General features: G+C 44.1%; 49 protein-coding genes and 3 tRNA genes (1 of these 52 running past the window's edge). 46 read left to right on the forward strand and 6 right to left on the reverse strand.

Going from position 1 to position 57,671, the window contains the following annotated elements; genetic code table 11:
• Nucleotides 1-36: 36 nt before the first annotated feature.
• The 4 genes from DW938_RS09650 to DW938_RS09665 all read right to left on the reverse strand — a co-directional run bounded on the left by DW938_RS09650 (nt 37) and on the right by DW938_RS09665 (nt 1,118).
• Nucleotides 37-393, reverse strand: coding sequence for a DUF6329 domain-containing protein (locus DW938_RS09650; RefSeq protein WP_118124636.1), 357 nt, complete (start codon nt 391-393; stop codon nt 37-39).
• Between the two features lie 368 nt (nt 394-761).
• Nucleotides 762-846 (reverse strand) — tRNA-Tyr (locus tag DW938_RS09655).
• A 21-nt stretch (nt 847-867) separates the two neighbouring features.
• Nucleotides 868-943, reverse strand: a tRNA-Thr gene (locus DW938_RS09660).
• Nucleotides 944-1,041: 98 nt separating this feature from the next.
• Nucleotides 1,042-1,118, reverse strand: a tRNA-Pro gene (locus tag DW938_RS09665).
• A 391-nt stretch (nt 1,119-1,509) separates the two neighbouring features.
• Here DW938_RS09665 and DW938_RS09670 point away from each other — a divergent pair.
• From DW938_RS09670 to DW938_RS09855, 38 genes are all read left to right on the forward strand, one after another.
• Nucleotides 1,510-2,481: a hypothetical protein gene (locus tag DW938_RS09670; protein ID WP_118124637.1), complete on the forward strand. Its 972-nt coding sequence runs from the start codon at nt 1,510-1,512 to the stop codon at nt 2,479-2,481.
• Nucleotides 2,482-2,732: 251 nt separating this feature from the next.
• Nucleotides 2,733-3,602, forward strand: a complete 870-nt coding sequence (locus tag DW938_RS09675; protein WP_118124660.1) for a substrate-binding domain-containing protein — start codon at nt 2,733-2,735, stop codon at nt 3,600-3,602.
• Nucleotides 3,603-3,807: 205 nt separating this feature from the next.
• Nucleotides 3,808-4,644 (forward strand): phosphate ABC transporter permease subunit PstC, encoded by an 837-nt coding sequence (gene pstC / locus DW938_RS09680; RefSeq protein WP_117892300.1) that lies wholly within the window; start codon nt 3,808-3,810, stop codon nt 4,642-4,644.
• Between the two features lie 5 nt (nt 4,645-4,649).
• Nucleotides 4,650-5,495 (forward strand): phosphate ABC transporter permease PstA, encoded by an 846-nt coding sequence (gene pstA / locus DW938_RS09685; protein ID WP_118124638.1) that lies wholly within the window; start codon nt 4,650-4,652, stop codon nt 5,493-5,495.
• Nucleotides 5,496-5,498: 3 nt separating this feature from the next.
• Entirely contained in the window at nt 5,499-6,254 is a 756-nt protein-coding gene (gene pstB, locus DW938_RS09690; protein WP_022287586.1) for a phosphate ABC transporter ATP-binding protein PstB, read from the forward strand.
• A gap of 36 nt (nt 6,255-6,290) precedes the next feature.
• Complete coding sequence (gene phoU, locus DW938_RS09695; RefSeq protein WP_118124639.1) at nt 6,291-6,950, forward strand: phosphate signaling complex protein PhoU; 660 nt, start codon at nt 6,291-6,293, stop codon at nt 6,948-6,950.
• Nucleotides 6,951-7,109: 159 nt separating this feature from the next.
• Nucleotides 7,110-8,891, forward strand: coding sequence for a Na/Pi cotransporter family protein (locus DW938_RS09700; protein WP_118124640.1), 1,782 nt, complete (start codon nt 7,110-7,112; stop codon nt 8,889-8,891).
• Nucleotides 8,892-8,909: 18 nt separating this feature from the next.
• Nucleotides 8,910-9,587, forward strand: a complete 678-nt coding sequence (locus DW938_RS09705) for a response regulator transcription factor (protein ID WP_118059820.1) — start codon at nt 8,910-8,912, stop codon at nt 9,585-9,587.
• Nucleotides 9,588-9,614: 27 nt separating this feature from the next.
• Entirely contained in the window at nt 9,615-11,345 is a 1,731-nt protein-coding gene (locus DW938_RS09710) for an ATP-binding protein (RefSeq protein WP_118124641.1), read from the forward strand.
• Nucleotides 11,346-11,642: 297 nt separating this feature from the next.
• The gene (locus DW938_RS09720; RefSeq protein WP_022287580.1) at nt 11,643-12,416 is read left to right on the forward strand and encodes a DUF4261 domain-containing protein; all 774 of its coding nucleotides are present in this window, start codon (nt 11,643-11,645) and stop codon (nt 12,414-12,416) included.
• A 252-nt stretch (nt 12,417-12,668) separates the two neighbouring features.
• Nucleotides 12,669-14,090: an MBOAT family O-acyltransferase gene (locus DW938_RS09725; RefSeq protein WP_118124643.1), complete on the forward strand. Its 1,422-nt coding sequence runs from the start codon at nt 12,669-12,671 to the stop codon at nt 14,088-14,090.
• Between the two features lie 14 nt (nt 14,091-14,104).
• Nucleotides 14,105-16,363, forward strand: coding sequence for a DHHW family protein (locus DW938_RS09730; protein ID WP_118124644.1), 2,259 nt, complete (start codon nt 14,105-14,107; stop codon nt 16,361-16,363).
• A gap of 1,056 nt (nt 16,364-17,419) precedes the next feature.
• Entirely contained in the window at nt 17,420-17,737 is a 318-nt protein-coding gene (locus tag DW938_RS09735; protein WP_118124645.1) for a hypothetical protein, read from the forward strand.
• A gap of 69 nt (nt 17,738-17,806) precedes the next feature.
• A complete protein-coding gene (locus DW938_RS14800) occupies nt 17,807-17,971 on the forward strand; it encodes a hypothetical protein (RefSeq protein WP_167539803.1) in 165 nt (54 codons plus the stop codon).
• A 35-nt stretch (nt 17,972-18,006) separates the two neighbouring features.
• Complete coding sequence (locus DW938_RS09740) at nt 18,007-18,612, forward strand: L-2-amino-thiazoline-4-carboxylic acid hydrolase (RefSeq protein WP_117876392.1); 606 nt, start codon at nt 18,007-18,009, stop codon at nt 18,610-18,612.
• Between the two features lie 21 nt (nt 18,613-18,633).
• Entirely contained in the window at nt 18,634-19,218 is a 585-nt protein-coding gene (locus tag DW938_RS09745) for an L-2-amino-thiazoline-4-carboxylic acid hydrolase (protein ID WP_118124646.1), read from the forward strand.
• Between the two features lie 20 nt (nt 19,219-19,238).
• The gene (locus DW938_RS09750; protein ID WP_118124647.1) at nt 19,239-19,676 is read left to right on the forward strand and encodes a GNAT family N-acetyltransferase; all 438 of its coding nucleotides are present in this window, start codon (nt 19,239-19,241) and stop codon (nt 19,674-19,676) included.
• Nucleotides 19,677-19,702: 26 nt separating this feature from the next.
• Complete coding sequence (locus DW938_RS09755; protein ID WP_118124661.1) at nt 19,703-21,502, forward strand: HAD-IIIC family phosphatase; 1,800 nt, start codon at nt 19,703-19,705, stop codon at nt 21,500-21,502.
• On the forward strand, nt 21,495-21,740 hold the full coding sequence (locus tag DW938_RS09760; RefSeq protein ID WP_022288344.1) for an acyl carrier protein: 246 nt from the start codon (nt 21,495-21,497) through the stop codon (nt 21,738-21,740). Before DW938_RS09755 ends, DW938_RS09760 begins: the two co-directional genes overlap by 8 nt.
• A gap of 183 nt (nt 21,741-21,923) precedes the next feature.
• Nucleotides 21,924-22,487, forward strand: a complete 564-nt coding sequence (locus DW938_RS09765) for a hypothetical protein (protein WP_022288345.1) — start codon at nt 21,924-21,926, stop codon at nt 22,485-22,487.
• A gap of 19 nt (nt 22,488-22,506) precedes the next feature.
• Entirely contained in the window at nt 22,507-23,037 is a 531-nt protein-coding gene (locus DW938_RS09770) for an inorganic diphosphatase (RefSeq protein ID WP_038670519.1), read from the forward strand.
• Nucleotides 23,038-23,952: 915 nt separating this feature from the next.
• A complete protein-coding gene (gene mraZ, locus DW938_RS09775; protein ID WP_256320806.1) occupies nt 23,953-24,372 on the forward strand; it encodes a division/cell wall cluster transcriptional repressor MraZ in 420 nt (139 codons plus the stop codon).
• Nucleotides 24,372-25,307: a 16S rRNA (cytosine(1402)-N(4))-methyltransferase RsmH gene (gene rsmH / locus DW938_RS09780; protein WP_118124648.1), complete on the forward strand. Its 936-nt coding sequence runs from the start codon at nt 24,372-24,374 to the stop codon at nt 25,305-25,307. Before mraZ ends, rsmH begins: the two co-directional genes overlap by 1 nt.
• A gap of 73 nt (nt 25,308-25,380) precedes the next feature.
• Nucleotides 25,381-25,857, forward strand: a complete 477-nt coding sequence (locus DW938_RS09785) for a cell division protein FtsL (protein ID WP_118054261.1) — start codon at nt 25,381-25,383, stop codon at nt 25,855-25,857.
• A 155-nt stretch (nt 25,858-26,012) separates the two neighbouring features.
• On the forward strand, nt 26,013-28,346 hold the full coding sequence (locus tag DW938_RS09790) for a penicillin-binding transpeptidase domain-containing protein (protein WP_118054260.1): 2,334 nt from the start codon (nt 26,013-26,015) through the stop codon (nt 28,344-28,346).
• A 25-nt stretch (nt 28,347-28,371) separates the two neighbouring features.
• The gene (locus DW938_RS09795; RefSeq protein ID WP_117859042.1) at nt 28,372-29,820 is read left to right on the forward strand and encodes a UDP-N-acetylmuramoyl-L-alanyl-D-glutamate--2,6-diaminopimelate ligase; all 1,449 of its coding nucleotides are present in this window, start codon (nt 28,372-28,374) and stop codon (nt 29,818-29,820) included.
• Nucleotides 29,821-29,985: 165 nt separating this feature from the next.
• The gene (murF, locus tag DW938_RS09800; RefSeq protein ID WP_038670530.1) at nt 29,986-31,347 is read left to right on the forward strand and encodes a UDP-N-acetylmuramoyl-tripeptide--D-alanyl-D-alanine ligase; all 1,362 of its coding nucleotides are present in this window, start codon (nt 29,986-29,988) and stop codon (nt 31,345-31,347) included.
• Entirely contained in the window at nt 31,344-32,387 is a 1,044-nt protein-coding gene (locus tag DW938_RS09805; RefSeq protein ID WP_118124649.1) for a hypothetical protein, read from the forward strand. Before murF ends, DW938_RS09805 begins: the two co-directional genes overlap by 4 nt.
• A gap of 24 nt (nt 32,388-32,411) precedes the next feature.
• Nucleotides 32,412-33,638, forward strand: coding sequence for a putative peptidoglycan glycosyltransferase FtsW (locus DW938_RS09810; RefSeq protein ID WP_117957808.1), 1,227 nt, complete (start codon nt 32,412-32,414; stop codon nt 33,636-33,638).
• 15 nt (nt 33,639-33,653) lie between these two features.
• Nucleotides 33,654-34,781 carry an undecaprenyldiphospho-muramoylpentapeptide beta-N-acetylglucosaminyltransferase gene (murG, locus tag DW938_RS09815; RefSeq protein ID WP_117892253.1) on the forward strand — a complete coding sequence of 376 codons (1,128 nt, stop codon included), beginning with the start codon at nt 33,654-33,656 and terminating at the stop codon, nt 34,779-34,781.
• Nucleotides 34,782-34,809: 28 nt separating this feature from the next.
• Complete coding sequence (locus DW938_RS09820) at nt 34,810-35,718, forward strand: hypothetical protein (protein ID WP_118124650.1); 909 nt, start codon at nt 34,810-34,812, stop codon at nt 35,716-35,718.
• Nucleotides 35,719-35,779: 61 nt separating this feature from the next.
• A complete protein-coding gene (gene murA / locus DW938_RS09825; RefSeq protein WP_118124651.1) occupies nt 35,780-37,039 on the forward strand; it encodes a UDP-N-acetylglucosamine 1-carboxyvinyltransferase in 1,260 nt (419 codons plus the stop codon).
• Between the two features lie 18 nt (nt 37,040-37,057).
• Complete coding sequence (locus DW938_RS09830) at nt 37,058-38,161, forward strand: FtsQ-type POTRA domain-containing protein (RefSeq protein ID WP_118124652.1); 1,104 nt, start codon at nt 37,058-37,060, stop codon at nt 38,159-38,161.
• Nucleotides 38,162-38,416: 255 nt separating this feature from the next.
• Complete coding sequence (gene ftsZ, locus DW938_RS09835) at nt 38,417-39,547, forward strand: cell division protein FtsZ (RefSeq protein WP_022288359.1); 1,131 nt, start codon at nt 38,417-38,419, stop codon at nt 39,545-39,547.
• Between the two features lie 319 nt (nt 39,548-39,866).
• A complete protein-coding gene (locus DW938_RS09840) occupies nt 39,867-40,856 on the forward strand; it encodes a hypothetical protein (RefSeq protein WP_022288360.1) in 990 nt (329 codons plus the stop codon).
• Between the two features lie 9 nt (nt 40,857-40,865).
• On the forward strand, nt 40,866-41,423 hold the full coding sequence (locus tag DW938_RS09845) for a FumA C-terminus/TtdB family hydratase beta subunit (RefSeq protein ID WP_022288361.1): 558 nt from the start codon (nt 40,866-40,868) through the stop codon (nt 41,421-41,423).
• Between the two features lie 236 nt (nt 41,424-41,659).
• Nucleotides 41,660-42,220, forward strand: a complete 561-nt coding sequence (locus DW938_RS09850) for a sigma-70 family RNA polymerase sigma factor (protein ID WP_117939364.1) — start codon at nt 41,660-41,662, stop codon at nt 42,218-42,220.
• Between the two features lie 96 nt (nt 42,221-42,316).
• Entirely contained in the window at nt 42,317-42,595 is a 279-nt protein-coding gene (locus tag DW938_RS09855; RefSeq protein WP_022288363.1) for a zinc-ribbon domain containing protein, read from the forward strand.
• Nucleotides 42,596-42,644: 49 nt separating this feature from the next.
• Here the strand turns inward: DW938_RS09855 and DW938_RS09860 are convergent, their stop codons facing one another.
• Nucleotides 42,645-43,499: an AraC family transcriptional regulator gene (locus DW938_RS09860; protein ID WP_242992479.1), complete on the reverse strand. Its 855-nt coding sequence runs from the start codon at nt 43,497-43,499 to the stop codon at nt 42,645-42,647.
• A 70-nt stretch (nt 43,500-43,569) separates the two neighbouring features.
• Here DW938_RS09860 and DW938_RS09865 point away from each other — a divergent pair, with 70 nt between their 5' ends.
• Together DW938_RS09865 and DW938_RS09870 are read left to right on the forward strand one after the other, a co-directional pair.
• Complete coding sequence (locus tag DW938_RS09865) at nt 43,570-46,572, forward strand: glycoside hydrolase family 2 TIM barrel-domain containing protein (RefSeq protein ID WP_118124653.1); 3,003 nt, start codon at nt 43,570-43,572, stop codon at nt 46,570-46,572.
• A 10-nt stretch (nt 46,573-46,582) separates the two neighbouring features.
• The gene (locus DW938_RS09870; RefSeq protein WP_118124654.1) at nt 46,583-50,068 is read left to right on the forward strand and encodes a sugar-binding domain-containing protein; all 3,486 of its coding nucleotides are present in this window, start codon (nt 46,583-46,585) and stop codon (nt 50,066-50,068) included.
• A 37-nt stretch (nt 50,069-50,105) separates the two neighbouring features.
• Here DW938_RS09870 and bsh read toward each other — a convergent pair whose 3' ends face one another.
• Entirely contained in the window at nt 50,106-51,080 is a 975-nt protein-coding gene (bsh, locus tag DW938_RS09875) for a choloylglycine hydrolase (protein ID WP_118124655.1), read from the reverse strand.
• Nucleotides 51,081-51,307: 227 nt separating this feature from the next.
• Between bsh and cls the strand changes: the two genes are divergently transcribed.
• From cls to DW938_RS09905, 6 genes are all read left to right on the forward strand, one after another.
• Nucleotides 51,308-52,837 (forward strand): cardiolipin synthase, encoded by a 1,530-nt coding sequence (gene cls / locus DW938_RS09880; RefSeq protein WP_242992481.1) that lies wholly within the window; start codon nt 51,308-51,310, stop codon nt 52,835-52,837.
• Nucleotides 52,838-53,128: 291 nt separating this feature from the next.
• Entirely contained in the window at nt 53,129-54,559 is a 1,431-nt protein-coding gene (gene mgtE / locus DW938_RS09885) for a magnesium transporter (protein ID WP_118124656.1), read from the forward strand.
• 501 nt (nt 54,560-55,060) lie between these two features.
• The gene (locus tag DW938_RS09890) at nt 55,061-55,597 is read left to right on the forward strand and encodes a sigma-70 family RNA polymerase sigma factor (protein ID WP_022288371.1); all 537 of its coding nucleotides are present in this window, start codon (nt 55,061-55,063) and stop codon (nt 55,595-55,597) included.
• A complete protein-coding gene (locus tag DW938_RS09895) occupies nt 55,590-56,261 on the forward strand; it encodes a DUF4367 domain-containing protein (protein WP_118124657.1) in 672 nt (223 codons plus the stop codon). Before DW938_RS09890 ends, DW938_RS09895 begins: the two co-directional genes overlap by 8 nt.
• Before the next feature lie 39 nt (nt 56,262-56,300).
• Nucleotides 56,301-56,510: a hypothetical protein gene (locus DW938_RS09900; RefSeq protein WP_117892276.1), complete on the forward strand. Its 210-nt coding sequence runs from the start codon at nt 56,301-56,303 to the stop codon at nt 56,508-56,510.
• Between the two features lie 15 nt (nt 56,511-56,525).
• Nucleotides 56,526-57,671: the 5' portion of an ABC transporter permease gene (locus tag DW938_RS09905; RefSeq protein ID WP_118124658.1), read on the forward strand. It continues 66 nt past the right edge of the window; only the first 1,146 of its 1,212 coding nucleotides appear in the window; its start codon is at nt 56,526-56,528; the stop codon falls past the right edge of the window.

Consider the following 57,671-nt stretch of genomic DNA (forward strand, 5'->3'; position numbering starts at 1 on the left):
TTTCTCGCTGCATAATTCTTGTTCGAATAAAATGTGTCAAGTGATATTGACAAAACCATCCTGCAAATGCGTCTGAATATGATTTTCGTACAACAGCTTTGCGTTTGGAATATACTGAACGTATCTAGCGTAGGATGAGCCTTCAGCTTCGATCAGCAGACCGTCACCCTGTTCCTCATCGTAGATCAGCAGACAATGATAAATATCATCTCTGTCGCAGTACATCAAATCTGTGTTCTCAGCGATCAGGTCATTGTCCTGCAAGGGATGCCTTTTTAAATTATCAAACTCAGCATGAGAAACTGCTATCGCTTTTTCCACCGCACAGGACTTTGTCTTAAATTCTGCCTCTTTGCGAAGCAGGTTAGTGTTGATTATCAATTTTTCATTCATTGACTTTTCCTCCGTTCGTTTTGTTTCCTTTTTATATAGTACATCTGCCACATGGGTATCACGTCCTTTCTTGAGAAATAAAAAAAGGCCGCTTTGTCGTTTATCACATTTCGTGATATTTGACAAAACAGCCTTCTAAACTTTGTGAATGTTTTTTCATAAAAAAAAGCAAGCCGGGAGCGAAATCTGCTCAAAGCTTGCCGTTTTATTTGACAATATTCATTTGTCGAGGGTTCAAATCCTTCCGGTCGGTGAAAATCATGAAAAAGCATCCATGGTTTTACACTAAAAATTTTCGACTGAAAAGCATGAAAAAAGCCCGTAAATACGGGCTTTTAAGGGTGAGCATCCATTTAGTCTCACCAATATGGTGGGAGAAGGTGGATTCGAACCACCGAAGCTAGAAGCAACAGATTTACAGTCTGCCCCCTTTGGCCACTCGGGAATTCTCCCATATGAATGAAAACAAAATAATGGAGCTGGTGGACGGACTCGAACCCCCGACCTGCTGATTACAAATCAGCTGCTCTACCAACTGAGCTACACCAGCTTGTATTGCTTGATCTGTCGAACTGACGATATCTATTATATCATATTTCCAAGCACTTGTCAAGCACTTTTTATTTTGTTTTCATTTTTTTAAAAAAGTGGTCGAGGCGACAGGACTTGAACCTGCGGCATCTTGGTCCCAAACCAAGCACTCTACCAAACTGAGTTACGCCTCGTAGTTGACGTTGCACACGGTGGGGAAAAGTCTCCAGCCACGGAAAAGTTCCAAGCTTTGTGTGCCTTGAGCTTCATAGATGTTTCTGTGAAGCATTTGTCTGCGTCATCAGACAGCTTAATTATTATACTCCCCAATGCCCGTTTTGTCAATAGGTTTTTTATCACTTTGTATACTTGCACAATTATGTCCTGCTTAAAAGCGATACAAATGTTATTCTTCAACAAATTATACCGTGATATCATAAGAAAACATCAAAAAATAGTGTTCGTAAAAGAGCCTTTTTTAAAAGAATGGTATAATTTGATGATATTTTGGTGAAACCTGTTGATTTTTAAAATGGTTTGTGTTATCATTATATTTAACAGATAATATTCGGGAGGAAAGTAAAAATGAAAACAAAGGAATGTCCTTTTTGCCATAAGGAAATATCCGAAGAAGCAATACTCTGTAAGTATTGCCACAACCTGCTTATAGACGAAAGCACACCTGTTACGGAAGACAGCAAGCAGGAGGAGCAGAATTTCACCTCTGCCGACGATGCCGACAGAACAAGAGTGTTCACAAAGCAGGAGGCACAGGAGTATGAAGAGAAAACAAGAGCCTTTACCGTGCCTAAACAGCCGGAAGAGCCTACAGAGTTTTTCTCCGCACCAATAGTTGATAGCCATGATAATAATGACGGCTCTGAGAGTTATCAGGATAATTATGATAATGGCGGTTATTCTGACGATGAAAACGATTATTCCGATGATGATACAGAGGATAACGATGACGCTTCCAGAAAGAAGCTCTTTGCAATTACTGCCACTATCACAGTGGGTATACTTGTGGTGGTCATTCTTGCTATAGTTGCAGGCTATAAGATCTTCGGCTTTGGCGGAACAAATAATAAGACCACTACTACCACAAAGCCAAAAACAACTGTTGCCGATGATGACGACAGTAAGGGAGGCGTGTTTGTCGATACCGAGAGCAGTGCAGTTTCTACTGACACAAATACCACTACCTCACAGCCGGCTGACGAAAGCTCAACACCAGCCACCGAAACTTCTGCACCTGATACAGAAACAACGACAACTACCACAACAACTGCCTCAGATACAGAAACTACCACAACTACCACAACTACAGCAGACTCAAAGCCTGACGAAACTACAACAACTACATCAGCCGAGAGCGGAGATTCTGCAAAGGCTGTCGCCGCTATCACAGCTCAGATAGACGGCAAGGTGTCTTCATATGAATACAGAACTGAGGATGCAGGCTTCCTGTATTATTACTTCTTTACAGAAGACGGTCACGGCTACAGCGCTGCATATAATAAGGCAGACGGCTCAGTTGTTCTTGAACAGAACTACTGATTTTAAATAGAATATCACCGATTTTACAAAGTGCGTTTTCCTTGTGAGAACGCACTTTTTTTGTGTGTAAACTCCTTTGCAAACATCTTACAATGACTTTACTTTACTTCGGTTACTGATTTTACAATGCTGATGTATCATAAGTATATCACCTGAATAGAAATAACATGAAGACCTGCACACAGGGTGCAGAGAGAAAAGGTGCAAATCAAAAAGCCCCAAGGGCAAGTATAAGAAAGAGGTTTTATATCATGAAAACAAGAACATCAAAACTGGCAGCGATCTTTACATCAGTTGCACTTGCAGCCACAATGCTCGCAAGCTGCGGAGGAAACTCAGATAAGATCACAGTTATCTCCCGTGAAGACGGCTCAGGAACAAGAGGCGCATTCATCGAGCTGACTGGTATCGAGGAAAAAGATTCAAACGGCAACAAGACCGATAATACAAAGAAAGACGCCCTTATCTGTAAGTCAACAGACGTTGTGCTTACTCAGGTGTCAGGAGATAAGAACGCTATCGGCTATATCTCATTCGGCTCACTGAACGATACAGTAAAGGCTCTTAAAGTAGAGGGCGTTGAGCCTTCAACAGCAACTATCGAAAGCGGCGATTATAAAATAGTAAGACCTTTCAATATCGCTGTTAAAGACGGACTTTCAGATGCCGCTCAGGACTTTGAGAACTATATCCTCAGCTCAGAGGGTCAGGATATCATCGAAAAGGCAGGCTACATAAAGATCGACAAGAGCGCAGCAGCTTACTCTTCAAACAACGCTTCCGGTAAGGTAGTAGTCAGCGGTTCATCATCAGTAACACCGGTTATGGAAAAGCTTGCAGAAGCATATCAGAAGGCAAACACAAACGTAACAGTAGACGTTCAGCAGTCAGACTCCTCAACAGGTATCAAGGACGCTATCAACGGCACATCTGATATCGGTATGGCTTCAAGAGATATCTCGGACGACGAGCTTTCACAGGGTATCAAGTCTGTAACTATCGCTCAGGACGCTATCGCAGTTATCGTAAATAAGGATAACGCAGTTGACGATATCACAATGGACGAGATAAAGGCTATCTATACAGGCTCAAAGACAACATGGTCTGACGAAAGCAAATAAGCTATCAAGTTAATTCTCCATAAAGATTTGCACAAGACAAAACTTTGGGCGGCACAGCAAATTGTCGCCCCGTTTGTCTGAGCAAAAAACAAGTGAAAAATTTTCAGAGGTGATAATTACGTTGACGGAAAACACAGCGGTGGCAGCGAATACAGCCGCTCAGAAGCCAACAGCAAAACAAAGTTCCCACCTGCTTGAGAAAGCAATGAAAGCATTGTTTTTCCTTTGCGCCTGCGTTTCAGTTGCGGCAGTAATAGTAATATGTATCTTTATGTTCGCTAAAGGCTGTCCTGCGATCGCCGAAATAGGCGTGGGAAACTTCCTCTTCGGAACAGACTGGAGTCCTAGAAACGTTCCTGCTTCATATGGTATCTTCCCTATGATAGTAGGCTCTCTATACTGCACAGCAGGAGCTATCATAATAGGCGTGCCTATAGGACTTTTAACAGCCATATTTATGGCAAAGTTCTGTCCTAAAAAGCTTTTCAAGTGGCTCATGCCTCCAATAAATCTTCTTGCAGGCATACCGTCCATTGTATACGGCTTTTTCGGCATGGTAGTTGTAGTTCCTGTCATAAGAAACCTTTTCGGTGGAACAGGAAACAGCGTGCTTACAGTTTCCATTATCCTCGGTATCATGATACTTCCTACTATCGTGGGCATGAGCGTGAGCGCACTTAAAGCCGTTCCTGACAGTTACTATGAGGGCGCAGTCGCCCTTGGCGCAACACACGAAAGAGCAGTGGCAACAGTCGTTTTCCCTGCCGCAAAGTCAGGCATACTCGCAAGCGTTATCCTTGCAGTGGGCAGAGCAATAGGCGAAACAATGGCAGTCATCATGATAGCAGGAAACTCCACTATCATTCCACACTCCCTCCTGGACAGCGTCCGTACCCTCACAGGCAATATCGTAATAGAAATGAGCTATGCCGAGGGACTTCACTATGACGCTCTTATCGGAACAGGCGTTGTGCTGTTCGTGTTCATTCTTCTTCTGAACCTTTGCTTTAACCTTGTCACAAACAGAAAGGATAAAAGGTGATAAAAATGTCAGACAGAATGAAAACCTATAAAACACACCCCATGTCATTGGTGTTCAATATCCTAACCAAAATAGCAGTTGTGCTTACAATAAGCGTGTTCGTTCTTATCGTGGGCTATGTGGTGATAAAGGGCGTTCCTTATCTGAAACCGTCCCTCTTCGCAAAGACCTATACCACCGAGAACGTGTCAATGCTCCCTGCTATCGTGAACACCTTTGAAATGCTTCTGGTGTCCCTGGCAATAGCCGCACCTCTGGGCATATTCTGCGCAATATATCTTGTTGAGTATGCAAAGAAAGGCAATAAATTCGTCAGAGTGATAAGACTTACTACAGAAACACTTTCAGGTATCCCGTCCATAGTCTACGGACTTTTCGGAAATATGTTCTTTGTGCTTGCCCTTAACTGGAAGCTCTCAATGCTCTCGGGCGCTTGCACATTGGCGATAATGGTGCTTCCGCTCGTGATCCGTTCTACCGAGGAAGCGCTGAAATCTGTAGACGACAGCTTCCGTGAGGGCAGCTACGGACTTGGCGCAGGAAAGCTCAGAACTATCTTCGTTATCGTTCTGCCTCCTGCAATAAGCGGTATCCTCTCAGGCGTTATCCTTGCAATGGGAAGAATTTTCGGCGAAACAGCCGCCCTTATCTATACCGCAGGAACTATTGCCAAGTATGCAGGCCTTACAGACTCAGGACGTACCCTTTCTATCCATATGTATTCACTTTCCAACGAGGGACTTTATATGAACGAAGCAAGCGCCACAGCAGTTGTCCTGCTGGCAGTAGTCCTGCTTCTTAACGGACTTGCGTCCCTTGTTGCCAGAAAGCTTTCCAAAGGAGGAAACTGATAAATGACACAGCCAAAACTGCAGGTGAAAAACTGCGATCTCTTTTATGGAGATTTTCAGGCTCTCAAAAATATAAACTTGTCCATAGCCGAAAAGGAGATAACCGCATTCATAGGCCCTTCAGGCTGTGGAAAATCTACTCTTCTTAAATCCCTCAACCGTATGAACGACCTTGTAGAGGGCTGTAAGATAACAGGGGATTTTACTCTTGACGGGGAGAATATCTATAAAGATATGGAAATAACCGAGCTTAGAAAGCGTGTGGGAATGGTTTTCCAGAAACCAAACCTCTTTCCGATGTCCATATATGATAATATCGCATACGGCCCAAGAACTCATGGCATAAAGAAAAAAGCCGACCTTGACGAGATAGTCGAAACAACTCTCCGTCAGGCTTCCGTGTGGGACGAAACAAAGGACAGACTTAAAAAGTCCGCCCTGGGTATGTCAGGCGGACAGCAGCAGCGTATCTGTATCGCCAGAGCACTCGCCGTAAAGCCGGAGGTGCTTCTTATGGACGAGCCTACATCAGCCCTTGACCCTATCTCCACTATCAAAATAGAGGAGCTTGCCACAGAGCTTAAAAAGAATTACACTATCGTTATCGTCACCCATAATATGCAGCAGGCGACCCGTATATCCGATAAAACAGCCTTTTTCCTCCATGGCGAGATAGTCGAGTTCGACGAAACTCAGCGTATCTTCTCCAATCCTAAGGAACAGAAAACACTGGAGTATATCACAGGACGTTTCGGATAAACGCTTTGGAAATATAGGTGAAAGGAAGAAATATCTATGCGTGCGAATTTTGACAATAAGCTCAGCGAGCTTAATAAAAAGCTGCTTTCTATGGCAGCAATGACAGAGCAGATAATCGCAATGTCAATAAAATCTCTTGAAGAGCAGGATACAAAGCTTGCCCGTGAAACGGTGGAGTTTGACGCCAAGATAAACGAGGCGGAGCGTGAGGTAGAGAGGATCTGTCTTAACCTGCTCTTGCAGCAGCAGCCTGTTTTTGCCGAGGATCTCAGACGTGTGTCCGCTGCACTTAAAATGATAACCGATATCGAGCGTGTTGGCGATCAGTCAGCAGATATTGCAGACCTTAATATCCGGCTCATAAAGAAAAAGCAAACTTGGGATCTTAGCGACATCAGTGAAATGGCAAGAGCCGCCACACAAATGGTGAACGACGCTATCGACGCCTATGTGAACGATGACGAGAACCTCGCCCGAAAGGTCATAAGCTCTGACGATAAAATAGACGAGCTTTTTGTAAAGACCAAGGATAAGATAATCGACGAGATAGCAGCCGATAAGGCAAACGGTGAAAAAGCCATAGATACCCTCATGGTGGCAAAATACTTCGAGCGTATCGGTGACCATGCGGTAAATATCGCAGAATGGGTGGTATTCTCCGTAACAGGCGTGCATAAAACAGAAAGGATCATGTAAAATATCATTATAAAAGGCGGAAATACCGCCTTTTTGCTCTTCTTGTACGATTTTACTCAGATTTTACTCAGCCTGATTTGTTATTTTACAATTATGTTGTATAATGTTCATTGTAAACATTGTAACAATAGTGTAAAATTATTATCAGGGAGTGTCAGTATGACGATTTTTAATGTTCTGACCCTTATAGGCGGTCTTGCAATGTTCCTTTACGGAATGAATGTAATGGGTAACGGGCTGGAAAAACTCGCAGGAGGAAAGCTTGAAAAAATATTTGAAAGGCTCACCTCAAACCCTATCAAGGCAATGTTGCTTGGACTTTCTGTAACAGCGGTCATTCAGTCCTCCTCAGCCACTACAGTAATGCTCGTGGGCTTTGTAAACGCAGGCATCATGAAGCTCCATTCCGCCATAGGCGTTATAATGGGCGCAAATATCGGTACTACCGTAACAGCGTGGATATTGTCTTTGTCAGGACTTAACGGCGACAGCTTTATTATCAATATGCTCAAGCCGTCCTCGTTCTCGCCTATCCTTGCGATAATAGGCGTTGCAATGCTGACGTTCTCAAAAAACGATAAGAAAAAGGATATCGCATCTATACTCGTAGGCTTCGCAGTGCTCATGTTCGGAATGGACTCAATGAGCGGTGCAGTCGCACCTCTGAAAGACGTTCCTGAGTTCGCAGAAGTCCTTCTCTGGTTCAAAAACCCTATTCTGGGCGTTCTTGCAGGCGCACTTCTTACCGCTATCATTCAGTCCTCATCTGCTTCTGTTGGTATCCTCCAGGCTCTCTCAGCCACAGGTGCAATAACCTTCGGTTCTGCATTGCCGATAATACTCGGTCAGAATATAGGTACTTGCGTAACAGCTCTGCTTTCATCAATAGGCACAAGCAAGAACGCAAAGCGTGTTGCAGTTGTCCACCTCTATTTTAATATAATAGGAACAGTGCTTTTCCTTACAGTTTTCTATCTGCTCAATGCCTTTATCGGCTTCTCGTTCGTTGACGGAGTTGTGGGCGCAAAGGAGATAGCTATTGTGCATACTATATTCAACCTGTCAACATCTATCGTGCTTCTGCCATTTATCAAAGTCCTTGAAAAGCTTGCCTACCTCACTGTCAAAGACAAAGAGGGGGAGGGAAATAAGGACAATATCGAAGAGCAGTTCAAGCTTCTTGACGAAAGATTTCTCCAGTCACCTTCTTTTGCAGTTGAAAAGTGCAGAGAGCTTACAAACCGCATGGGCGAGATAGCAAAAGAAAGCATAGACATGGCAATGAGCATCTGCGTCGATAAGTACGATAAGGAAAAGGCAGAGCAGATAGCCGCAAATGAAGCAGCCGTTGACCTCTATGAGGATAGACTCGGCACATATCTTGTAAAGCTTTCCAGCCGAGATCTTTCTGCAAAGGATTCTCAGTCAGTTTCAACTATACTTCATGTTATAGGCGACTTTGAGCGTATCTCCGACCACGCCATGAATATGGTGTCCGTTGCCGAGGAAAAACAGCAGAAGGATCTGAATTTCACATCACAGGCAACAGCCGAAGTAAAAGTCATGTGCAGTGCCGTAAGAGATGTTTTGGATATCGCCATGGAAGCTTTTGAAAAGCACGATCTGGAGCTTGCCACAAGAGTTGAACCGCTTGAGGAAGTGGTGGATAAGATAAGAACAAAGCTTAAAAACCGCCATGTAAAAAGGCTTCAGACAGGCGAGTGTACCATAGAAATGGGCTTTGTGTTCTCCGATCTGCTCACAAATTTGGAAAGAGTTTCAGACCATTGCTCAAATATAGCGGTCTGTCTTATACAGGAAAACGACGAAAGCTTTGACGTCCACGAGTATGTTCAGATGCTTAAAAATTCAGGCGAGGGCTTTGACGGACAGGTCAAGCGCTACAGCGAGAAATACGCTCTGCCTGCTAAAGAGTTTTAAAGAAAAGGGGTAAGATCTATGGCACTTATATATTGTGTAGAAGACGATGACGGAATAAGAGAGCTTATATCCTGCGCGCTTAGATCGGGCGGATATGAGGTGAAAGCATTTCCAAAAGCAAAACCGTTTTATGAAGAGATAAGAAACAAAGAGCCTTCGCTGGTGCTTCTTGACATAATGCTTCCTGACGAGGACGGATATTCCATACTTTCAAAGCTCAAAAAAGACAGCCACACTCAGGACGTTCCTGTTATAATGCTTACCGCAAAATCAAGCGAGCTTGATAAGGTGTCAGGGCTTGAAATGGGCGCAGACGACTATATAACAAAGCCGTTCGGCGTAATGGAACTGCTTTCAAGAATAAAAGCCGTTTTAAGACGTGCAGGCAAGCAGAACGCCGAAGCCGATGTCATAGAAGAACAGGGCGTATCCCTTGACGCTTCAAGACGTATCTGTACATATAACGGTCAGGAGGTCGTTTTGACCTATAAGGAATTTGAGCTTTTGATGTATCTTATGCGCCATAAGTCCATAGCCGTGAGCCGTGATAAGCTTATGGAAATGGTCTGGGGCTATGAGTTTGCAGGGGAAACAAGAACTGTTGATATGCACATCAAGACCCTCAGACAAAAGCTTGAAGCCGCAGGCTGTACGGATCTTATCAAAACAGTCCGTGGCATAGGCTACAAAATATAAAAATTTTCAGATAAGGAGGAACAGCATATGCAGAAAAAACTCTATAAAGTCATGACGATACTTGTTTCATGTACAGTGCTGTTTTTCCTTTTAGTAGCAGGCTCTCTCGGATATTCTACCTATCAGCGTTTCACTAAAAATGAGCTTAAATCCGCTGCAAAGCTCGTTGCCGCAGGAAACAATAAACCCTCAGAAATGGCTGATATTTTGGAAAGATCAGTAGAATATGATGTCCGTGTCACCTTCATCGACGCACAGGGCAATGTAAAATATGACTCTGAAGCAGATCCCACCAAAATGGAAAACCACTCCGACCGTGAAGAGTTCAAAGAGGCTACGGCAAATGGCGAGGGCGAATCCACAAGATTTTCCAAAACCCTTGGATATAGTACATATTATTATGCCATAAAGTATAACGGCGGCGTGCTGAGATTTTCTACAGATAAGGCGAACCTTGCAGGGGTGTTTCTTGCAGTGATACCAATGCTTGTGGTGTTCGCAGGAGGAATAATCTTTATCACCACCATAATCTCCATAAAGCTTTCAGAAAGCATGATAAAGCCGATAAATTCCCTTGTAAAACAGCTTGATCTGAGGAATGAGAATATCGGTCAGTTTGAAACGCCTTATGAAGAACTTGAACCTATCATAAAAAATGCAGACGTTCTTATGGGACGAATACATAAGAACATGAATAAAATAAAGGCAGAAAGAGAAAAAATATCACTTATCACTGAAAATATGGTTGAGGGCATGATACTTCTTGACGAGGACATGACAGTGCTTTCGGTGAATAAGAGCGCCTTGAAAATTCTCGGCAACAGCTTTGATCCTACGGAGCATACCAAGATAGACCATATGACAAACGATCAGCAGATAATAGGTCTGCTTGAAGAAGCCAAGGAAAGCGGTGCAGCAAACGGTATCATCACAGAAAAAAGCCGTTTTTACCGTACCTTTGCAAATAAGGTCTACAGCGAAAATACCCTTGATTTTGGTATCATAATCTTCTTTGTTGACGTAACAGAGGAGATACAAAGCGAGCAGATACGCCGTGACTTCTCAGCCAACGTATCTCATGAGCTTAAAACTCCGCTTACCACAATAAAAGGCTTTGGCGAGCTTCTTGAAAACGGCATTTTCACCAAGGAAGAGGACGTGAAGAAATACGGCGGTATGATATATCGTGAAAGTGAAAGACTTTTGTATCTTATAAACGATATTATCAGGCTTTCCCAGATAGAGGAGCAGGAACACGTTTTGTCTGATAAAATAGACCTGCTGAAAACCGCCCGTGACGTAGAGGAGATACTCCGTCACAAGGCAGATAATAGAGAGGTCACAATGACCATTGAGGGCGAACCTGTTCAGATATACGGCAATCAGAGCTATATCACAGAACTGTTTTTAAATCTCATGGACAACGCCATAAAGTACAATCATGAGGGCGGAAGCCTGAAAGTAACGGTCGGCATAGAGGACGGCAAAGCTTTCGCAGTGTTCAGCGACACAGGCATAGGCATATCCGACGAACATCAAAGCCGAATCTTTGAACGTTTTTACCGAGTTGATAAAAGCCGTTCCAAGAAGATAGGCGGCACAGGCTTGGGACTTTCTATTGTAAAGCACATAGTCGCATATCACAGCGGTGAGATATCCCTTGAAAGCGAGCTTGAAAAGGGAACTACCATAACAGTGAAGCTGCCTTTTAACGAGCCTGAAACACAGCAGGCTGAGGAAACAGCGGTAACAGAATAATAACCACGCCGTTCTGACGAGAAGTCGGGACGGCGTTTTTGTGCAGGTACATGGTATACAAATTATTAAGGGGAAGGGAGATAAAGAAAGGACAAAAAAACAAGCGGGCGACCAAAGGTCGCACCAGTATGTCGCAAAAGTGTTAAATCAACGGGCGAACGCTGTTCACCCCTACAAAAAAATCATCGCCGCAGGCGATACCATAATTCCTCATTCCTCACTTACAAAGGCGGTTGCATTTTTTCACTAAGTGTGCTATAATGACCTCAACAGACTTTATCTTATGGAGGTAACAAAATGTCAGAAGAAAACAAAAACGTTCAGGAAACCAAGGACGATAAAAAGGAAGGCAACGTCCTTGCAGGCTTCGTTCTCTACACAGACGCTAACATGGATTGGCTCAGATTTAAAAAGTTTCTGAAAGACGATTGGAACATCGTTCCGCAGGACGATGTAAAAGACAACGCTATGGTATTCAAGGTTGGCGATATGGTGGTCGCTTGCTCACTTATGCCTAACCCAGTTCCTAACAAGGAAGCTGAAAATGCGGCAAAGTATAACATTCTCTGGAAAGAGGGCGCAAACGAGGTCGCTAAGCATCAGGCGCACGTTATGCTCGCTGTAATGAATAAAACAAGCGCTGTTGAGCAGGCTATCCTCTTTGCAAAGGTGGCAAGCTCTCTGCTCAAGCTCGATAACGCTATCGGTATCTATAAAGACCCGACAGTTTATGAGAAGAATTTCTATGTGAACTTTGCCGAAACTATCAAAGACGGCGAGTATCCGATGCCTATTCTTATCTACACAGGTATGTATCTTGCTAAAACAGGTCTTTGTGCTTTCACATCAGGCATGAGATTTTTTGGATATGAGGAAATGGAGATAGTTGACTCTCCAAAACAGCCTAACGACCTGCTTGGATTTTTGCTTTCTATCTCCGAGTATGTGCTTTCTGAGGGCGTTGAGCTTAAAGACGGCGAAACTATCGGCTTCTCTGAGGAGCAAAAGCTCCCTATCACTCTGTCAGACGGCGTGAGCGTTCCGGGCAAGACCCTGAAAATAAAGTATTAAACAGCGTAAATGCGTGACTTTCTGTAGGGGCGGACATTGTTTGCCCGTTATCGGTCACTTGCACATGATTTTTTAGATATTTCTAAGCCGTACAATTTGTGCGGCTTTTTTTGTGCATAACCGAAAAACTTTCCGCAGACCGCTGTTTTAATTGACTTTTAGTGTGTTCAGTGATATACTTAAATGTGTATCGCCTTTTGTCGGAATAAGCCGACAATGGCTGTTTTATCAATTTTTGTTAGGAGTTTTGTTGTGGTATTTGCAGATCTATTTTTCTTGTATTTTTTCCTGCCTGTGTGTCTGATATGCTATTTTATCACACGCAGTACAGCCATAAGAAATGCAGTGCTGGTGGTGTTTTCACTTATCTTTTACGCATGGGGCGAGCCTGTCTGGGTTAGTATCCTCATAGTTTCCTCCCTTGTGGACTACATAAATGGTCGGGTGATAGAAAAACACCCCGAAGGCTGGCAGGCAAAAGCGGCGCTTGCATGGTCGCTTGTCTTTAACCTTGGGGTGCTGTTCGGTTTCAAGTATACGGCGTTCTTTGTGGAAAATCTCAACAATTGGTTCGGCCTAGGAATACCGGTGCCTAATATCGTTTTGCCTATCGGTATCTCTTTCTATACGTTCCAGACTATTTCCTATACCGTCGATTGCTATTGGGGCAAGGTCAAGCCTCAGAAAAACTTCGGCAGATTTCTTTTGTATGTATCCATGTTCCCACAGCTTGTTGCAGGACCTATCGTAAGATACTCCGTTATCGGCGAGGAGATAAACGAAAGAAAGACCACCGCCAAGGATATCTCCGACGGCTTTTCAAGAATAATCCTCGGACTTGGCAAAAAGGTCATTATCGCAAATAATCTCAGCACCATTGTAACAGCCCTTTTCGGCTCTGCTTCAAACGGCTATGAAAATATAAAGACCCTCTCTGTGGCAGGCACATGGCTTGGCGCAATTCTTGTGGGTCTGTGGTATTATTTTGACTTCTCAGGCTATTCAGATATCGCTATCGGTCTTGGCAGGATATTCGGCTTCCACTTTGATGAGAACTTTAAATATCCTTTTATCTGCAAAACTATCTCAGAGTTCTGGCAGAGGTGGCATATCTCCCTTAGCTCATTTTTCAGAGATTATGTGCTTTATCTCCCTATCTTCGGCAAAAGAAGAAAATACGGAGGACTTTTCCTTGTATGGTTCTGCACAGGACTTTGGCACGGCGCAAGCTGGAACTTTGTTTTCTGGGGACTTTACTATGGAATGTTCATATTCTTTGAAATGCTCATAGGCAAAAAGCGCATGAAGAAAATGCCCGTACCCCTTGCACATATCTATACAAAGCTTGTTATTTTCATAGGCTTCGGAATATTCTATTTTGAGAACCTCGGCTCGCTGGGTACGTTCTTCAAGGCACTTGTTGGCGCAAATGGAAACAAGCTGACCGACACAGTTACACAGCACCTTTTCATGAACAATATCTGGCTTTTTGCAGTGGCAGTGCTTTTCACAATGCCTGTTATACCAAAGATCAAAGAAAAGGCGCTCTCTGCAAAGGGTACAGCCTATTTTATGCAGTCAGCAGGTATCCTATGCAATGCGGCGATACTTGTTCTCTCAAGCGTTTTGCTTGTGAACACAACAAACAATCCGTTCTTGTATTTCAGATTTTAGGCAGGTGAAAGAGTATGGCAAATAATAAAGATTTTGAAAAGGACTTCAAACTGCCTGATACAAAGGCTCTTTCAGAAGCCTATACAGAGTATCTTGACAGCGTTACTTTCGGTGGAAAGCCTATAGGCGAGGAAAAGAAAAAGCCTGAAGCTGTCAACATGGCAAAAGTTGACGAAACGGAGAAAAGTTCCACTGTCCATGACGAGATAGTGGAAAAGATAGTCAGAAAAAACAAGGCTCTCAGCCACAGCATTTGGACGGACGAGCCTGTTTTGAAGCCAAAGAAAAGCGTATGGCTAAATACTGACGATGATAATGAAGAAGCATTGAAAAAAGTTGAGAAAAAAGCTGAAAAAGTTGAAAATTCTCAGTCTGTACAAAAAGCTCAGGAGAAAAATGCTGAGAAAAAGGCTTCTGATAATGAAGTTATTATCCCATTTTCCAAAGAGAAAAATCACATAAACGGCACTAAAAAAGAGATCTCTGTGGCAGTTTCAGCAGACGGAACTGTGAAAAAACTGCCGAATAAGAAGAATTTCGTGCTGAAGATACCTGACAGCTATTATAGGGAATATGACGCAGCGGCACAGGATAAAGGCCCTGTTATCGCAGGAAAAAGGGTCGAGATAATCGACAAGAGAAGCCCTGAGAAAAAGCCTGAGAATGCTCAGAAGCCCAGCAGGGTAGAGGCGACAATAAATGTCAGAGTGCCTGTTCAGAAAGAGGAGGAGCCTGTCAGGAAAGCTGAAAAAAAGGCTGAACCTAAATCTGAGCCGAAACCTGATCCTGTGGAAAAAGAAGAAAGCGACGCTAAGGCAGAGGAAGCTTACAGAAAAGGCATCGAAAAGGCAAAAAAACGTCGTGAGGAACGTGAAAAGGCTAAGAAAAACAATATTCATGAGCTGGAGTTTAATGTTATAAATTCTGTTGTTTGCCTGCTTATTGTTTTCGGTGTGTTTGCGGCACTGCTTGTGATGAAGCGTGAAAGCGGTTTTATACAGTCAGAAAACAGAAACCTTGCGACATTTCCGAAATTTTCGCTGTCATCATATTTTGACGGTGACTTCACAAGCGGAATAACCGAATATTTTACCGACACTGTTCCAAACAGAGAAAAGCTTAAATCTTTCTGCTCTGATTTCACGAATATGCTTGGAATAAAGCTCAACGATACTGTTATAACAGGCGATTTCAAAACGGTGGAAAAAGAAGAGCTGGATCAGGATAAGATCGCAAAAACAACAACGGTAACGGCTTTTACAGGTTCGAGGACCACCACCACTGCGGATACAAAGACCACCGACACAAGCACAAATACGAAAAAATCAACGGAAAGCGAAAAGGTAGTTGACGTTCCTGACAATCTTGACGACGGTCAGTGGGAGGGTGACGTTATAGTATCCGGCAAGGGCAAAAATGTTCGTGCAATGGGTGCATACTATGGCACGTTCGAGAACGGCGACAAGTATGCGAACACCATAAACAAATGGAAGGCTGACCTTGGGGACAGCGTGAACGTATACAATATGTCTATCCCGACTTCGGCGGCTTATTATATGCCGAACAATCTCAAGGACGCTGTTTCAGATCAGAAAGACAATATCGACAACATTGCCGCAGGTCTTAACGGAATAATCAACACCGATGTTTATGACTCTCTGGCTGAGCATACAAAGGAATATATCTACTCAAGGACGGATCATCACTGGCAGCCTTTGGGAGCATATTATGCGGCGCAGGTTTTTGCCGATCAGTCGGGAATAGATTTTCCAGACCTTGATACCTACGATAAATGGGAGATAGACGGCTTTGTGGGAACTATGTATGCTTACAGCAATTACAACAGTGAGTTGAAAAAATATCCTGACAAGTTTATTTACTATAAGCCTGACAATAATGATGATCTGACGGTAAAGTATTATGATACAGAGTTTAAAAACCCTGTGGAGTCTACGCTGTTTTTTGACTATGCAGAGGGCGTGAACTGCTATTCTGCGATACTCAACGTGGATCAGGAGATAGCTGAGATAGACACGGGCGTGGACAATGGCAGAGTGCTTGTGGTGTTCAAAGACAGCTTTGGAAATGCTCTGATACCATTTTTCACCCATGGCTTCTCGAAAATTTATGTTTGTGATTTCAGATATTTTGATATAAACGCCATTGATTTTTGTAAAGAAGTGGGTTGCACAGACCTGCTGTTTGCAATATCGTTGACTAGCTGTTCAACGCCTAGTAAGGTGGATTGTTTGAATAATATTAGGATACAGTAGGAGCTAAGTGAGGAGTGGAGTTAAGTGAGGAATGAGGAGTGAGGAGTGAGGAATGAGCATAGCAGACCAAAGTAAATTGCAAGCATAAAGTAAAATAAAGCACCGAGCGAAGCGAGCAAAAGGTCCAGGGACACGTCCCTGGTCAGGGTCAAGGGGTGAAACCCCTTGTGGGTACAGGGCAAAGCCCTGTCGGAGTATGAGGCAGAGCCTCATTCGGCGCAAGCCGACAAGGTGCAGATTTAATGAAAAATAGCATAAAGAAGTCAGATATTAGATGAAAGTGATATTGGAGAATTAAATCTGCACCGCCTTTCTATCCCATAGCAAAACGTAGATACGCAAAGAGCGGAGCGATTTTGCGGAGGAATAAACTATCAATAAAAATTGTAGGGGCTTGGCGAAATTTCTGTTCGCAAGCTCACAAAAATGCGACAGCCCGCTATTTCTTGCCCATTAAATTATCGGGGAATATCACAATAATGTACCTCGAAAATAATTTGGCATCAAAGATACAACAATCACAGCATTACACCTCCGAGCGGGCTGTCGAGGGCGCCAGCCCCTACAAGCGTGATAGGATAGTTTTTTGTTCTGTCCTACAATGGTTGTAATCGTGGACTTGTTTCTTCGACGGGCGAACGCTGTTCGCCCCTACAGATTTGTTGCCGTAATTTTGTCCGATATATATATTCAATTTTCAAGTTGCGTTCGGGGTGTGTCACCGAGTATAATGCCCTAGGTTTTGCATACACAAAATACCGCAATGCACACCCACGCTTTGACACAAGTACTCTACAGCCTGTTCCAGAAACGCACCTCGGTTTCACTAAGTCGCAGGGCTTGTACGTGCCCGCAAGTATCAAAACGCTTTCTACTTATCCCGAAAATCACCACTTTTGTTGCATAAAAAATGCAACAATTGCAGAAATGTTGCCAAATTAAAAGATAAATCATTTGTTTGCACAAATTTGTGGGGCGAATCTTGTGCAGGGTGATGATAAAATGTGAGTTATCAGAAAATAAAAAATAGATGCTTTTGGCATAGGGGGTATGCTTATGAAGAAATTTTTGGCTATAGCGGCTCATGTTATCAGTGGTCTGGGAAATGACCTTTTGGGCTGGGTGGTAATCATTAGCTTTGAGCTGACAGGCAGTGAGGGGAAGTTTCAGGACGATGTTTTTCACTGGATAATTTTTGCTTGTGGCTTGATACATATTGCGGTGAGCGTGCTGTACAGTTTGTTGGTTTGGGAAAAGGGTACAGCGAATAGTCACGCTCGGTCGGGGAAGATTTTGGCGGTGTATGATATAATTATGGCACTGGTGCCCTATGTGTACTGGTTTGCGGTGTGTGTGTGTTGTAGGTTTGGGTAAGGTGAAGCTAACGGACGAGGTTTGCCGTATGGCTTTGGATAATATGTGATAGGCTGGAGGTTGAGCGTTATGAAAAAATTTAGGACGGTGGCGGCTGTTGTTATCATGTTTTTTGCGGCTATGGCTGGCTATTTTGTCGGGGCGGCATTGCAGGAGGAAATGGGCGGTGCGATACTTTTTGCGGTGATAGCCGGGTTTGCTTGCGTTATTTACAATATGGATAATCGGGAATAGAGTTGGCGTTGTTTAACGGATAGAAAGGTGAAAATATGGAAAATACGTTTAGTGTGAAGATGATATTTCACTTTTATCACAGTGTGGTAAAGGCGGAGCTTAAAAGGAGAGGCTTTTCTAAAGAGGTGGCTAAGAAGATAGAGGAAGAGCATGGGAAGATAGTTGCGAGGGCTAAGGATATTGGTAAGTCAAAGCTTTTGAGTTCGTACATTATGGCGAGCTATTACATTGCAATGAACAGGAGCACAGGGAAGTCTGCGGAGGAGAATTTTGAGATATTCCGTGACGGGCTTTGCGCTTCAAAGCTTTTTCACAAGGTCATGGGTGATGTGGACAGTTATCTTGACCCTAAGAAGATGCCAGGGCGTTTGAAATGGTCGGAAGACAGCCACAAGAGGTTATATGAGAACGATTGGGTGGTGGATATTCTGCCGGGCAATGGTGAATATGACCTTGGGTATGATTATCACGAATGTGGGGCGTGCAAGCTTTGTAAAGACGAGGGGTGTCCTGAGCTGGCGGCTTACATATGCAGAATGGATTTTGTGCTGGCGGACATGATGAACATGAAACTCGTTAGGACGGGGACTATTGCTGAGGGTGCATCTTACTGCGATTTTAGGTACAGCAGGAAGAAGTGATAGCAGAAAGGTGCGGTGAAAATGAAAATAAAACAGCAAAAGCAGATAAAGGCGTTTTTGGCAGAGAGTTTCGGTAATGACAGGGGAGGAAAGCTGTTTGAGATGCAGGACAAGGCTCTTGGGGAAATCATCGGGAACACAAAGGGCAAGACGGAAAATCAGATGAAAACGCTTATACAGACCATTTTGCCGAGGATAGCCCTTTACAAGAGTTTCATTGCGGCGGGGCTTTCTGATGATGATGTATACAAGTATATGCGCAAATATATGCTGGAGATAGTGGCGGCGAAGAAACATTCTTCCACGGTGAAAATGGAGATAGTGCCTGGGTTTTATGCGATATACAGCAGGGTATTTTTGAAGATAATGCGCACCACTGATCTTCAGGAGAGCGTTCAGGAGCATGGTAAGGATTATTTCAACGTCACCATAACAAAGTGCCTTTGGCACACGGCTTGTGTTGAAAACGGCTGTGAGGAGCTTTGCAGGCTGTTTTGTGATGTTGATGATGTTACATACGGTGGACTTAAAAAGATAGTGTTTACCAGGACTAAGACGCTGGGGTACGGCGGTGACTGCTGTGATTTTCATATGTTTAGGAAGTAGTGGGAGCTTGGTGAATTATCATGCAGATAAGAAAGCTTCAAAAATCGGACATTGACAGGGTGGCTGATATATGGCTAAACGCCAATCTGAATGCACATTACTTTATTCCTTCTCAATACTGGAATGATAATTTTGAGCCAGTAAAGGATATGCTGCCGCAGGCGGAAGTTTATGTATACGAATGTAATGGAAAAATACAAGGCTTTATCGGGATAAATGGTGGATATATCGAGGGCATTTTTGTTTCAGAAGAAGTGCGGTCGCAGGGGATAGGAAAACTGTTGCTGAACTATGCAAAAGATAGAAAAGCTAAACTGTCTTTAAACGTTTATCAGAAAAATACTCGGGCGATACGTTTTTACGAGAGAGAGGGCTTTGCTATAAAATGCGAGGGTCTGGACGAAGCTACCGGTGAAAAAGACTATGAAATGATATGGGAACGAAAATCGGATCTATAGGTCATATATATAAAAGCGAGGGCAATATGAAAGAGTTGGAGTATCCATTTGACAATGGGTTTATAATGAAAAAGAAAAGGTCGCTGAAAAGGCAGCTTTTGGGCGACGGAGCGGTGCGGCTGAAAAAGAGGGTGGCTGTGCTGGGCGGCTCGACTACGGACGATATCGTGTCGGTATTGGAGCTGTTTTTGCTTGACATGGGCTTTGAATGTGAGTTCTATCAATCGGAATACGGACAGTTCTGGCAGGACGCTGTGTTCTCAAACGAGGAGCTTGACCGCTTTAAACCTGATATCGTTTATATACACACGAGCCTTAGAAACCTCAGCTTTTCTCCTACCCCCAGGTCGGGTGAAGAGGAGATAGAGCAGGGGTTGAATGATGAGCTTGACAGGCTTTCTCAGGCTTGGGACGGAGTGAAAGAGCATTTCGGCTGTCCTGTGATACAGAACAATTTTGAGCTTCCGTTTTTCCGCCTTATGGGAAACATGGACGCTTCCGACAGGCATGGAAAGGTGAATTTCGTCACAAGGCTCAATTCGGCTTTGTATGACAGGATAGCCCGGAGGTCAGAGGTTTATCTCAATGATATAAACTGGCTGTCAGCGGCATATGGGCTTGAAAAGTGGAGCGAGCCGAAGTATTGGTATCTCTACAAATATGCGCTAAATATCGAGGCTATACCTGAGCTGGCTTTTCAGGTGGCGAATATTATAAAGGCTATCTTTGGCAAGAACAAAAAGGCTTTGGCTCTTGATCTTGACAACACTCTTTGGGGCGGCATCGTTGGTGACGACGGTGTGGAAAATCTCGAGATAGGCAAGGAAACGGCTGAGGCAATGGCTTATTTTGAGTTTCAGCAGTATGTTAAGGCGCACAAGGACTTGGGCGTGCTTTTGACGGTATGCTCCAAAAACGAGGAAGAGAACGCTTTGGCTGGGCTTTCCCACCCTGAGGGCGTGCTAAGGCCTGATGATTTTGTGGCGATAAAAGCCAACTGGCTTCCAAAGGACAAAAATATCGTTGACACGGCGGAGGAGCTTAACATTCTTTCTGAGGCGTTTGTTTTTGTGGACGATAACCCTGCGGAGAGGGAGATAGTCAGGGGACAGCTTGCAGGTACGGCTGTGCCTGAGATAGGGGAGGTCACGGACTACATAAGAGTGCTTGACCGCTCGGGATATTTTGAAACTGTTACGCTTTCTGAGGACGATCTCAAACGCAATGATATGTACAGGGCGAACGCTCAGCGTGCAAAGGCGCAGAGCAGGTTTGCGGATTATCATGATTATCTTTTGAGTCTTGAAATGACGGCAGAGATAGGGGATTTTTCGCCTTTGTATCTGCAAAGGATAACTCAGCTCACCAACAAGAGCAATCAGTTCAATCTCACCACAAAGAGATACACTGCGGAGCAAATGGAGGCGGTCTATAACTCTGATGAATACATAAGGCTGTATGGAAAGCTTTATGACAAATTCGGTGACAACGGCGTTGTGGCGGTGACTATCGGAAAGACAGACAGCGAGGACAAGGGCAGGCTTGATATCGAGCTTTGGCTGATGTCATGCCGTGTGCTGAAAAGGGATATGGAGCTTGCTATGCTGGATAGTCTTGTGGCACAGGCGAAAAAGCGTGGCATAAGGGAGATATACGGGCATTATTACCCTACGGCGAAAAATAAAATGGTGGCAGGGCTTTATGAAAGCTTCGGCTTTGAGAAGATATCTCAGGACGAAGAGGGCAACGCGGCTTGGCGACTTTTAGTTGAGGGGTATGAGGATAAAAATACTGTTATAAAGGTAAAGGAGGAGCATTATGCTTAGCAAGGACGAGATAATTGAAAGACTTGATGATGTTTTCAGAGATGTTTTTGATGATGATACTTTGGAGGTGGACGAGAACACCACGGCTGATGATATCGAGGATTGGGACTCTATCGAGCATATCACTCTTATCGGTGCGGTGGAGGACGAGTTCAAGATGAGGTTCAAAATGGGCGAAGTTTCGGGTATGAAAGATGTGGGCGAGATGATCGGCATTATCGAGCAGAGAGGCAAGTAACAGGCTGTTTGCGACATATGCGTGAGAACGCTGTTCTTTTTCTGAATTTTGTGATTTCTATCGGCGGTATGGCTGAAAGGCTGTACTGCCGTAAACTTTTAATGTAAATTCATAGGTTATACTTGAAATATCTGCGAAAATGGTTTATACTATTGGTAATAAAACTATTTTACGGAGGATATTATGGAAGATAATTTTACCCTCTGTCAGGGCGTATCTGTGGGCGGAGCGGAAAAACTGCGGTCTTGTTGCCACATTCAGGGGGATAATATAAGGGGTGTGCTGAGTTGTGACATCATGGCGAAGGTCGCCTGCGGTGTGATAGAGAAGCTCGCTGAGCCTATATTCTTCTTTCTGGAGCTTCCTGACAGCGAAAGAGATGGATACAAGACCTATTATCTTGATAACTGCACGAAAGAGGTCGCTCTTGCCATAATGAAGCGTTACGGCACTGTGCTTGTAAATGACGGAGTATCGAGATTTGGATTTGGCTCGCACAAGAATGACGAGGAGATATATTTCACAGACTATCAGGAATTTCAGATATACTCACGCAATCCAAAGAAGCTTGAGAAGCTTTTTGACAGACTTGGGATAGACGTTGTGGGTGAAGATGAAGTTGTAACACTGTGGGACTTGATAAACGAGGACAACGCCGGTTGTATCTCATGCGTTGAGGCGGACGGCGAAACGGTTTTTGACATACCTGAAAATCTAAAGTCTGAGGGTATGTACGAAGCTGAATGAAAATACAGGAGGAATGTACATGAACATCTGGCACGATATTTCACCAAAGGTGATAACAAAGGAAAAATTCACGGCAGTAATAGAGATACCAAAAGGCTCAAAGGTAAAATACGAGCTTGACAAGACCACGGGTCTTCTGAGAATGGACAGGATACTTTACACATCGACCCACTATCCTGCAAACTATGGTTTTATTCCTAGGACGTATGCAGAGGACGGCGACCCGTTGGACGTACTTGTGCTTTGCTCGGAAACGCTTGCGCCTTTGTCTTTGGTTGACTGTTATCCTATAGGCGTTATCTCCATGCTTGACAATGGTGCGGCTGACGAGAAGATAATCTGCATTCCGCTCAATGATCCTACATACAACATATATAAGGACATTTCAGAGCTGCCTAAGCACATTTTTGATGAGATGTGTCATTTCTTCTCGGTATACAAGGCACTTGAACACAAGGACACTGTGGTCGATGATGTTAAGGATCGTGAACACGCTACTGAGATCGTGGCACAGTGTATCGACAGATACATTGAGAATTTTTGTAAGTAAATAACTGAGGCTTGGCGGACGCACCGAGGTGCGTCCGCTTTTTTTGTGTGCGGATTTTCGCAAATTGTGTAGGGGATAGTTTATTGTGTTGCAAAATCGCTGCGCTCTTTGCGGCGGCTTCTTTATCTGTTTAGCTATGTCATTCCTCATTCCTAACTCCTCATTCCTCATTTGAACGCCGCTTTCCACTGCATATTGTATCTCGTGGCTTGTTGTTGCCTTTTTTGCCACTTTATTTTGCGGTTTTGTGCAATTTTACTATTATTTTTGGCTGTTTTAACGTTAAAAACCCTCTCTCATGCTCCATTCCTCTTCAATCTTTATTTTCTTTATCTAAGCAATGAAAATTTACAAAATCGGAAAGTGTAATAATTAAATCAGAAAACAAATTTCCTTGTTACCGAATTTTAACCTTTTTGCGACACTATATTCTACCGTTCATCACCCTTCTTGCTTTTTCTGTCACAGCGTCAGAAATAATTGTGCTTTTTTTCGCAAAACCTATTGACGTATACTATATGTTGTGTTACAATAACTTTATAAGGTCAATACGATGTGAATGTATGGGAGTTTCACGGAAATATCTGCTATCTTTATACAGGTGCAAATGTTTAAAATACCACAAGATATTGTGTAGTGTAAAATTAATTAAAAGTTTACAAATTACAAGTTGGTGACAAATTAAAAGGTGAAAGTTACAAAATCCCCCTAAAATCTCTCTTAAATTGACCAAGTGTCCAAGAAAAATCCCTTGCAAAAATTCACTTTGGGAAATATTACTGTTGCAATTTTCTATAATATAGTGTATAATTATTGTACGGTGGTTAAAAGTGCAAAAAAGTGGTGATGAGTGCTTCGAAAGTGGCATTTCATTGCTTAACTCGGTCAAGGGAGGTGAACGGCTTGCAGGCGTGCTTGCTTAAAGGAACTTACAATCAGACTATGGACGCTAAGGGAAGAATGACTTTTCCTACTAAGCTCAGAGAGCTTATCGGCGAGCGGTTCATTGTAACTAAAGGTATAGACGGCTGTCTGTTCGTTTATTCCCTTGAGGATTTCGAGAAAAGAGCCGAAAAGATCAGAAGTCTGCCTATGGCTAAGGCGAGAGCTTTACAGCGAAGCTTTATGGCGTGGGCGTGCGAGGTCGAGCCTGACAAGCAGGGCAGGATACTTGTTCCGCAGTCACTGAGAGAGGTGGCAGGGCTTGAAAAGGAGATCGTTGTGGCCGGAGTATCTGACAGATGTGAGATATGGGATAAAAAGCGCTGGGACGATTTCAACAGCAGCATTGATGATAACGAGCTTATGGAAGCTCTGGAGGGGCTTGATTTTTAATGGAATTTAACCACGTTCCCGTACTGCTTGATGAGTGTTTGGAGGGGCTGAACATTCGACCTGACGGCATTTACTGCGACGGCACTGCCGGAGGAGCAGGACATTCGAGAGAGATCGCTAAAAGGCTTGACGGCGAAAAGGGCGGCAGGCTTGTGGCTATAGACAGAGATCCCGAGGCGGTGAAAACTGCGACTGAGCGGTTGGCGGGCTATCCTGCGACTGTTGTGAGAGGGAATTACTCTGAGATAGACGAGATATTTGAAAGGCTCGGCATAAGCGGTGCTGACGGCATTCTTATGGATCTGGGCGTTTCCTCTTATCAGCTTGACAATGCGGAGAGAGGCTTTTCCTATCACAATGACGCACCTCTTGACATGAGAATGTCAGGGGAGGGGCTTTCCGCCAAGGACGTTGTGAACGGATATGATTATCAGAGCCTTGCGAGGATAATTTTCGAGTACGGCGAAGAAAAGTTTTCAAGAAGCATTGCTTCTAAGATAGTAAAATACAGAGAACAAAAACCGATAGAGACAACTATGGAGCTTGCCGAGATAATAAAAAGTGCAGTTCCGCAGAAGGCAAGGCGTGAGAAAAATCCTTGCAAAAAGACTTTTCAGGCTATCAGGATAGAAGTGAACAAGGAGCTTGAACATTTGAATATCGCTCTTGACAAGGCATTCGATTGTCTTAACGTGGGCGGCAGGCTTTGCATAATCACTTTCCACTCGCTGGAGGACAGATTGGTAAAGCAGAGATTTCAGAGCTTCTGCAAGGGCTGTATATGTCCGCCTGATTTTCCTCAGTGCATATGCGGAAGAACGCCTAGGGGAAAGCTTGTGAACAGAAAACCTATAGAGGCTGATGAAAAGGAGCTTGCGGAGAATAGCAGAAGCCGCAGCGCTAAGCTCAGGGTGATCGAGAAGATCAAGGACTGAGTGAAATTTGTGTGAAATTGGGAATGTGTAAATAACGGGCTTGCCCGTGGATCGTGAGAGGTGTTTTACCGCAATGGCAAAGGTACATAACTTGGCATTTGATTACAGTGCCTATGACAACGCTCAGGAGGCGGAGGCTCAGAGAGCCATAAAATATAAGAAAAACCCTGCACTAAAGCAGAAAACCATATCGGTAGTAACTGTGATAGGCATTTGTCTGCTGGTGGCTGTTGTTCTTGGAACGATGATATACGGCAGAGTCGAAATATCAAGTCTATGTTCGGAGCAGACCAGACAGGAGGAACAGCTTGCTCAGCTTCAGGGAGAGAATGTAAGCTTACAGTCAGAGCTTGCTCAGAAGACCAATATGTCAAAGGTCGAGGAGTATGCCGAGAATGAGCTGGGACTTAAAAAGCTGGATAAATCTCAGATAGAGTATGTAACTGTGGAGTCAGACTCGGTGGCAAAGGTGGTAAAGGCCGAGGACGACAATGTGTTCGTTAAGATAAAACACTGGTTCAGCTCTGTTCTGGAATATATCGGGGCTTAGTGAATAAAATAATTATGGGGAAAGTTAGGGACAAGATATTTGTGCTTAGCTTTCTTGTTCTATTAATTTGTATGTGTGAAAATACGATATTTGCCGTATCATGCTAAATTATTGAAGATTTTGTATGTGTGGTGATGTCCTGAGAGGAGATATTTATGACCGACAGACCAAGTGCCAGAATGAAACAACGTCTGAATATTTGGCTGAGCCTGCCTGTGGCGGCGATACTTATATATACGGTTGCGACCATCTTTTCGGTGTCTATAAAGGACGGCAAGAAGTGGCAGTCCCTTGCAAACGCCCAGCAGCTCAAAAGCACGGCTGTTTCAGCGTCAAGAGGCACTATTTATGATTCAAACGGAACGGTGCTTTCTCAGAGCGCAACGGTCTATACTGTTTATGCAGACCCTCTTATGCTCAAAGAAAAGCTTGATGACAACGACAAGAAGATAGAGGAGCTTAAAGGATATATAGCCAAAGAGGACGATGCGTCCAAGAAGGCTACATATCAGCAAAGACTTGATGCAACGAAATCAGGGGACGAATGTCTTGACGAGCTTGTGGAGTTTTTGGCACTCAATCTTGAAATAGACACTAACACTGTGAGAGAAAAACTCACTAAGACGGATACTCAGTACATCGTGCTGAAAAAAGAGGTGGAAAAGACCGTTTCCACGGCTATCGAGGATAAGCTAACGGAGCTTGGCATTGACGGCGTAAGGTGCGACCCTACCACAAGGCGACTTTATCCACAGAATACTCTTGCTTCTGTTGTTCTTGGTCACACGGACTATGAGGGCAACGGCATATATGGTCTTGAAGCTTACTATGACGATTATCTCAGCGGCATTGACGGCAGGATAATCACTGCAAAGGCAAGCGACGGAACTGAGATACCATACAGATACAAGCAGAGCTATGACGCTCAGGACGGCGACGATCTTAATCTGAATATCGACGCCAACATTCAGTATATCCTTGAAAAAGAGCTTGCAAAGGCAGTTGAGGAAAATCAGCCTACTGACAGAGCCTGCGGTATCATAATGAATCCTAAGACAGGTCAGATATACGCAATGGCGACTTCTGATCCTTATGACCCTAACGAGCCTGCGGCTATCTCCGATGAAAAGACGGCGGCGGAGCTTGCGGGGCTTGATGAAGATTCAAACGATTACAAGCAGAAACAGCTTGACGCATGGTCGCTTCAGTGGAAGAACAAGGCGGTTTCAGAAACATACAATCCGGGTTCTGTATTCAAGGTCATAACAGGTGCTTCGGCTTTGGAAGAAAAGGCTATCACTCTTAATGATATTTTTGGCTGCGGCACTCAGATACAGGTGGAGGACACGACTTTCCACTGCTGGTCATTTACCGACCACGGTTCGCAGGATTTTGCCCAGGCAATGCTAAACTCATGTAACCCTGCATTCATTCAGATAGGCATGAAGCTTGGCTCTGAAAAGTTCTGTCAGTATTACAATGCGTTCGGTTTCAACGAGCTGACAGGTATCGACCTGCCTGCGGAATCAAATTCTATCAGTATGCCACTTAGCAACATGGGCCCTGTTCAGCTTGCTTCATCTTCATTCGGTCAGACAAATAAGGTAACGCCGATACAGATGATAACAGCTTACTCGGCGGCTATAAACGGCGGTTATCTTGTTACACCGCAGGTAGTGAACAGTATAACTGACGAGAACGGCAACATTGTAAAGAAAATGGACACTGTTGTAAGACGTCAGGTCATTTCTGAGGACACCTCCGCTACTATGAGAGAGATACTTGAAGGCGTTGTTGAGGGTCAGCCGGGTTCAAACTGCTATATAAAAGGCTACAGAATAGGCGGTAAATCTGGCACGTCTCAGAAAATGGACGAGGATATCACGGGTCAGACCTATGTTTCTTCATACTGTGCATTTGCTCCTGCTGACGATCCGGAGATAGTAATGCTCGTAATGGTAGACCACCCGACGGGCGAGAAATTCTACGGAAGCCAGGTGGCAGCACCTATATGCGTGAACGTGCTTTCAGACGTTCTGCCTTATGTGGGGATCTTCCCTGAGTATGACGAAAGCGAGCTTGCAGACTTGCAGGTATCAGTACCTAGCGTTCAGTATTATACTGTTGAGGAAGCCAAAAAGACACTTGAAGATCTTGGACTTGAGGTCAAGGTCAAGGGCGAGGGCGACACTGTTGTTAAGCAGACGCCTGTTGCCGCAAAGATAGAGCATGGCGGATCGGTTGTGCTTTATACAGAAGCAAACGCCAAGGAAGAAACTGTTACGGTGCCTGAACTTAAAGGACTTACAAAGGAGCAGGCAAAGGCTACGCTTGATATGTATGGTCTTAACTTGACGGCAGAAGGCTCAGGCTATGAGGAGGAGGGTGCAGTTGCACAGTCCGATCAGAGCGTGGGAGCAGGACAGAGCGTTCCAATGGGAACGGCTGTGTCGGTAACATTTGCAGTGACCTCGGTAGGCTCACAGTAAGAAACCATGATAAGGAATGATAATTATGAAACTATATGATATCATAAAGGACGTTGCGAAAACTTCTCTGCCTGATATGGAGATAAGCGACGTCACGAGCGACACAAGAAAGGCTGTCAAGGCAGGCTCGATGTTCGTGTGCATAAAAGGAAAGACCTTTGACGGACATGACGCTGCTAAGGACATGATAGAAAAGGGCTGTACAGTTGTAGTCTGCGAAAGAGATCTGGGGCTTGACTGTCAGATAATCGTGGAGAACACAAGAGAGGCTTTCCCTCTGCTGTGTGCGGCATTTTTCGGTCACCCTGAAAAGGAGCTTACTCTTATCGGTGTAACAGGCACTAACGGAAAGACGACTATCACAACTGTTATAAAGAAGGTGCTTTCTTCATTCGGCTGTAAGGTTGGTCTTATCGGCACTTGTCAGAACGAGATAGGCGACGACGTTTATCCTACTGCAAGAACGACTCCTGAGCCTTATGACCTTTATGAGCTTTTCAGAAAAATGGCTGATGAGAAGTGCGACTATGTTGTTATGGAAGCTTCCTCGCAGGGCTTGGAACAGAAAAGACTTTCAGGCTGTCATTATAAGGTAGGCGTTTTCACTAACCTGACGCAGGATCATCTTGACGTTCACGGTACGATGGAAAATTACTATCAGGCTAAGAAGATACTTTTCACTATATCTGACAACGCTATCATCAACATTGATGATGAATACGGCAGAAGGTATCTCAAAGAGATAAGCTGTCCTGCGAAAACTTATTCATGCTGTACAAAGGCTGATTTCAGAGCAGAGGATATACTGCTTTCAGCAAGCGGTGTGAAGTATGTTTTCACTGACGGAAAGATAAAGCACAATGTTTCATTCAATATGCCCGGACTTTTCAACGTTTCAAACTCGCTGGCTGTTATAGCCTGCTGTGAGACCCTTGGATTTGACGTTGACAAGACTATCAGAGCTTTGGGCACTATGCAGGGCGTAAGAGGAAGAGCGGAGATAGTTCCGACGGGCAGAGATTTCACTGTTATATGCGACTATGCTCACACTCCTGACGCACTTGTGAACGTGCTTTCGGCTATAAAGAACAGTGCAAGCGGAAAGGTAAAATGCCTTTTCGGCTGTGGCGGAAACAGAGACGCTTCAAAGAGAAGCCTTATGGCTGCGGCTGCGGCGGACAATGCTGATTTTCTTATCGTCACTTCCGACAACCCGAGAAATGAAGATCCGCAGGATATCATAAACGACGTTCTGGTTGGTCTGGAGGGCAAGACGACTCCTTACATAACTATCGTTGACAGGCGTGAGGCTATCCACTGGGCTATACATCATGCGGAAAAGGACGATATAATCGTGCTTGCCGGCAAGGGTCATGAGGATTATCAGATACTTGCAGGCGGTGTGAAGATACATTTTGACGAGAGAGAAGTCGTTGCGGACGCTCTTAAAGAGCTTGAAGCTGAGGGCAGATAAGAGATAGAAAATAACGTATTTGTTATGTAGGGTAGCAGCGCAATTTCTGCTTTGCAGAAATACGATGTCCCGTTTGCATCATTTCGGCGATGAATGAAAATAGATATATATTTATAAGAAAAGGGAAAGGAGATACTGCCGAGAAATTGGCGGATAAGAATTAAAATGGAAAAATTAAGCTTACAGGAGATAATATCGGCGGTTCACGGAAGCTACGGCTATCCTGCTGACGTTGAAATTTCCGATATCTCCACCGATACGAGAACAATAAAGCCAGGCTCGCTTTTTATTGCATTAAAGGGTGAGAATTTTGACGGACACAACTTTGCCGCAAAGGCTATGGAGCTTGGTGCGGAGGCTGTTGTCACGGAAAGACCTGTGGAGGGTGCAAGATGTATGATCGTTGACTCCACTGCAAGGGCATTGCTTGACATTGCGGGGTATTACAGGTCTAAATTCGATGTTAAGGTAGTTGGCGTAACAGGAAGCGTGGGAAAGACCACCACTAAGGATATGATAGCCCTTGTTGTGGCACAGAAATACAAGACGCTGAAAACTCAGGGCAACCACAACAATGAGATAGGTATGCCGCAGACGCTTTTCGGTCTTGACAGCAGTTATGAGGCGGCTGTTATCGAAATGGGTATGTCACATCAGGGGGAGATATCGAGAATGTCAATGTCATGTCAGCCTGACGTGGCTGTTATAACTAACATCGGCATTTCACATATTGAAAATCTCGGCACGCAGGAAAACATTCTCAAGGCGAAGCTTGAGATACTTGACGGTGCGGCTTATGACGCTCCGCTGATACTTTGCCGTGATGATAAATTGCTTGCAGGAGTGCAGTTACATTCTGACAGAAAGGTTTATTACTATTCTGTATCAAAGAAGGACTGCGATGTTTATGCAAGCGGTGTTAAGACTGTTGACAACAGCATAACATTTACTATAAACTATGAGGGCGGAAAGATAGCCGCCCAGATAAACTGCTTGGGAGAGCATAATGTAAAGAACGCTCTTGCGGCGTTCTGTGTGGGCCTTGCGCTTGATATTCCTCCTGAGGATATTGTAAAGGGCATTGCTCAGTTCAAACCGGAGGGTTTAAGACAGAATGTTACCGTCATTGACGGAGTTACATATATAGTTGACTGCTACAATGCTGCGCCTGACTCAATGAAAGCGAGCCTTTCGGTGCTTTCACAGGCACAGGCGGAGGGCAAGCGCATTTGCGTGCTTGGAGATATGCTGGAGCTTGGCAAGAACTCAAAGACCTATCACAGAAACGTGGGAGAGTATGTTGCGGCTTCAAAGGCTGATCTGCTTTACTGCTTTGGCGAGGACTCAAAGTGCTATATAGAGGGTGCTGAGAAAAAGGGCTTTGCAAAGGAAAGTTGCAGGCACTTTGAAAGCAGAGATGACCTTGCGGCGGCTTTGAAAGAGGTAGTTGCAAAGGGCGACGCTGTGCTTTTCAAGGGAAGCAGAGGAATGAAGCTTGAAGAAGTGTTCAATGCACTGACAAAATGAGTTGGAGCGTGCAGGCGGTGATACTGGGGTGTGAAATGGTGCTGGGATATGTTCTCGGCAGAGTTTTCATACCATATTTCCGCAGGATAAAAACAGGTAAATTCGATTTTTATATAGGCGACAGGTTCGCAAAGGACGGCTCTGAGCCAAAATTCGGCGGAGTTGTCATAATGCTCTGCGTTATATTCGGCATTGTTACGGGAGTTATATTTTATGACTCGCAGGCGGTGCTGAGTTTTGAGAACGGAGAGTTTTCGAGGCGTGTGTTTATCGCTCTGGGCGGAGTTTTGATGCTCACGGCTATCGGGCTTTCGGAGGACTATGTTAAGGAGAAAAAGCTTGGCATAGGCATGAAGCCTTTTTACAAGATATGTATGGAGTATCTTATATGTCTTGGTGTATGCGTGGGGCTTAGATACTGCGGAGGAGTGCAGACGGCTGTGCTTATGCCTTTTCACTTGGGCTATGTGCAGTTCGGCAGGCTTTTTTATCCGCTTTTTCCGCTGTTTATGACAGTGGGGATAAACATGGTGAAGATACACGATTGCGCAGGCGGTAAGACCGACACGGGCACTGACGGGCTGTGTGCCGTTACGGCTTTGATATTTTCGGCAGGGTTGTCAAGTGGTCTTGCGGCAGGGGCAGGCTCTGATGCTGCTCAGCTTTTTGCTGTTTGCACAATGGGTGCGGCAGGAGGCTTTCTCTTTTGGGGGTGCAGTCCTGCGAAGCTTTATTTGGGCGAGTCGGGTGCGCTGGCGCTTGGTGGTCTTATGACTATGGCGGTGCTGCTTTCGGGAGAATATTTCGTTTTCCTGCCGGCAGGTGCGTCTGTGGTCGTTGACGGAGCTTGCGGGCTTTTGCAGTATATTGTTTTTAAGATAAGAAAAAAGCTGCTTATGAAAGGTTACACGCTTCATGAGCATTTGCAGAAAAAGGGTCACGGAGATCACACCGTGATCGGGATATTCGCTGTGATATCTGTGGCAGGGGCTGCGGCGGCGATAGCGTTTTTGATATATTCGGGAAAGTTTTTCATATAGAGATTTTGTTGGGAGGTTGTTTGTTTGGCTATAAGAGGTCCTAGACGTGAACGTGACGGAAGCATAGTGTATAATAGTCACGTTCCTCTTAAACAACCTGTGGCACAGGCAAAAAGAAAACATAGATTCAGATTTATACTTACGGAGATAGACAAGCCGTTTTTCATTCTTGTAATGGTATTGCTTGTATTCGGACTTCTGATGATGTTTTCTGCAAGCTATGCGTGGGGTCTGAGTGAATATAACGATGGATATTATTATCTGGTGAGCCAGCTCAAGTCTGCCGGACTTGGTCTTCTTCTGATGTTTGCCACGAGCTATCTTGATTATCACTTCTTTCAGAACACTAAGATAGCATATATTGCGTTTATCGCCACATATCTTCTTACGTTTTATACAGCTCTTTTCGGAATAGACGTTGCCGGTGCAAAGCGTTGGATACAAATAGGCCCGATCAGCTTTCAGCCGTCGGAGCTTCTGAAGGTAACGTTCATTATTATTTTCGCATACATAATGTCAGTGAATTATCCTAAGTTCAAGGATTGGAAATTCTGTATTATACCGTTTACTGTGATAATGGGTGCGGTGGCGTTGGTGCTTATTTTACAGAGGCATATGTCGGCTGTTATGCTGGTGGGTATCATGGGCGTGTCTATGATGTTCATAAGCGGTATGCCAAAAAAGACCTTCTGGAAATTTATCGGTGTGTGTGCTGTTTTCGGGGTGCTGCTGCTGATATATAAAATGGCGTCAGGCTCAGGCTTTTCTTATATTTCAGATCGTATACAGAGCTGGAAAAATCCTGAATCCGACCCTAGCGGAAAGACCTTCCAGACCTATGAATCTCTATTGTCTATAGGTTCGGGCGGTTGGTTTGGTCTTGGATTTGGAGAGTCAAGGCAAAAATACTATCTGCCTGAGTCGCAAAACGACTTCGTTTTCGCTATTATCTGCGAGGAGCTTGGCTTCGTGGGTGCAATGGTGGTGGTACTGCTGTTTGTGCTTTTTATAATCGAGGGCTTCATGATCGCTTCAAGAAGCAAGGATCGTTTTGGTATGCTTCTTGCGGCTGGTATAACAATACAGATAGGCTCGCAGGCACTTTTCAACATTATGGTAGCCTGCAACGCTTTCCCTAACACGGGTATTTCACTGCCGTTTTTCAGCTACGGCGGTACTGCACTGATGATACAGCTTGCAGAAATGGGTATCATGCTCAACGTTTCACGTCAGTGCATCAAAAAAAAGTAAAGAGGTATTAGTTCTATGCTCAGAGTTTTACTTGCAGGCGGAGGCACGGCAGGTCATGTAAATCCTGCTCTTGCCATTGCGGAAATAATAAAAAAACATTATCCTGACGCTGAGATAAGCTTTGCGGGAAATCCTGAAAAGCTTGAGGCTAGGCTCGTGCCTGCGGCGGGATATAAGTTCTATCCTATAAAGATAGAGGGCTTTCAGAGAAAGCCTAACTGGGTAAATCTCAAAAGAAATATCCATGCGGCAGGGTGTCTTGTAAAGTCAGGAAGCACTGCAAAGAAGATAATAAAGGAAGCAAAGCCTGATCTTGTTATAGGAACCGGAGGATATGTTTCAGGACCTATAGTTAGAAAAGCCGCTAAAATGGGCATAAAGACGGCTATTCACGAGCAGAACGCTTTTCCGGGCGTGACAAACAAGATACTTGCAAAGTCTGCAGACGTTGTTATGCTCACTGTGAAAGAGGCAGAAAAGTATATGCCCGAAAATGCCAAGACTGTGGTGACAGGTCTGCCTGTAAGGGGAGCTTTCAACACCATGTCAAAGTCGGAGGCTAAAAAACAGCTTGGCTTTGATGAAAATGAAATATGTGTGCTTTCAACAGGCGGAAGTCTGGGTGCGAGAGTGCTTAATGAGAATATCGCAAAGCTTTTGAAATGGTATCAGGACAATGATGTTAAGGTGTGTCATATACATTCCTACGGCACTTATCAGGGATATAAGGATTATCCTGAAAAGCTCAGGGCTATGGGTATAGATATCAACAACAGCAGACGTATCATAAAGGATTATATCAATATGCCTGTGGCAATGGCTGCGGCTGACCTTGTTATATCAAGGTGCGGAGCAGCTTCGCTGGCGGAGCTTGAAGCAATGGGCAGAGCTTCTGTGCTTATCCCGTCGCCTATGGTGGCTGAAAATCATCAGTATTACAACGGCATGGTATTGCAAAACGCAGGAGCAGGCTTTGTTATCGAAGAAAAAGACTTGACGGAAAAGCTTTTCATTGATACTGTAAAGGGGCTTATAGAAGACCCTGAGAAGCTCAGACAGTGCTCGGAAAACGCTGCAAAGCTTCATGTTGCCGATACTGAGGACAGGATATTCAAGGCTTTAGAGCCGCTTATTAAGGGATAAGGAACGTAAAATTTAAGGGGATAAAATAATGGATAAGAATTACAGACAGTATAACAAGAGGGCTTCAATGGACAGCATTGAAGTGCCTGATGTTGACAAGATAAAAAAGCTGTCAGATAAAAAGTTCAAGGGCAGCGGAGTGAACCGCACCGCCGACGAGATTTTTGACGGAGAAAAGTTTAACAAGGCAGGGGAGTTCGACCGTGCCACAAAGACTTACGATGACCCTACCAAGCACAAGGAAGAGGACGACAAAGAGGACGATTTCCTTGAGGACGCTGCGGCTATGCCTGCGCAGGCGGCGAAAGGTCTTAGCAAGGGAGTAAAGGTGGGAGATTCATATGTAAAGCGTAGCAAGATAATAAAGACAGTTGTGGCTGTTATTATCGTGCTTGCGCTTATGGTGTTCTTCTTCCCACCGCTGTTTTTCAACGACGCAGACAAGAGCGTGGTTAGATATGATGACAACGTGTTCAAAACAATGGGTATGACGGATTTTAAAACATATGCGCTGTCAAATTATTCTGTATACAACGAAGAAGCTTTTGGTTCTGAGTTGAGTTCAAGCTACCGTTTTGCAGATATAGTGTTCAATATCAAAAACCCGTCTCCTTTTGAGATAAAGATACCGCAGTATGAGATCAGCCATGTTTCTTCAGAATATGACAATGCGGTATGCTATGCGACCAGCGTTACAACAAACAGCGACGGCGAGGTTATAGGCGACACTGTTCCTCCGTTTTCCAGCAGGGAGGTCACTGTAAGGATACTTGTGAATATCACTGATATGGACGATGGTACATTTGACGATTGCGTTACCGGCATGATACTTTCAACTAAGGATATGAAAAAGAAGATAGGCAAGGACTCCTATCTGCCTTGTTTGCCTGCTTTTATGCCTGTTTCAAACGCTATAGAGATATATATCAACAGATAGCTTTAACCTATATGGGCGGTCCTGCATAAGATAAGTCAAAACCTTAAAAGGAGCGACGCTTATGCAACGGCTTATCATTCAGGGAGGAAGCAGGCTGAACGGAGAGATAACCGTTCAGGGAGCAAAAAACGCAGCTCTGCCGCTGCTGGCAGGGTGTGTTCTTATAAACGGAGAGATCAGGCTACATAACTGTCCTGCGCTTTCGGACGTATTTGCGGCTTGTCGCATTCTGTCGGTGCTTGGGGCAAGGTGCAGCCGTGAGGACGGCTGTGTTACTGTGGACACAAGGGGCGCTGTAAAGACCTTTGTGCCAGATGAGCTTATGAGAGAGATGCGTTCGTCTATCGTTTTTCTGGGAGCTGTTCTTGGAAGAACAGGTGAATGCAGGCTGTCATTCCCGGGAGGGTGTGAGCTTGGTCCGAGACCTATAGATATGCACCTGTGCGCACTTAGAAAAATGGGCGTCAGGATAAACGAGGAGTATGGCGTGCTTAGCTGCACCTGCCCGAGAGGGCTTAGAGGGGCTAGGATAGATCTTTCGTTCCCCTCTGTGGGAGCGACTGAGAACATCATGCTTGCGGCTGTTCTGGCAAAGGGCGACACGGTGATATACAATGCGGCAAGAGAGCCTGAGATATGCGATCTTGCGGAGTTTCTGAACTGCTGCGGTGCAAAGATAAGCGGCGCAGGGGGCGGAACGATAACAATAAGCGGTGTGGAAAAGCTACACGGCTGTGAATACTCTGTCATGCCTGACAGGATAGTTGCGGCGACTTTTATGAGCGCGGCGGCGGCAACAGGCGGTGAGATAGGTCTGCTTGGGGCAAGGGCAGGGGATATCCGTGCGGTCATACCTATATTTGAGCAAATGGGCTGTCAGGTATTTCTATATGAGGACAGGATATTTATAAAAGCGCCTAAACAGCTAAAAGCTGTGCGGACGGTGAGGACTATGCCTTACCCGGGATTTCCTACGGACGCTCAGGCGATAGTCACGGCGGCACTTGCTAAGGCAAAAGGCACCAGTGTGGTGGTGGAAAATATTTTTGAAAACCGCTACCGCCATGTTGACGAGCTTGTGAGAATGGGTGCGGATATAAAGACAGAGGGAAAAGTGGCTGTTATCGAGGGCGTGAAGGAGCTTTACGGAGCAAAAGTCCGTGCGCCTGACCTTAGAGGCGGTGCGGCGTTGGCTGTGGCGGCGCTTTCGGCAGAGGGAGAAACATCTCTCACTAATATAAAGCTTATGGACAGGGGCTATGACTGCATTGAAAATGCTTTTACGCTTCTGGGCGGAAACATAAAACGTGTAAATTACTAGCAGTTAGGAAAGAGTAAAATGAACGGAACTTACAAGGAAAACAGAAAGAACTCACAGCGGCCTGCGGCACGTCGGCAGACAGTGAATATGCGCAACGTGTATGTTGCCGGATTTTTTGCGGCTGCAGCGCTGCTGCTGGTGCTGAGTATGTTTTTGTTTTTTAATGTGTCGGAGATAAAAATAGAGGGCGTTACCCTTTACGAACAGGATCAGGTCCTTGGCGTGGGCGGCGTTTCAACGGGACAGAACCTTGTGAGGACGAATACGGATATAGTTGAAAAGCGTTTGAAAGATACTCTTGTGTATCTTGATGATGTCAAGGTCACAAAGAAATTTCCGTCAACACTTGTTATAACCTGCACAGAGGCCGAAAAGGCGGCTGATATCGAGTATAAAAATTCATACTATGTGCTGTCTGCTTCGGGAAAGATACTTGAAACGAAAAATCCTGCTCCGACAGGGGATATACCTGTTGTAAAGGGCTTTGAGCTTAAAAGCCTTAGTCAGGGCGACAAGCTTGCCTCGGAGGATTCATTTAAGGCGGATATTCTTAAAGAGCTTCTGAATGATCTTCATGACCTGAAATTTAAAAATATAGACTCTATTGACCTGACCACCCGTTCGGATATCAAGCTTATGTATGACGGCAGGCTTGAAATAAAGCTTGGAAGCTCAGTGGATATGGAATACAAGCTTACATATCTTAAGGCGGTAATTGACGAGAGCATTACTGACGATTACGAGGGTACGCTTATTTACAACGGTGCTGACAGCGGCATTTCGGCTATTCCGAAATCGCAGGACGAGTCGTCAAAGCCTGACGACACAAGCTCTGCAAAGCCTGATGACAGCAGCAGTGCGGTGTCGGCTGATACTAATATTGATGACGGCAACACATGGAACAATGGTGATGCTTGGACGGGTGACGATAACCAAGGCTACGACGATGATACCAACGCATGGGACGGCAATAATGACGCCGACAATGCAGGCACAGATCAGTGGACAAACGAGAACGGAAACACCGACTGGCAATATGATAACGGCGGCGATCAGGGCTATACCGACAATGGATATGCTGACAACGGCTATGTGGACGGTCAGACGAACACAGATTGGTAGGGGTCAGGATAACTAATTGTATAGTATACACAAATGAAACTGAAAAATCAGTCGTTTTATTGATAATTAATAAAAAATTTATAATGGTTTCATTTAAGTTCTTTACTTTTTGACAAAAGTATGATAATATATTATTGTATCTATTTATGTGCATATTCGGCACATAGGCTTTTTTGCATTTTATTTTTGATTTGATAAATTGATATGTAAAAATACGGAGAAGTATGAAAATTCGCTTTTAGGAGGAGTTCTATTATGGGTTACGAGTATGTTGAAGAGCCAGTCGTAGGCGCAAAGATCAAGGTAATCGGTGTCGGTGGCGGCGGTGGAAACGCACTTAACTGTATCGCACAGGCCGGTATCGAGGGAAATGTTGAATATATCGCTGTTAATACTGATATCCAGGCACTGCATAAGTCAGCTGCACACACACAGATCCAGATAGGTGAGAAGCTTACTCACGGTCTGGGCGCAGGTGCAAAGCCTGAGATCGGCGAGGCTTCCGCTCAGGAAAGCAAGGACGAGATCGAGAACGCTATCAAGGACGCTGATATGGTATTCATCACAGCAGGTATGGGCGGTGGAACAGGTACTGGTGCTGCACCTGTAGTTGCTGAGATCGCACAGTCACTTGACAAGCTCACTATCGCAGTTGTTACAAAGCCTTTCAAATTTGAGGGCGCTAAGAAAATGGAGAGAGCAGAAAAGGGTATCGAGGCTCTTATCAAGCACGTTGACGCTCTTATCGTTATCCCTAACCAGAACCTTATCACAAACGAGATGCGCCTCACTATGAAGCAGTCTTATGCTATCGCTGATGAAGTTCTTAAGACAGACGTTATCGCTATCGCTGAGATCATTACAAGACATGATGAGATCAACGTTGACTTCGCTGACGTTACTACTATTCTTAAGGGTGCAGGCAGAGCGCATATTGCTATTGGTCACGGCGAGGGCAAGGATAAAGTACAGGATATCATTAATCAGGTAATTTCTTCCGACCTTCTTGAAACTTCTATCAAGGGTGCGAGAAGACTTATCGTAAATGTTACAATGAGCGAGGATCTTCTTATCAGCGATATGGACGAGCTTACTGCTGCTATAGCAGACGCTGCTGACGATAACGTTGAGATCATTTTTGGTAACGGTACAAATCCTGATACTAAGGACGCTATGGACGTTACTGTTATCGCTGCTGACTTTGTTGACAGAGATGACGTTCCTGAGGCTGCTGCGCCAAAGGCTGCGACAACATATACTGCAAATTTTACTCAGAAGGCTGACGACGCAAAGGCTGACGCTGAAGCGATGCACAAGGCTGGCGTTAAGGCTGCTGATAATCCAAATTATTACGACGATATCTTTAATATCTTCAAGAACAAGTAATAATGCTTTCAAAGGCGGATCGGCGTTTACGCTGTCCGCCTTGTTTGAACCAAAATCAGAAAACGTTTACATAATTAAAGAGATTTTCGTATTCTCAGAAAATTATCATGATATTGAAAATTTTTCGCAAAAGCACTTGAAATCTTACGGAAAATTTGATATAATTATTCTGTGATAAATATGATTTTAAGACATTTTGTATAAATTTCAGTTGCTATTTTGTATGGAATAATGAAATTTTTGAAAACGGCTTAAATCAGTTGAAAAATAACGTGGTTTATTGTATAATAGAGATAATCACTAATGTGGAGGGATTGAAATGGCTAGTAATGGTTATTTAAGAACGGTTAGAGTCGGCGGATTTGATAAGCAGGACGTTCTTGCTTATGTAGACGACCTTACTTCTAAAATTTATACTCTTGAGGCTCAGGTCAATGACCAGAACGAAACTATCGAACGTCTTGAGAAGCAGGGCGGCGCTCAGAAGCAGGACTTCGAGGGCAAGAAGGAACTTGAGAAAAAGGTAGAAGAGGCTAAAAACAAGATAGCCGAGCTTATGGCTAATACTGATACAATGAAGGTTCGTATCGCTGACTATGAGCAGCAGGTAACTGAAAAGGACGCTGAGCTTGAAAAGCAGAAGCAGGAGATCGAGGATCTTAAAGAAAAGCTCGAAACTGCTGAGGCTAATGCCGGCACAGCCACTCCTGCATTCGATCTTGGAAGCGTGTTCATGGAAGCTCAGAACACAGCTAATAAGGTCGTTCAGGAAGCTAAGAAGGCAGCTAAGCAGATGGAAGATGAAGCTAAGCAGCTTCAGGATCAGGTTCTTGCTGACGCAAACGCACAGGCACAGAAGCTTGTTACAAATGCTCAGACAGAGGCTGATACTACACTTCAGACAGCTAAGTCAAGCGCTGCTGCAATGACGGCTGCCGCTAAGCAGGAAGCTGAAGCTGTTACAAGTGCAGCAAACAAGCAGGCTGCCGAGGTAACTTCTAAGGCTAATGCAGAGGCAGAGGCTGTTACATCAAAGGCTAACGCAGAAGCCGCTGACGTAACATCAAAGGCAAATGCTGAGGCTGCAAAGGTAGTAAGCGACGCTAAGAACGAAGCTAAGAACATCAGAGCACAGTCTGCTGATCTGAGAGAGTCTGTTAAGACACAGTTCACAAGTCTGAGCGAAACTGTTCAGCAGCTCGTTACATCACTTAACGATCTGTATGGCAATAGTATCGGTGCTGTAAACACTGCAAGAGATCTTATTGACGATGGTCTTTCTCTTGTAAGCGATGATGACGCTGAATAATAGTTTGTCATGTCGGAAATAAGAAAGGTGCGTTCCGAGGAGCTTAAAGCGGTGAGCGGAGAGCTTAAATGCGGTGACAAGATATTGCTTTCGGGCGTTGTGTACACTGCAAGGGACGCTGCACATAAAAGATTCAATGCTTTGCTTGACGAGGGAAAGGAGCTCCCTATCCCTTTGAAAGACGCTGTTATCTACTATGCCGGACCTACTCCTGCACCTGAGGGAAAGCCTATCGGTTCATGCGGACCGACCACTTCAGGAAGAATGGACAGGTTTGCACCGAGATTGCTTGATCTTGGATTGGGCGGAATGATCGGCAAGGGCGAGAGATCACAAGAGGTAAGGGACGCCGTGATAAGAAATGGTGCGGTCTATCTCTGTGCTATAGGCGGTGCGGGCGCACTTGCCTGCAACTGCATAAAGTCTTGTGAGGTAGTGGCTTTTGAGGAGCTGGGCTGTGAATCTGTGAAAAAACTTTACGTTGAGGATTTTCCTCTTGTTGTGGCTGACGATTGCCACGGAGGGGATATTTTCAGCGATGGCAGAGCAAAATACTGCCGTGTATAACATCAAAGTTGCGTAAATTGCGGTCAGCCGTGTATTTCGACACGGCTGACTTTTTGTTTGTTGAAAATCACAAGAATACATTCTTAAAACTGTGGTATGTTACAAATATTTTCACAGGGACGGCGGATTTCGTCAATTCTCTTGACTTTTATGGTCTAAAATGGTATTATAACATTACGCAGTGGCGTCAGAATGGGGCTTTGCGGTAATTTCTACGATTAGGTGGGCGGTATTTTTTGAGAGGCGATCGGCAGGATCAGCAGGAAAAGCTTTCAGATGAGCAGCTTGTGCTAAATGCACAGAGTGACAAAACGGCTATCGGTGAGCTTATTGCGAGATATATCTGTACGGTGGAGTTTCTGGCAAAAAAATATGGCGCTGAGGTTCACGAGGATCTTGTCCAAGAGGGGCTTATGGGGCTTCTGGGTGCGGTTAGGACCTATCGTGAAGACAAAAATGCGAAGTTTTCAACTTACGCTACAAAATGTATAAAAAATAAGATCATTTCATCTGTTCACAGAAATGCACTTCTTTCAGGCGGCGAGGAAGCTGACCTTGAGGCTATTCTTGGCGGCGGTGGCACTGTACCTGAGGAGGTCGTAGTGGAGCGTGAGGAGCTGAATGAGCTTTATGATAAGATCACTTCTGCACTTTCGGAGCAGGAATGGCAGGTATTTCAATCGTTTTTGAGAGGAATGTCATACAATCAGATAGCATTAGGCTTGGGCACGTCGGAAAAGGCGGTAGACAATGCAATGCAGAGAGTCAGACGGAAATTGAGATCACTGTTGAGATAGGAATATGGCCGTATAGCTTAATAGCAGAGCGTTGTTTATTCAAAGGTGTCGGTGCAAATCCGACTAGGCACAATTTTATGTAATGAGGTAAGAACCATGTACGAAGACAAGACATTAGTATGTAAGGAGTGCGGAAACGAGTTCGTTTTCACAGCAGGAGAGCAGGAGTTCTATGCTGAGAAAGGTTTCGTAAATGAGCCACAGAGATGTAAAGCTTGCAGAGATGCAAGAAAGGCTGCTACAAAGTCTGAAAGACAGACTTACACAGCAACTTGTGCTTCTTGCGGCGGCGAGGCTGTTATTCCTTTCAAGCCAAGAGAGGACAGACCTGTTTACTGTAGCGAGTGTTTCGCTAAGATGAAGGAGCAGGGCTAATTTTCTGCATAATTGAGCTGCCTTTGGGCGGCTCTTTTTTTGTTTGTGGTTATTTGATCTGGCGGAAAGCGGAGGGGGTCATTCCCTCGTATCTTTTGAAAAGCTTGCAGAAATAGCTTTCTGAGCAAAAGCCTGTTTCCTCGGCTACCTGCTCGATGCTTTTTTCTGTACCGGTAAGCAGGGCTTTGGCTTCTTGGATACGACGTTTTGCGATGTATTCCATTGGACGCATACTGAGTTTTTTGCGAAAAAGCAGACAAAGGTGCTGTTTAGTTACTCCTGACACACTGCAAAGCTCGTCCATTGTGATAGGGGAAAAATAGTTGTAGTTTATGTAGTCCAGTGCTTTCATAAGGGCGGAGGATACTGACGTGGCAGGGTCTTTGTAGGCGATAAGGCGGTAAAACTCCATAAGAAAATCATACAAATAGCCAGAGGCTTTGTAATTGCCGAAAATACTGTCGGTTCGCAGAGCATTGTGCATTTTGCGGAAAATATGCTCGAGCATTTTTGTGTCGCTGAGGTGAAAGGTTTTAAGCTCGGTAAGGCCGAACTGGGTAAGGATATCCTTGGCGGCATATCCGCAGGGGACTATCCAGTGGATGTCCCATATATCCTCTTCCGGATAGTATTCGTGGGGCGTCTCAGCGGGTATGAATATGGCGGTATCATGTGGTATGGGAATGGCTTTATTCTCAAAGATAAGCGTGCCGCTGCCTTTGGTGCAGTAGAGTATCTGGTCATAGTGATAGCCCTCGGGTCTTATAAGGTGATCCTGACAGTGCTGCTGACCCATATTTTGCAGATATAGTGGCAGGGACTTTTCGTTTCCCAGGATAGGATAATCGGCAAAGAACAAAAATATCAACTCCATATTCATATTGTTATAAATTAATAATATCATTCATTGACTTGCCTGTCAATAGCTGATAAAATAATTACAGTAATTTATAAACTTGTAAAGGAGAACAGCTATGGATATTTTAAAGCTTGCGGCGGAAAATTCGCCAAGATCGAAAATGATATATCATGAGGATACTCAGGCGCTGCACATTGGCACGCTTGACAAGCACTGCTATTTTGTGCCGTTTGCAAAGGGGCAGGATCCTTTTGAGGACCGTAAAAATTCTCAGCGAATGGAGCTTTTAAACGGCAACTGGGGTTTTCGTTATTATGACAGCATAATAGACCTAGAGGACGATTTTATTCATGAAAAGTTTGAGAACACTATCCCAGTGCCGTCAAACTGGCAGCTTTACGGCTATGACAAGCCGCAGTATACGAACGTGTGCTATCCAATACCATTTGACCCGCCTTTTGTGCCTGACGATATACCTGTGGGAGTTTATCAGCGTGAATATAATTATTCCCCTGACGGCATGGACAGGGTGCTTGTGTTCGAGGGCGTTGACAGCTGCGTTTATTTGTATGTGAACGACAGCTTTGTGGGATATTCACAGGTTTCTCACGCTACGGCTGAGTTTAATATTACACCATATCTCGCTGAGGGCAGGAATATCATTACTGCCGCTGTGCTGAAATGGTGCGACGGAACTTATCTTGAAGATCAGGACAAGATAAGGCTTTCGGGAATTTTCAGAGATGTTTATGTGCTGTCAAGACCGAAAATGCGTCTTGAAAATTATATCGTGAAAACTGTTCTCGGTGAAAATGGCTCTGCAAGGCTGGAGTTTACGGTATTCGGCTGTGATGTTTCGGCAAAGCTTTGCGATGATGATGGTGTTACAATGGCTCAGTTTTCGGCTTATGACGGTGAGAGCGTTGAGATAAAGTTAGAGAACGTCAAGCTTTGGAGTGCTGAAACGCCTTATCTTTACAGGCTTACTATCAATGCAGGCGACGAGGTTATCGGTGAGGAGGTTGGCTTCAGAAATGTAAAGGTGGATAAGGGCGTTGTTAAGATAAACGGCAGGGCGGTGAAGTTCAAGGGTGTAAATCGTCATGACAGCTATCCTGACACGGGATATTATGCTTCTTATGAGCAGATGAAAGCTGACCTTGTGCTTATGAAGAAGCACAACATAAACGCTGTGAGAACGTCGCATTATCCTGATTCCCCTGTGTTTTATCAGCTTTGCGACAGACTGGGGCTTTATGTTATTGATGAAGCGGATCTGGAGTCACATGGCTGTGTGGAGGTCTATTATGACTACAAGTGGGACTATTCAGATTACAACGGCATTGCAATGCTTGCTTGCGACGAGAGGTTTGGCAATGCCATAAAAGATCGTGCGGAATGTCTTGTAAAGCGTGACATCAACCGCCCTTGCGTGGTGTTCTGGTCGCTGGGTAATGAGAGCGGATATGGCAAAAATATGCTTGATGAAGCTGAGCTTATAAAGAGGCTTGATGATACAAGGCTTGTGCATTATGAAAGCACACACTGCCTTGACGGAACTTCCGACAGCGTGCTTGACGTAGTTTCGGGTATGTACTGGGATTTAAACGGGCTGAAAGGCTATCTTGAAAAGCCTGAGGAAAACAGACCTCTCGTGCAGTGTGAATACTGCCACGCCATGGGAAACGGCCCTGGTGATCTGGAGGATTATCACAATGTGTTCTATTCCAATGAGCGTTTCTGCGGCGGCTTTGTGTGGGAGTGGTGCGACCATTCTGTACCGCTTGGTAAGACGGCTGATGGTAAGATAAAATACGGCTACGGCGGAGATTTCGGGGAAAGGCACAATGACAGCAATTTCTGCATGGACGGTCTTGTTTATCCTGACAGAACGCCACACACAGGACTTCTTGAGGTAAAGCAGGTATACAGACCTGTGCGAGTAACAAAAGGGGAAAGCGAGGGAAGCTTTGTTTTTTCAAGCACACTTGAGTTTGTGAACGCCGGGGATATTCTCGATTGCCACTATGAGATAACGGACAAAAACGGTATTATACATATCGGCAGAGTGGATTTTGACATCGAGCCTATGGGAAGCACTGTGGTGAATGTTCCCAATGATACAGCGGAGTATGAAAATGAAACATTCATAAGGTTTATTTTCACTGCAAAGGAGGACACTGATTATTGTGAAAATGGCTATGAGGTGTGCTTTGATCAACTTAGGATAGCAGAGGGCAAGGCTTGTAAGGTCGCTGAGGTGAAAGAAAATGTTGAGGCTGTGGAAACGCCTCTTGATATCACTGTGACAGTGGGAGATGTTGTTTACCGCTTTGACAAGCGTAAGTCGGCGTTTGTTTCTGTGAAATTCGGCGGCAGAGAGCTTCTTGACAGACCTTTGCAGTATAACTTCTTCCGTGCGCCTACGGATAATGATGTTATGAAGTACAATTGGTACAAGGTGCATCTTAATGACTTTGATGTGAAAAGCTACGGCTGTGAGCTTTCAGCGGGCGAGGACAGAGCGGAGATAAGCGTCACACAGTCTTTTGGCTGGTCTATACAACAGCCGTTTTGCAGGCTGAAAGCTGTTTATGTTATTGACGGCAGTGGGCTTGACATAAAATGCGAAGCGGAGTTTTCAAATAAGATAGATATGCTTCCAAGGTTCGGTATAAGGCTTTTCATGCCAAGGGACTTTTCAAAGGCGGAATATTTCGGATATGGTCCTACAGAAAGCTACATTGACAAGCGTCAGGCTTGCTATATGGGCAGATTTGCGGCTGATATCGGGGATATGCACGAGGACTATATAAGACCGCAGGAAAATTCATCGCACTATGGGTGCAGATATCTCACTGTGTGCGGTGGGGACACTAAGGTGAAGTTTACCGCTGACAAGGAGTTTTCATTCAACGCTTCTCAGTTTTCGCAGGAGGAGCTTGCGGCAAAGGCGCATAACTATGAGCTTGAAAGGTGCGAGAGCAATGTTATCTGCGTTGACTATGCAATGGCAGGGGTAGGTTCTAACTCCTGCGGACCAAGGCTTGCGGAGAAATATCAGCTTGAAAAGCCTTTGATAAACGCACATTTTCATATTCAGATAAGTAAAATATAAAGGAGTTTTTATGGATATCTGTGAAACATACTTAGACAGAAAGCTTTTTTGCAACGATTGGGAATTTTACAAGGCGGCTTTCGGCTCTGACTACTCAGAGGACTTTGCTTTCAAGCCTGTGGACATTCCTCATGATTGGCTTATTTATGATACAAATGACCTATATGAAACTTCTACTGGCTGGTACAGAAAGGCTTTTTCTTACCAAAAGAAAGAGGGCATACGCACTTTTATCCGCTTTGACGGAGTTTACATGGACAGCAAGGTGTATGTGAACGGTGATTTGGCAGGGGAGTGGAAATACGGCTACTCGGCATTTATGTTCGATATCACCGACCTTGTCAAGAACGGAGAGAATGTTGTTACTGTCCGTGTGGATCACCACGCGCCAAACTCCAGGTGGTATTCAGGAGCAGGCATTTTCAGAAAGGTTTGGCTTTGCGAAAGCCCTGAGGTACGTTTCGGCAATGACGGCATTTATATCACCACGTCAAAGCAGGAGGACGGCTGGCAGGTGACTGTGAAGGCTGAGATGCTTCGTCCTGTGGGTACTCCTCTTGGGGGAATCCGCATCAGGAACACTATTTTTGACAAGGACGGCAAAGAGGTGGCAAGCTATGAGTCTGACGCTTGTGGGGCGGATATTTCCTGCATACCTGAGGCGGTGCGTGTAAAAGGCGTAAGCTATTCTCTCACCGCTCAGACCATGACAGTGAAAGACCCTGAGCTTTGGGATATCACCTCGCCTGTGCTTTACACCATGGTGTCGGAAATTATTGTTGACGGCGGATGTGTACAGCGTATAAGTCAGAAATTCGGCTTCAGGACTATCAAATTCAAGTGCGACAGCGGTTTTTATCTCAACGGCAGACACGTTAAGCTCCACGGCTCATGCGAACACCATGACAACGGCTGTCTTGGGGCAGTTTCCAATCCTGCGGCTATAAGGAGAAGATTTAAAAAGCTACGCAAAATGGGCATCAACGCTATCAGAACCTCTCACAATATGCCTGCGGAGGAGTTTATGGACATCGCTGACGAAACAGGTATGCTCATTCTCTCTGAGGGCTTTGATATGTGGGAGAGGTCAAAGACCGACTATGACTATGCTAGATTTTTTGATGAGTGGGTAGAAAAGGACGTTGCTTCATGGGTGCGCCGTGACAGAAACCGCCCTTCTATCATAGGCTGGAGTGTGGGAAATGAGATTTTTGACACTCACGCTGACGAGAGAGGTCAGGAGGTAACGGCTTGGCTCAAAAGGCTCGTTAAGCTCCATGACCCTGAGGGCAACGGCTATGTCACATTCGGCTCTAACTATATGCAGTGGGAGAACGGTCAGAAATGCGCTGATATTCTCAAGCTTGCAGGCTATAACTACGGCGAGAGGCTTTATGAGGAACACCACGCCGCTCACCCTGATTGGATGATATACGGCAGTGAAACGGCTTCTGTTGTTCAGAGCCGTGGAATTTATCATTTCCCGCTGTCTGAAACCTTGCTAACTGACGATGACGAGCAGTGTTCATCTTTGGGCAATAGCTGTACAGGCTGGGGCGCAAAGAACACTGAGGCTTGCATTATCCCTGACCGTGACGCTGAATACTGTGCAGGTCAGTTCATTTGGACAGGCTTTGACTACATAGGCGAGCCTACTCCATACAGCACGAAAAACTCCTACTTCGGTCAGTTCGACACAGCAGGCTTTGCAAAAGACAGTGCATATGTTTTCCGTGCCGAGTGGACAGACTATAAGGACGACCCGTTCGTGCATATTTTCCCATACTGGGATTTCAGCGACGGACTTCCTTGTGACGTGAGAGTTTGCTCAAATGCTCCGAGAGTTGAGCTTTTCAAGGACGGCGTTTCAATGGGTGCATATGATATCGACCACAAGCATGGCAAGGAGCTGACAGCGAACTATATCATACCATATGAAAAGGGCGAGCTTAAAGCTGTTGCATATGACGAGAATGGAAATATCATCGCAGAGGATATACAGCGTTCATTCGGGGACGCTGTTAGAATAGAAGCTGTCCCTGACAAGACAGAGATACTTGCAGACGGCTCTGACCTTGTTTATATTGAGATATCCGCGTTTGACAAGGACGGCATTTTCTGTGCAAACGCCAACAACCGTGTGAACGTGAGCGTTCAGGGTGCGGCAAGGCTTATGGGTCTTGACAACGGCGACAGCACAGACTATGACCAGTATAAAGGCACATCACGCAGGCTTTTCTCAGGAAAAATGCTTGCTGTTATTGGTGTGGCTGATAAGACGGGGGAGATAAAGGTAACGCTCACATCAAAGGGTCTGCCAGACTGTGTTGTTACCCTTGATGCTGTTGAGGCGGAATATGACAGCGGCACATCATCACTTGAAAACGTGGCATTTGCTCCTGCCGAGTGCGGCAGGACAGACGAGATACCTGTGAGAAAAATAGAGCTTTATACTGATACTCTTACTCTTGACAAGGATAACCCTGAGATAACAGTGAAATATAAGGCACTCCCTGCCAATTCGGATTATGCTGAGGATATAGAGTTCAGGGTAACAAATGAAAAGGGTATAACATCTAATCTTGCAGAATGCGATGTAACAGCAGACGGTGTAAGGGTGAAAGCAAAGGGCGACGGAAGCTTCTGGCTTCGTGCAATGTGCAAAAACGGCACTGAGCGTTATCACATCATTTCTGTGCTCAAATTCACTGCACAGGGTCTTGGAAGCGCACTTACCGACCCTTATCAGTTTGTTATCGGCGGACTATTCACAAGGGCGAGTGACAACGTTTCAAGCGGCATGAAGAAGGGTGTAGGCTTTGCAATGGGCAGGGTAACATCATGGGCGGCATATGATAATCTTGACTTCGGCAGTGCAGGCTCTGACACTGTTACGGTGCAGATATGGGCGAACACCCTTGACCCTGTTAAGATAAGCTTTTATGACGGGATACCTGAGGAGGGTGGCAAGCTTCTTGGCACGTTTAGTTATCACAAAGAGCCTGAGTGGATGATCTTCAAGCCTGAAACTTTCAAGCTTTCAAGAAAGCTCAAGGGTATTGAGACACTTTGTATCCTCACTGAGGACGGCTTCCAAGTGGGCGGTTTCAACTTTGAAAAGGTGAGCCGTGAATTTGCGGTGAATAATGCGGCTGATGCTGACAACATTTATGGTGACAAGTTCACAAAGGGCGAAAAGTGTGTGACCGAGATAGGCAACAATGTTATGCTTGATTTCGGCGAGTTCGATTTCTCTGAAAAACAGCCGAGCAGGCTCGTTATAAGCGGAAAGTCACCGCTTGCCCTCAACAGCATACATCTTATTTTGAACGGCAGCGAGGGCGAAAACCGAATACTCTGCGAGTTCAGAACAGGTGACAGCGAAAATTATGCCCAGAAGAGCTTTGATATCTCAGGTATCAGCGGCAAACAGAAGGTTTCATTTGCGTTCCTGCCGGGAAGCAACTTTGACTTTGAATATTTCAGATTTGAGTAATAAAAACGCTCCGTACAGATTTTGTACGGAGCGTTTGCTAGTTCTGAAAGTTTATTATCTCGTTGGTTATCATAGGGTAGGCGATAAGCTTGGCGGAGTCAAGGTCTTCTTTGTGCATATCAACAGCGGATATCTGATGTCCGTTGTAGGTGGTGTAATAGTAAATGCCCTTGTCGGTATTGCAGCAGCTTGTATAAATGGTTATCTCATACTTGCCCTCTGCCACCTCGCAGCAGCCTCTTTGCTGGTCAACTGAGTTTAAAATGTGGAAGAACTGGCTCACACTGTCCTGCTCGTCAGGGGCGGAGCGTGAGTTCATTTTCACAAATGCGGCTCTTATAAATCTTGATTGTGATGACAGGTCGCCCGGTAGTCCCATTGCGCCCATGCCACGGCTGTAGGAAGTAAGGTCAAGCTTGTCTGAAAAAGTGTTTTCAGGCTGTTTTGGAGAAAGTCCACGGAAATCGTTGAGTCTGAACATCTGCATATCAAAAGGAGGATTGTTCGTCAGCACTCCCACGGGATCGTCATAGACCTTTATGCCTTCTTTTACAGATTCCACTACGATACAATCGTTCTTGTCTGCTATTATCCAATGGAGCTGACCTGACGGCATTTGCGGGCTGAACTGAGTTTTGGTTATGTTTATCTTTTCTATAAGCGTCCTTGCTTCTGTCACGTTTGCACACTGACAGAGAATCCATGGGATAAACTCAAACTGCGCAACGTTGTCCCTGCCGTCAATATCATCACGGTAAAAGGCGTTGCCAACAAAGTTAAGACCTGCCATGGCAAGACCCTTTTCATTGGCGGCGTCATAGAAAAGAGGATAATCCTGAGCGACATGAGCTGTGCCTATTACCGCATAATGGGTATCTATCCTGCCCATATTAACAAAGTTAAGGGGAAAGTTTCTTGGCATTATGACTATTTCCTCGCCGTAGGAGCTTTCATAGTCAAGAGTTCTTCCAAAATAAAAATCGTTCGTTTTATAAGTTGCCGCAGTACACATTTTGTTACCTCCGTTATCAATTATATTATTTTTGTAGGGGCGAACACTGTTCGTCCGCCTACAGACAAAGCTATCAGCAGGACATATCTCATATTTAATATAACACTTTTTAATAATAAAATCAATGGCGTTGACTTATGTTAAAAAAATTGTTATAATAATGGTAACATCGCATAATGATAGTGTTTTGTTGTCCTAAGATGATAAATGAAAGGAGCGAAACGGAGTTGACGTGGAACAATGTAAAGAAAATAGCAGGCAGAGTGGTGGCGGTGATAGTTCCTGTGGCGATGCAGTTTTTGTGGTATCTTCTCATACTTAAATGGCTCAGCAAGGCGGCAGGGCTTCTCAGCATCGTGCTTACTGTGCTGTCATTTCTGTTTGTGCTTTATATCAACACAAAGCGTGAGGAGAGCAGCTACAAGACTCTTTGGCTTATTGTGATACTTACTTTTCCTGTGCTTGGCGCAGTTATGTATATAATTTTCGGCAACAATAATACGGCGAAAAAGCTTGAAAAGAATATCACAAAGGCAAGGCTTCACATGGACTATGAGCTTTCTGACGGGGAAAAGTGCATAGGGGAGCTTAGGTGTGAGGACAAAAGACTTGCTCAATCGGTGAAAAGAATAAGCGACGCAACGGGTTTTCCTATGGTGAAGCTTGACAGCGCAGAATATTTTTCCGTGGGCGAGGAAATGTTCGCTGATATGTGCAAGGAGCTTGAAAAGGCTGAGAAATATATTTTTGCGGAGTATTTTATTTTGCAAAACGGCAAGTTTCTTAACACTATGGTGGATATAATGGCGAGAAAGGCGGCTCAGGGCGTTGACGTCAGGATAATGTATGACGACCTTGGAAGTATCGCAACATATTCTCTTGCAGACGCTTTGAAGCTTGGTGAGAAAGGTATAAAATGTGTGCCTTTCAATCCGTTCCTTTTTATAAAATCACAGCTCAACAACCGTGACCACAGAAAAATAATGGTGGTGGACGGCAGAGTTGCATACAGCGGCGGAATAAATCTTTCGGACGAGTATATAAACATAGGCTCGAAATATGGTCACTGGAAAGATATCGGCTTCAAGATAACAGGCGAGGGCGTAAAAAGCTACACCTATATGTTTATGGAGTTCTGGAACGCTTTTTCAAATGACATGATACCTCATGACCTTGTGGGGAAGAGCTTTGAAAAAGAGGGCAAGGGTGGCGACGGTTATGTTTTGCCTTATTATGATTCCCCTATGGTGGACGAAAATGTGAGCAACACGTTTTTTTCTGAGATGCTCTATGCTGCAAGCGATTATGTGTGGTTCTACACACCGTATCTTATGCTTGGTGACAGCCTTTTTGACGCTTTTATAAGGGCGGCTAAACGTGGGGTCGACGTGCGTATCATAATGCCAGGTATCGCTGACAAAAAGGTGGTTTTCAGGCTTTCGAGAAGCTATTATCGTCAGCTTATCGAGGCAGGAGTGAAGATATATGAATACACGCCGGGATTTGTTCACGCAAAGGGCTGTATATGCGATGACAAGCTTGCGGTGCTTGGTTCGGTAAATCTTGACTATAGAAGTCTTTTCCTGCATTTTGAGTGCAGCTCTATATTCTATGATTCGTCTATAATAAAGACTTTCAAGGCGGATATCCTTGAAACCCAGAGCAAGTGCAGACAGCGCACGCTTGAGGACACAAAGCGTGGTTTCTTTGGACGGCTCATTGACGGCGTGCTAAGGATATTTGCTCCATTGCTTTAACAGCTTTTTAATATTAAAATAAGATTTTTGGTGTTGATAGATCTTTGCTAAAATGGTATAATATCGGAGGACTAAGATAATACGGAGGTGAATAAAGTGGCAAACTGCGACAGTTGCGGGTCTAACGGGCGATTATGTATATATGTGAACACAGCCGACGGGCTTCGCTTTGCGTTGCCGTTTTATTCGTTGTGATCTGATATATCTGCCCGTGTGTGACCTGTCATGCACGGGCATTTTTATGCCTGTTTGTCCCTCACGTCATAAAAAAATGAAACGGAGGACAAGCAAATGAAGAAAAATGAACTGAACAAAAATGTAATTTTAAACGAGGACGCAGTAAAGAACATTCACTGCGACGAGATAACCGCTGTCATCAACAGCAATGATTCCCCGAAAGCCATGATGAACAAGCTTGACGATTATCATGGCAGTGATATCGCAGAGGTAATAAGTACGTTTTCTGTTCTCAACAGAAGGAAATTCTATCGTGTGTGCAGTCTTGAAATGCTGGCAGAGATATTTGAATATCTTGACGAAAAGCAGGCAGGGGAGTATCTCAGGGAAATGGATATCCACAAGGCTTCGGAGCTTATATCGGAGCTTGACACTGATACAGCAGTGAATATTCTGTCTGAAACAGATAAGGACAGGAGAAGCCTTATTATAGACGCTGTTGCACCTGATGTACGCAGTGAACTCAAGCTTATCGCTTCATTTGATGAGGAAGAGATAGGAAGCAGAATGACTACGAACTGCATTATCATTGACGAAGACATGACTGTAAAGCAGGCAATGAATGCTCTTGTTAGTCAGGCGAGAAAAAATGACAACATCTCAACGCTGTTCGTGGTGGATGAAAATAAGGTTTTCAGCGGAGCTATAGATCTGAAGGATCTTATCACGGCTGACAGCGAGGTGGAGCTTGAGAGCATAACGGCAACTTCTTTCCCGTATGTTTACGCCAACGAGCAGACTGCCGATTGTATCGAAAAGCTGAAGGATTATTCAGAGTATATCATACCTGTGCTTGACGATTCAAACAGGCTGCTGGGAGTTATCACAGCGCAAAACATCATCGAGGCATCAGATGATGAAATGGGCGAGGATTATGCAAAGCTTGGCGGTCTTTCCGCAGAGGAGGATCTCAACGAGCCTGTATTGCAGAGTGTGAAAAAGAGATTGCCTTGGCTGCTTGTGCTGTTGGGACTTGGCATGGTGGTGTCAACAGTGGTGGGAGCGTTTGAGAAAGTTGTTGCACAGCTCACTCTTATTGTGGCGTTTCAATCGCTGATACTTGACATGGCAGGAAATGTTGGTACACAATCCCTTGCAGTGACTATCCGTGTGCTTACAGACGGAAGCCTTACCGCAAAGCAGAAGCTTCACCTTGTATCAAAAGAAATGCGAGTCGGACTTCTAAACGGCACTCTTATAGGCGTGCTGTCGTTCATAGCAGTGGGGCTGTATATTTTCTTCTTCAAGGGCAAGGGGTTGGTATACTCCTTTGCGATGTCGGGCTGTATAGGCATTTCACTTATACTTGCCATAATAGTATCCAGTGCAGTGGGAACGCTCACACCGCTTTTCTTCAAGAGAATAAAGATAGACCCTGCCGTTGCGTCAGGCCCTATGATAACCACGCTGAACGATCTGGTGGCAGTTGTGGCTTACTATGGAACTAGCTGGATATTCCTGCTGAATGTTTTGAAGCTGGGGTAGAAAAAAATAGAATAAGATAAAAAAGCCGATCGCATCCATTTGGGTGCGGTTGGCTTTTTCAGGTTTGGCTATTAGATTCAATGTAATGCCTATCTTATTGAATAATTTTGCATTTGGAGTTTTCTTCAATTTCTGAAAAGACCTTTTTTTGATCGATTATTGAATCATAGTATGACTTCCTTATTTCTTTGACCAAAACTAATTTGTTATTCTCAATTTTTTTGAATTGATAAATGCCATAGATCTTATGGTTGAAAAAGTAAATGAAAGATACCAGTTTTTCATCTGACAAAAGTTCACCATTTTGTGCATCATATTGTTGATCTATATTTGAATTTTTGTAGCTTTAACTAAATTGAATGGCTCAATCATGTTAGTTTTATACAAGTATAAATCGCAAAATGTATTATAATTTCGGGTTATAAGTTTATTTGTTGGTATCTTGAAAAGTATGTCAATATGTGTTATACTTAGTAACATAAGTAACTCAGGGGGAATCAAATGTTAGCTGTATGTATGACCTTGATAGACAACGATAAGGATCAGACGTCTTTTGAAGATTTTTATTACAGAAATCGTCAGATAGCCTATGCTTTTGCATACAAGATCTTGAATAATTCTGCGCTGGCAGAAGAGGCTTGTGCAAATGCTTTTTTCAGCATCGCAAAATGTTTTAAAAAAATTCACAATTATTCTTTGCACGATATGGACGCATATCTTATTAGAACTATTAGAAATGCCTGTTATGCGATCTACAATAAGGAAAATCAAAATCCAACATCGTCTATATTTGATCTTAAGGTGGAAGATGAGCCGAGTGAGGATTTTTATGATGATATTGACTTAGATCTGCTTATAGATGCGGTAAGAAAGCTGGATGATAAACTAAAGTCTGTGATAGCATATAAGGTCTATTATGATCTGACTGCTGATGAGATCGCACAAATCATGGGCATTTCTAAGAGAACGGTATTTAATTATCTGAACAAAGCCAAAAGACAAATTTTAGATTTGATCGGTGGTGATCGTTTTGAATGATAAGTTCAGACAAGCAATAAAATTAGGCATAATTGATGAAGACTATAAGGATTATTTGGCTGTTGAGAAAATTCCACATGATTTTTCGGAAAAATATGAGCAGAGAATTGGCGAGCTGATAAAAACTAACAGAAAAAGCGGTCACAGACATATAAAGATCACTCTAAGATTTGCTGCGGCGATAATAGCTGCGGTGCTTGCAGTCGGCTCTGTGACAGTTGCCGCCGTACCGCCGCTGCGTGAATGGTTTGTTGGAATATTTGTGACACAAGGGGAATCTCATTCTAGTGTAAGATTTGCAGATGGTGATATTGAAGATAATAGTTTGTCTGTTGCCAACAATGTTATGACTCCTGACTTCATTCCTAGCGGTTATGTATTGTCAGAAGATTTTATAGACGATTTTACACACATTGTGACTTATACAAACGGCACGGAGCAAATTCAATTCACTCAAAATGATATATCGGCTGGAATGAATATAGATATTGATGATTTAGGTGCAAGGCAAATAAAAATAGGTAAATATGACGGATATATTTCAATAACTGAAAATGATATTATTCTTGTTTGGACAGATAAATCTTTTTCATACTCAATCGTTGGAAATGCGAGCGAAAGTGACATAATTCGTATGGCAAATTCAGTTAAGTCTACAAATTAAAAATTCGTGATTTATTGCGAAACGAGAAAGGAAATAAGTATGATTATTAAGAAAATTGTTACGGGAATTGTTGCATTGGCTATTGTAAGCACTATGGCTGTTACTACTGCATTAGCAACTACGTCAGCAACCAAAGAGGTATATGGTCAGTCATATGCTTATTATATCCATCGTGTAGAAGTTAGAACAGATAAGGATAATCAGATTGCTATAGACAATGTATGTTATCGTATAAATCAAAATAAGTAATATTAAGAGGACTAAATGAAATACGTTTTTATTAACCTGAAAAATTTTGCCGTAAAGAATGTACTTATCTTTATTCTATTTATTGTTTGCGCCGTTACTGATGTGCTTATAATATTGTTTTCACATGGTGCATTTCAGAATTTTAAAGCAAGCAAGGATTTTGAAAAGCAAAAGAAGTATGTATTTAACTATACTTTTTCATTTGGCGATATAATAGATACTCAGGAAGACAGTGATGGCAGGATCTTGTCTTATTTTGGAACAGATTCTATAACTCCTGTTCAGCTTCGTGAGGTGCTTGACAAGCTTGATGATAATTCTAAAGCGTCAATACCGGGTATGTATTTTGGTTTAATGTTTGATCAAGACGAGCTTAAAATTGATGAGTGTTTTGACGGCGGTCAACCGTATCTTATGTCTGCGGTGCGCATTCAATATGATGAGGAGCTGAATGATTATAGTTTATACGAATCGTATGTCGACAACATGAGTATACGCAAAGGCAGATATTTTACTAAGGAAGAATATGCTTCAGACGAAAATTTGGTCGTGCTGCCTAGCGGCGCAAAAGACGATATGATTGGCAAGAATGTTGAACTGCTTGGCAAAAGCTATAAGGTCATAGGCATATTCGGTAATACTGTACAAGAGGAATTTCAGGTGCCATTTAAAACGTTGGGTGATAACTGCACTATTTCAAGCATAAGTTTTCTTGATGACAATGCTCTCGATACAGAAAGCTTTTTTAAGCTGAAAAAAGCTTTCAGCGAAGTTCTAACGTGTAATGTTAATTTTCCTCCGATAGACACGATCGATATGGCTGAAATAAAATTCTACAATTCCGTTATATTTATGTCCGTAGCCGTTGCGATAGCTTCTGCAATAAACCTTGCAATGCTTTTCAGATACATAATAAGATCCCGTGCTAAACAGACTGCTATATTCATGCTGTGTGGCTGCACGTCAAATAAAATAAGACGGATGTATATAGCCGAGATAGGTATGATATCAGTGACGATATATGTGATATTTGCATTGGTATTCAATTATGCGCTGCTTCCTAAGCTTACTTTGTTTTTTGAGTATATCAAGGTCGCATATAATTTCAGGGTATATATGACCATATTTGGAATATATATTATTTCTATTTATTTGTTCCTT

This window comes from Ruminococcus sp. AM43-6 (assembly GCF_003461785.1).
GTDB classification, from domain to species: domain Bacteria; phylum Bacillota; class Clostridia; order Oscillospirales; family Ruminococcaceae; genus Hominimerdicola; species Hominimerdicola aceti.

Coding starts and splice junctions, on each gene's coding strand:
- DW938_RS09805 (WP_118124649.1), top strand. CDS start 31,344: ATGAGTTGGAGCGTGCAGGCGGTGATACTGGGGTGTGAAATGGTGCTG.
- DW938_RS09765 (WP_022288345.1), top strand. CDS start 21,924: ATGGAAGATAATTTTACCCTCTGTCAGGGCGTATCTGTGGGCGGAGCG.
- DW938_RS09670 (WP_118124637.1), top strand. CDS start 1,510: ATGAAAACAAAGGAATGTCCTTTTTGCCATAAGGAAATATCCGAAGAA.
- pstB (WP_022287586.1), top strand. CDS start 5,499: ATGACACAGCCAAAACTGCAGGTGAAAAACTGCGATCTCTTTTATGGA.
- pstC (WP_117892300.1), top strand. CDS start 3,808: ATGAAAGCATTGTTTTTCCTTTGCGCCTGCGTTTCAGTTGCGGCAGTA.
- DW938_RS09900 (WP_117892276.1), top strand. CDS start 56,301: ATGATTATTAAGAAAATTGTTACGGGAATTGTTGCATTGGCTATTGTA.
- phoU (WP_118124639.1), top strand. CDS start 6,291: ATGCGTGCGAATTTTGACAATAAGCTCAGCGAGCTTAATAAAAAGCTG.
- DW938_RS09755 (WP_118124661.1), top strand. CDS start 19,703: ATGAAAGAGTTGGAGTATCCATTTGACAATGGGTTTATAATGAAAAAG.
- DW938_RS09795 (WP_117859042.1), top strand. CDS start 28,372: ATGAAACTATATGATATCATAAAGGACGTTGCGAAAACTTCTCTGCCT.
- DW938_RS09840 (WP_022288360.1), top strand. CDS start 39,867: ATGGCTAGTAATGGTTATTTAAGAACGGTTAGAGTCGGCGGATTTGAT.
- DW938_RS09705 (WP_118059820.1), top strand. CDS start 8,910: ATGGCACTTATATATTGTGTAGAAGACGATGACGGAATAAGAGAGCTT.
- DW938_RS09735 (WP_118124645.1), top strand. CDS start 17,420: ATGAAGAAATTTTTGGCTATAGCGGCTCATGTTATCAGTGGTCTGGGA.
- DW938_RS09845 (WP_022288361.1), top strand. CDS start 40,866: ATGTCGGAAATAAGAAAGGTGCGTTCCGAGGAGCTTAAAGCGGTGAGC.
- DW938_RS09870 (WP_118124654.1), top strand. CDS start 46,583: ATGGATATCTGTGAAACATACTTAGACAGAAAGCTTTTTTGCAACGAT.
- DW938_RS09720 (WP_022287580.1), top strand. CDS start 11,643: ATGTCAGAAGAAAACAAAAACGTTCAGGAAACCAAGGACGATAAAAAG.
- DW938_RS09710 (WP_118124641.1), top strand. CDS start 9,615: ATGCAGAAAAAACTCTATAAAGTCATGACGATACTTGTTTCATGTACA.
- DW938_RS09770 (WP_038670519.1), top strand. CDS start 22,507: ATGAACATCTGGCACGATATTTCACCAAAGGTGATAACAAAGGAAAAA.
- DW938_RS09730 (WP_118124644.1), top strand. CDS start 14,105: ATGGCAAATAATAAAGATTTTGAAAAGGACTTCAAACTGCCTGATACA.
- DW938_RS09650 (WP_118124636.1), bottom strand. CDS start 393: ATGAATGAAAAATTGATAATCAACACTAACCTGCTTCGCAAAGAGGCA.
- DW938_RS09860 (WP_242992479.1), bottom strand. CDS start 43,499: ATGATATTATTAATTTATAACAATATGAATATGGAGTTGATATTTTTG.
- pstA (WP_118124638.1), top strand. CDS start 4,650: ATGTCAGACAGAATGAAAACCTATAAAACACACCCCATGTCATTGGTG.
- DW938_RS09890 (WP_022288371.1), top strand. CDS start 55,061: ATGTTAGCTGTATGTATGACCTTGATAGACAACGATAAGGATCAGACG.
- bsh (WP_118124655.1), bottom strand. CDS start 51,080: ATGTGTACTGCGGCAACTTATAAAACGAACGATTTTTATTTTGGAAGA.
- ftsZ (WP_022288359.1), top strand. CDS start 38,417: ATGGGTTACGAGTATGTTGAAGAGCCAGTCGTAGGCGCAAAGATCAAG.
- DW938_RS09790 (WP_118054260.1), top strand. CDS start 26,013: ATGACCGACAGACCAAGTGCCAGAATGAAACAACGTCTGAATATTTGG.
- DW938_RS09740 (WP_117876392.1), top strand. CDS start 18,007: ATGGAAAATACGTTTAGTGTGAAGATGATATTTCACTTTTATCACAGT.
- DW938_RS09700 (WP_118124640.1), top strand. CDS start 7,110: ATGACGATTTTTAATGTTCTGACCCTTATAGGCGGTCTTGCAATGTTC.
- DW938_RS09855 (WP_022288363.1), top strand. CDS start 42,317: ATGTACGAAGACAAGACATTAGTATGTAAGGAGTGCGGAAACGAGTTC.
- DW938_RS14800 (WP_167539803.1), top strand. CDS start 17,807: ATGAAAAAATTTAGGACGGTGGCGGCTGTTGTTATCATGTTTTTTGCG.
- murA (WP_118124651.1), top strand. CDS start 35,780: ATGCAACGGCTTATCATTCAGGGAGGAAGCAGGCTGAACGGAGAGATA.
- murF (WP_038670530.1), top strand. CDS start 29,986: ATGGAAAAATTAAGCTTACAGGAGATAATATCGGCGGTTCACGGAAGC.
- murG (WP_117892253.1), top strand. CDS start 33,654: ATGCTCAGAGTTTTACTTGCAGGCGGAGGCACGGCAGGTCATGTAAAT.
- DW938_RS09820 (WP_118124650.1), top strand. CDS start 34,810: ATGGATAAGAATTACAGACAGTATAACAAGAGGGCTTCAATGGACAGC.
- DW938_RS09830 (WP_118124652.1), top strand. CDS start 37,058: ATGAACGGAACTTACAAGGAAAACAGAAAGAACTCACAGCGGCCTGCG.
- DW938_RS09785 (WP_118054261.1), top strand. CDS start 25,381: ATGGCAAAGGTACATAACTTGGCATTTGATTACAGTGCCTATGACAAC.
- rsmH (WP_118124648.1), top strand. CDS start 24,372: ATGGAATTTAACCACGTTCCCGTACTGCTTGATGAGTGTTTGGAGGGG.
- DW938_RS09750 (WP_118124647.1), top strand. CDS start 19,239: ATGCAGATAAGAAAGCTTCAAAAATCGGACATTGACAGGGTGGCTGAT.
- DW938_RS09745 (WP_118124646.1), top strand. CDS start 18,634: ATGAAAATAAAACAGCAAAAGCAGATAAAGGCGTTTTTGGCAGAGAGT.
- DW938_RS09675 (WP_118124660.1), top strand. CDS start 2,733: ATGAAAACAAGAACATCAAAACTGGCAGCGATCTTTACATCAGTTGCA.
- mgtE (WP_118124656.1), top strand. CDS start 53,129: ATGAAGAAAAATGAACTGAACAAAAATGTAATTTTAAACGAGGACGCA.
- DW938_RS09865 (WP_118124653.1), top strand. CDS start 43,570: ATGGATATTTTAAAGCTTGCGGCGGAAAATTCGCCAAGATCGAAAATG.
- DW938_RS09760 (WP_022288344.1), top strand. CDS start 21,495: ATGCTTAGCAAGGACGAGATAATTGAAAGACTTGATGATGTTTTCAGA.